Genomic DNA, 55,508 nt, shown 5'->3' on the forward strand with positions numbered 1-55,508 from the left:
TTCTGGGATGGCCGGGACGGGGAGGTCAGGGAGGTTCCGGGTTCGACGCGGACCGGCTCGGTGGTGTGGACCATGATCCGTGGGCGGAGGACCGGGCGTTTGCCGCTGTCGTCGACGCGGTCCGGGTTGGCGAGGGTGACGGCGCCGGCGAAGGCGGCGCCGGACAGCCGGTATTCGGCCAGGACCAGCGGGTCGTCGAAGGCGCGCTGGACGGCGTACCGGGCGGCCGCGTTCTCCAGCCGTTGCAGGCGGGCCGCGGCGGCGACCGCGCCGTCCCGGCGGGGCTGGGGTGGGCCGCCGTCGGCGAGGTTCTGGGTGAAGGCGGTGAACGCGTCCCGGTCGGTGTCCCAGCGCAGCGGCACCCGGTCGCCGGTGGGGAGGCGGCGGAGCAGAGCGAGGGTACGCCACATCCGCTCCCACGTCGGCAGCAGCAGATCGTGCAGCACCCGCGGCAGGTCCGGGTCGGAGCGTTCGATCAGGGGGGCGAGGACCCGGTTGTCGAAGTCGGGGTCGGTGGCGGGGCCGGCGACCGGGCCGTTCTCGGCTTCGCGGGCCGCCGCGGAACCGGATTCGATCCAGGCGAGCTGGACGGCGAACTGGGCGTCCTCGGCGCCGCTCTGCCCGGTCACCCAGTGCAGCCCGAGCGCCTGTACCGCGTTGACCAGCAGCGACGATCCGGGGACCTCGGCGCTGTTGGCGAAGAACGTCAGCCAGCGGCCGAGCAGCGGGACCGCGGGCGGCACCGGATGCTCGCCGTCGATCTTGAGGAAGCGGGTGGACCGGCCGAAGAGCCGCAGGAAGTCGACGCCGCCCGGGTTCGGCACCCAGAGCTGCGGCGCGTCGACGTACCGCTGCCGAACGTCCTTGCCCCGGTCGATCGGCACGTCCTCGGTGTCGGTGGCGAAGGAGTCGAGGTACGGGACGAGCAGGCCGGCCAGGTCCGCGGCGAAGGCGAACCGGTCGTCCCGGTTCCGCGGCTGCGCCACCGTGAGCAGCCGCGGCCGGGCCGGGTCGGTGCCCACCATGGCGGCCAGCGGCGCGTTGGCCTCCCCGGCCATGGCCAGCGGGATCAGCACCATCGGATGGTCGTGGACGTGCAGGTGGCGGACGGTGGCGACGGGTTGTGCCCGGCCCGCCACGACGGCCTGCGCCCGTGCCAGCGCGGTCAAAGTGCTCAAGAAAGGGCCTCGGACCGCAACCGCAACGCCGCCTGGAGCACCGCCGCGGCCTCGGTCTGTTCTTCCGAGGGCGTCGCGCGTCCTTCGGCCAGCGCCAGCACCTCGTGGACCGTCTCGATGCCGCCGAGCGCCTCCCGGACGGTCCGTCCGAGCGCGCCCGTGCTCCCCGCCGCCTCGCTGCGGCAGTAGACGGAGAGTTCGCAGGTGGACAGGCATTCGGGGGCGTACCGGGCGTCGATGTGGCCGAGCGCGCCGATCAGGTCCGCCGGTTCGAGGGCGAGGTCGAAGCTGAGCCCGGCGGGCAGCGCCTCGACGAGGGTGGTGACGGAGGCGAGCCGGGACAGCTGCCGCCGCAGGGTGGAGAGCTGTTTGCGGACGTCGAGGACGACGGCGACGGGCTGGAGGCTGAAGTTGCGTGGGCAGACCAGCACGACCTCGTGGCTGACCAGGGACGGGTCGTGGCCGAGGCGGGTGAGGAGGGCGCGCAGCGCGAGCACGTAGACGGCGGCCTGCACGGCGGCGGCGGACACCTTGGCGCTCTCCGCCTGGTCGTCGATGATCGCGAAGGATTTGATCTCGACGACCTGGAGGCGGCCGTGGTGGGCGTACGCGATGAGGTCGGGTTCGAGGTAGACGGTCTGGCCGGCGACGTCGAGGGTGAGCAGCGGGTGGTCGATGAGGGCGGCCTGTGCCCCGGCGAGCAGGTCGGCGGTCCGGGCGGACCGGTCGCCGAGAGTGCCGTCGCTGTCCTCGCCGAGGTCGGCGTAGTCGAGGTCGTCCTGGACGTCGAGGACCTCGCGCAGCAGGGCGCAGCCGTCGGCCTTGAGCATGGCCTCGAAGGCGTTGCCGCGGGACAGCGCGAACCGGGACTGCCCGAAGCTGCCGGGGAATCCGATGCGGTCGGCGAGCCCGGTCTTGTCGATGCCGGCGGCGTCGAGGACGGCCCGGCGGTTGCAGCCGGGGTTGCCGGTGAGCGCGGCGATGGTCCGCGCGTTGTGGCGCTTGGCCCGCCCGGAGCCGCGCAACTGGTCCAGCCTGCTGCTCTGTGACATAGGAAATCGACTTTAGATCTTCAAGCGAGCTGCGGCAATTCACCCACGAGAGGTGAATAAATCGCACATATCAGACACAAACCCGCCCACGCGCTACGTTCGGGGCATGCCGAAGGCCATCTGGAACGACGAAGTGATCGCGGAGAGCGAAGACACGGTGGTGCTCGAGGGCAACCACTACTTCCCCCTCGCCAGCGTCCGTGGCGACGTGCTCGTCCCCTCGGAGACGCACACCGTCTGCCCCTGGAAGGGCAAGGCGTCCTACTACTCGCTCCGGGCGGACGGGCACACCGCCCCGGACGCCGCCTGGTTCTACCCCGACCCGAAACCGGACGCCTCCGCGGTCCGCGACCGGGTCGCGTTCCGCAGAGACGTCCTGATCGAAGCCTGACGACACCACCGGAGGCCCGCTCACGAGATCCGTGGCCGGGCCTCCTCGATCGTCTTGACCTCCAGATAATCCAGCATGTCGCGCTGCTCCGCGGGGTCCAGCGCGCCGAACGCCGCGTACGCCTCCTGCCGCGCGTGTGACGTTCCCGCCGCCAGCAGCGCGATGATCGCCTGCCACGCCAGCGACACCCGGTCGAAGAGCCGCGCCTGCCGCAGCGACGTGAGCCGCGACAGCATCGCCACCTTGGTCGCCGCGTCGCCGTCCAGCGCGACCCGGTCGCAGAGCTCGAACAGAGCCTTCCCCCGATAGGGGTGTTCCGACTCGATCATGCGGGCCAGCTCGGCGTTGTCCATCCGGTCCACCGGCGGGGCCGGGCCCCGGCGCGGCAGAGACGCCCCGGTCTCACCGGGCACGGCTGTCGCGCCCGCTCTCGAACCCGTTGCCCGGCGACTGGTGCGGCAGCGTCGGAGTGTGGTTGAAAGTCGGGAACTCCGGCGCCGGCATCACCGGCTCCTCGATGTCGACCGACTGCGTGTCCTCGCCGTCAGCGACCGTCCGCTCACCATCCAGCACGTTTCGTCCTCCGTTACCGACTTGCCGTGATGAAGTCCCATGAGATCACGCCTGCGCAAACCCCGCGAGCACCCGCTTTGGTGACTCCCGGTGGTCACCCGACCCGACGACCGCCGTAACCTTCAGGCAACGAATCGATGGGTACGAGCGGACCCGAGGAGGTAGCGGTGCACGCAGGCCCGGACGGCGACGAGCCCGAGGAATGGCGCTCCGCGATGATCGACCTCTCCGCCGTCTCTCTCCCGGATCTCGTCGAGCAGGACGGCTCGGCCCTGCTCCGCGCCGTGCGCCGGATCACCGGTGACGCCGCGCCCGGCGAACCGATCGCCGGCTTCAACTCCGCGCTGTGACGGAGATGACCGTACAGCCCTTCCGGCTCGGCGACACCGCCTTCGCCACGCTGGGCGCCGGTCGGCCCGGCGGGGACACCCTCGGCGCGTTGCGCCGCGCCGAGCACAGCCGGTCACTGCTTCTCTTACGGGAGTTGCGCCGCCGGGTTTCCGACACCCCTGCGTGGTACGCCGTCCAGCTGGCCGCCTCCCCGGAAGAGGCGACACGCTGGGTCACCGACCCGATGACCGCGCTGTGGGCCGCGCACGCGCTGCGGTCGGGCCCGCCCGAGCCGGGCCCGCACAGCCGGCACGTCCTGACCGTGACCCGCGACGGCCTGTCGCTGACGGTCCGGCTGGAGGACACCGACCCGATCCGGTCGCGCCTCGGGCTCACCCCCGCTCCCCCGCTGCCCGACGAGCAGGCCGCGCACTGGCGCGAGCTGCTGGAACAGGCGTGGGAGCTGCTCGTCGGCCGGCACCGCCCGGCCGCCGAGGTGCTGGCCGCCGTGCTGCGGGTGATCGTCCCGGTGCTGCCGGATCCGGCCGCCGAGGGCATCAGCGCCACCTCGGCGGAGGCGTTCGGCGCGGTCGCGCTGTCCGCGCCGGCCACCCCGGGCGCGCTGGCCGTGGGGCTGTTGCACGAGACCCATCACAGCGTCCTGAACGCCACCCATCTGCTGTTCCCGCTGGTCGAGCCGGGCGGCCCGCCGGGTTACTCGCCGTGGCGCGACGATCCGCGGCCGGCGTTCGGGGTGCTGCACGGGGCGTACGCCTATCTCGCCGTGACCCGGTTCCGCCGGGGCGAGCCGGGGGCCGCGGCGGCCTTCGAGTTCGCCCGCTGGCGTGGCGCGGTGGCGGCGGCGGCGGACGGGCTGCTCGCCGGCGGCGAGCTGACCGCGGCCGGGACGAGGTTCGTGACGGCGCTGCGGGACGAGGTGACGCCGTGGCTGGGCGAGCCGGTCGAGCCGGAGATCCAGCGCCTGGCGGACCTGGCGAACGCCGACCACCGGGCCCGCTGGCGGCTGCGCAACCTCACCGTGAGCGAGGCGGACACGGCCCGGCTGGCGGCGGCCTGGCATGCCGGCTCGGAACCGCCGGAGGTCACCCCGGTCCTGGTGCCGGGCGATGGCCGGGTGCTGGAGAGCAGCCCCCGGCTGCCGCTGATCCGGGCGGCGCTGCACGGGACGACGGCAGGTGACGGGCCGGATGCCGCGACCGTGCGGGGGGACCACGGGACCGCGCTTGCGGCGTACCAGAAAGCTCGCAACTGGGGTGGCCTCGCTCTCGTCTCCCCGCACCCGGCGCCGCGACAGCGACCGGAGATCCTCCGGGCCGTGGCCCGCGCCGTCCCCCGGGCGCCGGTGAGCGCGCTGGCGGCCTGGCTCTCGCAAGAGCGCGGGTAAGAGAGCGGCCGGATAACTCAACCACGACCCGCCGGGACCGATCTGACTCGCCGGAGGTGGATCGTGGGCCGCAACGCTCTCTGGGACCGGGTACGGGTCGTCGTCGACGACACCGTGACGCTCGCGTCGCTGGTACTGCTCGCTTGGCCGGTGGCTGATCCGGGACAGCTCGGAGGGCTGACCGGCCGCATCATGCCCCTGCTGGCGGCACTGTGTCTGGGTTTGGCGGTGGTGCTGCTGGACACCCGTCGTGGCCCGCTACGGCTGGTGACGGTGGGCGCGGCGCTGCTCGTGGTCGCCATCCGGCACCTGAACGGCGATCTGGCGCCGGCCGCGCTGTGGCTGGTGCTGCTGATCGGGGCGGCCGGCCTGCTACGGCAGTTCCTCGGCAACCGGATCGACCCGGACCGGAACCGGCAGCAGACCCTGCTCGCGCAGCAGGCGTTCCGGGACCCGCTGACCGGGCTCGGCAACCGGCGGATGTTCGTCGAGTACGCCGAGGAGGTCCTCGCCGAGCCGTCCCGGACCAGGACCGCGGTGATCGTGGTCGACCTGGACGGGCTGAAGGACGTCAACGACGTCCTCGGGCACGCGGCCGGCGACGACCTGCTGCGGGCCGCGGCCGACCGGCTGTCGGTGAACGTCCGGGCCAACGACACCGTCGCCCGTCTCGACGGCGACGAGTTCGTGGTGCTGCTGCCCGGCCTGGAGGACGAGCAGGCCGCGGTCGCGGTGGCCGAGCGGGTGCTGACCGAACTGCACCGCCCGCTGCAGGTGGGCGGGATGACGCTGAACATGCGGGCCAGCGCCGGGGTGGCGATCACCGACGGCGGCGACGGGCTGGACGCTGTCCTCAAGCGCGCCGACCAGGCGCTGATCCGGGCCAAGCGGGACGGTGGCGGGGTCGCCCGCCGGTTCGACCCGGTCCTGTTCGCGAAGGCCGAGCAGCGCCGTCTCGCCGAGCAGGATCTGCTGCGCGGCCTGGAGGCCGGCGAGTTCGAGGTGCACTACCAGCCGATCGTCGACCTGAACCAGGGCGGCATCACCGTCGGTGTGGAGGCGCTGGTCCGCTGGCGTCACCCGGAGAAGGGCCTGGTCCCGCCGGCGCTGTTCCTGGAGCTGGCCGAGCAGCTGGGCCAGGTGCCCAAGCTCGGCGGCTGGGTCCTGGAGGAGGCCTGCCGGCAGGCGCTGACCTGGCAGGACCGGTTCCCCGGCTTCGAGATGAACGTCAACCTGTCGGCCTCGCAGCTGAGCAACCCGCGCCTCGTGGACGAGGTACGGGAGGTGCTGGCCCGGACCGGGCTGCCGCCGCAGGACCTGGTGCTGGAGCTGACCGAGTCGGTGGCGCTCACCGACCTGGTCGAGTCGGCCCGGGTGCTGAGCGCGCTGAAGGACCTGGGCGTACGGATCGCCCTGGACGACTTCGGCACCGGTTTCTCCTCGCTCAGCCACCTCAGCACCCTGCCGGTGGACGTGGTCAAGATCGACCGCTCGTTCGTGCAGGCGATGCCGGAGACCGGTGGCGCGTCGGTGGCCGAGGCGGTGCTGCACATCGCGCGCACTTTCAACCTGTCGCCGGTGGCCGAGGGCGTCGAGGACGAGGGGCAGGCGGAGCGGCTCAAGGAGCTGGCCTGTTCCCGGGCGCAGGGTTACCACTTCGCCCGGCCGATGCCGGCGGTCGACGTGACCGAACTGCTGAACAAGCAGTCGGCGCAGGTCCTGCCCTAGAGCGGCGGCAGATCCACCTCTGTCTCCAGACGCTGTTCGGCGGCGGTCACCCGGAACACCGGGTGGTCGTCGCCGAACGCTTTCACCAGCGCCTCGAGCGCCTGCTGACGGGCGGTGTCGTCGCCGCCGGTGAGCGCCAGGTTCCAGGCGCAGGCGGCGGTGTCCGGATGGTCGGCGCCGCGGACCGCGTGGGACCGGCGCAGCGTGTCGGCGGCCAGCTCCCGGGCCTGCTGGGTCTCACCGGCCGCGGCGAGATCGGCGGCGAGCCCGTTCGCGCAGCTCAGCGTGAACGGGTGGTCCGATCCGACGCTGCGCCGCAGCCCGCTGAGCACCTCCTGGTCGATGGTCCGCGCCTCGGTGACCCGGCCGGAGGCCCGCACCACCCCGGCCAGCCCGGCCGACGCGGCGAGGGTGAACGGGTGCTCGTCGCCGAGCACCGCGTGGTACCGGATGACGGCGCGTTCCAGCAGCTCGTGGGCGTCGTCGAGGTCGCCGTCGGCGCGGGCGCAGTTGGCCGCCGACACCGCCGCGGCCAGGGTGTCGACGCTCAGGTCACCGAACCGCTGCCGGTAGGTGGCCAGGTTGGCCTCGGCCAGGGCCCGGGCCGCCGGGTCGCCACGCCGGCGGGCCACCATCGCGGCGCACCGCCCGGCCCACAGCGCGAACGGGTGGTCGTCGTCGCGGGGGCAGGCGGCCAGCACCTCGGCCGCCCCGGCGTAGTCGCCGAGCCCGAAGAGGTCGAACCCGAGCTCGGCGCGGGACGCCACGATCTCCGGATGCCCGTCCACGAAGATCGCCTGCCGGTGCCGGAGCACCTGCTCGTCGAGGGTCCGCGCGCCCCGGAAGTCGCCGAGCAGGCGCAGGTCGGCGGCGAGGTTGTTGGCGCAGCGCAGCGCGGTGGGGTAGCTGTCGCCGAAGAGACGCCGGTAACGCACCAGGTTGTCGGCGTCGAGCTGGCGGGCCTGCCCGAAGTGGCCCTGCATCCGCAGGTCGCCACCGACGCTGTTGGCGGTGGCCAGGGTCGCCTCGTCGTCGGCGCCGACCACCTCCCGCTGGGTGCGCAGGGTCTGCAGGTTGAGGCTGCGCGCGTCGGCGCTGCGGCCGACCGCCCGCAACGCGTTGGCCAGGTGGAACGAGGCCAGCAGGGTCTGCTCGGCGGACTCGCCGAGGGCGTCGCGCCAGCGGGCCACGGCCGAGCCCGCCAGGTCGCGGCTGGAGTCGTAGTCACCGCGGGCGAAGTGGAACCGGATGCAGTTGATCACCAGCTGCCGGACCTCCTCGGCGTCGCCGCCGAGCAGGTCGGAGTGGATCAGGTGCGGGGCGAGCTCGGTGTACCGGTACCAGCCGGCGGGGTCGTCGGGGTCGCCCGGGTCGGCGGCGGCCAGCATGCCGCGGACCGTGCGCAGCAGCTCCGCGTGCCGTTCCGAGCTGAGCTCCTGACCGAACATGCCCCGGATCAGCGGGTGCACGGTGAGCCGCTCGCCGGCCGGGTCCAGCTCGGCCAGGCCGTACCGCCCGATCCGGCGCATCGCGGCGCGCAGCCGGCGTTCCACCCGGACGGTCCGGGCCAGCTCCGCGTCCAGCGGCAGGGTGCGGGCCGCCCACAGCAGCCGCCACGAGATCGGGGCGCTGGCCAGGAACGTGCACAGCTCCAGCAGCACCCGGTCGGCCGGCGCGTCGGCGCCGAGCGCCTCGGCGGCCAGACCCCACGCCACCCGGACCGGGGTCGGGAAGGCCAGCTCGGCGGAGCGGCGCTCGAAGTCCTCCAGATAGCCTGCGACCGGGCGGCCGGTGGCGTCACGGACCGCGGCGGCCAGGTCGAGGGCCATCGGCACGTCGCCGAGCCGCTCGGCGAGCCGCTCGGCGTCGCCGGTGGACAGCTCGGGCGCCCGGGCGCGCAGCAGGTCCACACTGTCCGCCCGGTCGAAGACCGGCACCGGCAGCGACTGCGCGATCTCCGCGGTCCAGCGCGGGTTCCGGCTGGTGACCAGCACGTGCCCGGCGCCGGACGGCAGGTACGGGGTGATGTCCTCGGGACGGTTCGCGTTCTCGAAGACGACCAGCCAGTTGCGGAACGGCTCGCCGCGGCTCAGCGCGTCACGGACCGCGCCGAGTGTCCGGTTGAGATCGCGGGTCTCGGGCAGACCGAGCCGCTGGGCGAGACCCGCGAGCGCCGCACGGGTTCCGGCGGTCTGTTCGGCGGGTATCCACCAGATCAGGTCGTACGATGCGGCATGACGGTGGGCGTACTCCACCGCGAGCTGGGTGCGCCCGGTGCCGCCGAGTTGATGCTCCGGACTCGGCAGCAGCACCACCGGGCCGTTGCCGAGCATGTCGCGTACCCGCGCGAGCAGGTCCTCTCGGCCGGCGAAGCGCGGGTTGCGCGGCGGGAGACCACCACGGATCGGCATGCCGATTACCGTACGTGGAACGATGGCCACAGAAAAGGAGGCCCGGTGACGGACGAGAGCGGCACGACCACTCTGGAACTGGACGGGGAGATCGACATCCTCACCGTCGAGCAGGTTCGGGTGGCGCTGGGCGAGGCCGTCGCCGCCCGGCCCCGGCGCATCGTGGTGAACATGGCGGGGGTGTCGTTCATCGACTCGACCGGGCTGGGCGCGCTGATCTCCGGCTTCCAGCGCGCCCGTGACCAGGGGATAGCGTTCCAGCTCGCGCACCCGTCCGATCAGGTGCGGCAGGTGCTGGTGCTGAGCGGTCTCCTGGAGGTCGTCCCGGTCACGCCGTAGCGCGTACGTCCTCCAGCACGGGCAGGCGCTTTCCGGCGTACAGCATCAGGCTGAGGATCGCGCCGAGGATCGCCAGCCCGCCGGCCACGTACCAGGCCAGGTTGTAGTTGCCGAATTGATCGCGGACCAGGCCCGCGGCGGTCGCCGCGGCCGCCGCGCCGAACTGGTGCGAGGCGAAGACCCAGCCGAAGACGATCGGGCCGGCCGCGCCGAAGTACTCCCGGCACAACGTCACGGTCGGCGGCACGGTGGCCACCCAGTCCAGCCCGTAGAACAGGATGAAGATCAGCATGCTGGGGTGCGCGGTCGCCGCGAACAGCGACGGCAGCACCAGCAGCGACAGCCCGCGCAGCGCGTAATAGGCGCCGAGCAGGATCCGGCTGTCCACCCGGTCGGTCAGCCAGCCGGAGGCGATGGTGCCGACCACGTCGAAGACGCCGACCAGCGCGAGCAGGGTCGCCGCGGTCGTCTGCGGCATCCCGTGGTCGTGCGCGGCCGGGATGAAGTGCGTGCCGACCAGCCCGTTCGTCGTCGCCCCGCAGATCGCGAACCCACCCGCGAGCAGCCAGAACGCCCGGGTCCGGGCAGCGTCCCGCAGCGCCCGCAGCGCGTTTCCGGCGGCCCCTCCGGCCGGCGACGCCCGCACTTCGATCTCCGTGGCGCCGAGGGCGGGCACGTTCAGGTCCGCCGGATGGTCGCGGAGGCGCCAGGCGATCAGGGGTACGACGGCCAGCGCGGCCACCGACACCGTGAGCGCCGCGGTCCGCCAGCCGTCCGACTCCACGATCCGGGACAGCACCGGCAGGAAGATCAGGTTGCCGGTCGCCCCGGCCGCCGTCAGCACCCCGGTGACCAGGCCGCGATGCCTGACGAACCAGCGGCCGGTGATGGTCGCCACGAACCCGAGCGCGAGCGAGCCGGTGCCGAGCCCGACCAGCACACCCCAGCAGAGCACGAGCTGCCAGCTCTGCGTCATCCACAGGGTGAGCCCGGAACCGGCCGAGACCAGCAGCAGCGCGCCCATCGCGACCCGGCGGATCCCGAACTTCCCCATCAGAGCCGCGGCGAACGGCGCGGTCAGGCCGTAGAGCAGCAGGTTCACCGAGACGGCGGCGGAGATGGTGCCGAGCGACCAGCCGAACTCGTCGTGCAGCGGCTGGAGCATGACGGACGGGGTGGCCCGGAACCCCGCGGCGCCGAGCAGGGCGATGAAGGCGACCGCGGCCACGAGCCAGGCGGGATGCATGCGTTTCACGCCTCTGATCCTTCGTTGTCAGCTGCTTTCGGACGAGTGGCCGGGAGGCCATCGTGCGCAAGAATCAGGCCATGGCGCATGTGATCGCGGTGCTCGTCCTGGATGGCGTGGTCCCCTTCGACCTGGGGGTGCCCGCACAGGTCTTCAAGTCCGCCCGGGACGATGCGGACAGATCACTTTATGAACTGCTTGTCTGCGGCCCCGGGCCGGCGACCACCGAGGCCGGCTTCACCGTCGTCCCCGCACACGGCCTGGAGGCTCTCGAGCACGCCGACACCGTGATCGTGCCCGGCATCCATGCGGGCGGGCCGGTCACCGACGGCACCCTGCCGGCCGAGGTGCGTGATGCCTTGATCTCCGCACATCGGCGGAATGTCCGGATCGTTTCCATCTGCACGGCCGCCTCGGTGCTGGCGGCCGCCGGATTGCTGGACGGGAGACCCGCCGCCACCCACTGGGCCTGGGCCCGCCGGATCGGCGGCCTCTACCCCGCGGTCAAGTGGGACTTCGACGTGCTGTTCGTCGACGACGGCGACATCCTCACCTCGGCCGGGGTGGGCGCGGGGATCGACCTCTGCCTGCACATCATCCGCACCGATCACGGCGCCGCGGTGGCCAACCGGGCGGCCCGCCGCTGTGTGGTGCCACCGTGGCGGGACGGCGGCCAGGCGCAGTACATCGAGCGCCCGGTCCCGACGGCCGCCGGGACCGGCACCGAGCCGACCCGGGCGTGGGTGCTCGACCGGCTGGCCGAGCCGGTCACCCTGGAGGAGATGGCCGGGCACGCCCGGATGAGCGTGCGGACGTTCACCCGGCACTTCCGGGACGAGACCGGGCTCAGTCCCCGGCAGTGGCTGCTGCGGCAGCGCGTCGAGCATGCCCGGATCCTGCTCGAATCGACCGACCTCGCGGTGGAGGCGGTGGCCCGGCGGGCGGGGCTGGGCAGCGCGACCGCCCTGCGCCAGCACATGCACGCGACCCTCGGGGTGGCGCCGACCGCCTACCGCCGCACGTTCCGGCGTGTGTAGTTCGGGCGCCGTGGGCGGCCGAACCACACACACTCAGTTCGGGGCGGATTCGTCCGATGGATCACTGAGATCTCTTTTCCGCCCCCGGCTGAGGATTACATGGACCAGACCTTCCGCCCGCTGCTCGACGCCCTCAAACAGATCGGCGTGGACGCGGACGCGGTCGACCGGGCCGCCGCGGAGGCGCAGCGCAGTGGCCGGTCGATCCGGGCCGTCCTGATCAACGACCAGGTCGTCACCGAGGAGCAGCTCACCCAGGCGGCCGCTGCCGCGTTCGGGTTCAACACGCTGGACCTGGTCGGTTTCACCCCCGATCCGACCGCCCTGAAACGGATCCCGCTGCCGGTGGTGCTCCGGCACCGGGTCCTCGGCCTGGCCATCAACGGCGACGAGCTGGTGGTCGGGGTGACCGACCCGGCCGACGTGGTGGCGCTGGACGACGTGCGCGCGGCGACCGGCATGACGATCCGGCCGGTGGTGGTGGCCCGTGGTGAGGTCCGCCGGATCATCGAACGGCTGCAGCGTGAGGGCGCAGACCTGGCCGATCTGGCCGACGAGTCGGCGGACGAGCAGGCGGGCATGTCTGCGCAGGCGACCAGCGCCGACGACGCCCCGATCGTCCGGTACGTGAACAGCCTGATCGAGCAGGCCGTCATGAACCGCGCCTCCGACCTGCACCTGGAGCCGACCGAGGACGACATGCGGGTGCGGTACCGGATCGACGGCGTGCTGCACGAGGTGGACCTGGTGCCGCGGGGTGTGATGGCGGCGCTGATCTCCCGCATCAAGATCATGTCCGGGGTCGACATCACCGAGAAGCGGGTCCCGCAGAACGGCCGGATCACCGCCATGATCCGGGACCGTACGGTCGACCTGCGGACCGCCACCCTGCCCACGGTCTGGGGCGAGAAGATCGTGCTCCGCGTCCTGGACACCGGCGGCATCGACCTGGACCTGGCCAAACTCGGGTTCACCGAGCACAACCTGCGCCGGTTCAGCGCCTCGTTCAGCAAGCCGCACGGGATGGTGCTGGTGACCGGCCCGACCGGCTCCGGCAAGTCGACCACGCTGTACGCCACCCTCGGCAAGATCAGCCGGCCGGAGGTCAACGTGATCACCGTCGAGGACCCGGTCGAGTACCGGCTGCGCGGCATCAACCAGGTGCAGGTCAACGCGAAGGCCGGGCTCACCTTCGCGGCGGTGCTGCCGGCGATCCTGCGGACCGACCCGGACGTGGTGCTGATCGGCGAGATCCGGGACGGCAACACCGCGCAGATCGCCGTGGAGGCCGCCCTCACCGGTCACCTCCTGCTCTCCACGCTGCACACCAACGACGCCCCGGGCGCCGTCACCCGGCTCACCGAGATGGGGATCGAGCCGTTCCTGGTCGGCTCGTCGCTGGACTGCGTGCTCGCCCAGCGGCTGGCCCGGCGGATCTGCGACTGGTGCAAGGAGCCGTACCACCCGACCGAGGAGGAGGTCCTGGGCGCCAACTGGCCGCTGCAGGACCTGCCCTTCCCGGACGTCCTCTACAAGCCGGTGGGCTGCCGCAACTGCGCGAACACCGGATACAAGGGCCGGATCGCGGTGCACGAGGTGATGCCGATCAGCCCGGAGATCGAGACGCTGACGATCAAGCGGGCCTCGGCCGGCGAGATCCGCGAGGTGGCCCTCGCCCAGGGGATGTACGACCTGCGCGCCGACGGCCTGGCCAAGGCCGCCGGCGGGCTCACCTCGCTGCGGGAGGTCTCCCGGATCGCTGTCTGAGATCGCAACGGTACGGCTACCAGCGCACCGCTTCCGCTACTAAACCCGTTCCCCGCGGTGCCGAATCAACAAGCGTCGGAGAGAAACACCGAACGAAGCCGGGAGAGCAGATGGACACGCTCCAGCACGACGTACGCGAGGCGGGCTCCGCCGGTTCCGCGGACGACCTGGACGTGCTCGACCACCTGTTGGTCACCCTGGTCGAGTCGGGCGGCTCCGACCTGCACCTGACGGTCGGCTCCCCGCCGATGATGCGGGTGCACGGCGCGCTGCGGCCGGTCCCCGGTTACGGCAAGCTGAACACCGCCGACACCGAGCTGCTGGCCCGCGCGGCCGTCACCCCCGCCCAGTGGCAGACGTTCCTGGTCGAGCAGGAGATGGACTTCGCGCACAGCATCGTCGGCGTCTCCCGGTTCCGCGGGAACCTCTACCGGCAGCGCACCTCGTGCGGAGCGGTGTTCCGGTCCATCCCGCACAAGATCAAGCCGCTGGACGAGCTGGGCATGCCGGAGTCGGTGGGCCGTTTCGCCCACCTGCCCCGCGGCCTGGTGCTGGTGACCGGCCCGACCGGGTCCGGCAAGACCACCACCCTCGCGTCCCTGCTCGACCTGGCCAACCGCAGCCGCGCCGACCACATCATCACCATCGAGGACCCGATCGAGTTCCTTCACCCGCACAAGCGCTGCGTGGTGAACCAGCGTGAGGTCGGCTCGGACACCGAGAACTTCGCCTCGGCGCTCAAGCACGCGCTGCGGCAGGACCCGGACATCATCCTGGTCGGCGAGCTGCGCGACCTGGAGACCACGGCGACGGCGCTGACCGCGGCCGAGACCGGCCACCTGGTGATGGCGACCCTGCACACGCAGAGCGCCACCCAGACCATCGACCGGGTCATCGACATCTTCCCCCCGCACCAGCAGCTGCAGATCCGTGCCCAGCTGGCCGCCAGCCTGCAGGGCGTGATCACCCAGGCGCTCGCGCCGACCGCCGACGGAAAGGGGCGTGCGGTGATCTGCGAGATCCTCACCTGTACCCCGGCCATCCGCAGCCTCATCCGGGAGGGCAAGACCCACCAGATCCCGTCCTTCATGCAGGCCGGCGGCAGCGAGGGCATGCTCGCCTTCGACCAGCACCTGGCCGAGAAGATCCGGGACGGCAAGGTCGACATGGCGACGGCGCTGGAGATCTGCCACTCCGCCGAGGAGCTCAAGCGCCTCGTGGGCCGGGCGTGATCCGATGGCGACCACCAAGACCTTCCACTACGAGGCGCTCGACGCCACCGGCAAGAAGACCAAGGGGACCATCGAGGCCCCCAACGAGGCCGCCGCCACCCACATGCTGCGCACCCAGGGCGCGGTGCCGCTCGGCGTCATCGAGTCCGGCAAGGGCCTGCAGCGCGACATCAAGATCCCCGGGCTGGGCAACAAGGTCAAGCTGAAGGATCTCGCCGTCGTCGCACGGCAGTTCGCCACGATGACCGCGTCCGGCATGTCGCTGCTGCGGTCGCTGTCGATCCTCGAGGAACAGACCACGTCGCCGCCGTTGAAGAAGGCGATCGCCGAGGTCCGTACCGACGTGGCCGGCGGCGCCGGGCTGTCGGCGTCGATGGCCAAGCACGACCGGGTCTTCCCGCGCCTGATGATCGCCATGATCCGGGCCGGCGAGACCGGCGGCATGATCGACCAGGCACTCGAGCAGGTGGCCGAGAGCCTGGAGAAGGACACCGCGCTCCGCGGCAAGATCAAGGCAGCGCTGACCTATCCGGCGATCGTGCTGGGCTTCACCTTCGTCATGATCGCCGGCGTTCTCATCTACATCGTCCCGATCTTCGAGGGGATGTTCAAAAGTCTGGGTGGCGAACTGCCGGCCCCCACCCAGTTCCTGGTCACGGCCAGCCACAACATGGGCTGGCTGGGGCCGCTGACGCTCGGTATCGCCGTCACCGGCACCATCCTCTACAAACGCCAGCACCGGGCGAGCGCTAACTTCCGGCTCAAGGTCGACCAGCTCAAGATGCGCACGCCGGTCTTCGGCCCGCTGCTGCGCAAACTGGCCATGAGCCGGTTCTCCCGCAACCTCGGCCTGCTCCTGAACGTCGGTGTTCCGGTCATGCAGGCGCTCGCCGTCGTCGGCGAGACCACCGGCAACGAGATCATCAACGCCGCCATGAAGGACGTCCAGGCGACGGTCCGGGACGGCAACCCGATGTCCTCGGCGCTCCGCCACCACCCGATCTTCCCGACCATGGTCACCCAGATGATCGAGGTCGGCGAAGAGAGCGGTCAGATCAGTCAGATGCTCGACAAGGTTGCCGACTTCTACGACAGAGAAGTGGACACCGCGGCCGAGTCACTGACCGCCTCGATCGAACCGATCATGGTCGTCGTCATGGGCACCGTGGTCGGCGGCATGGTCATCTGCCTTTACCTGCCGATGTTCACCATCGGCCAGAACATCCAGGGCTGACGCGACTCGCAACGACGCGCCGCTGACTCCCCGGCCGACTCCCGACGGCCGTAGCACCACCCCGGGCGCCCGAGCCCGAACCACCCATCCCCGCACCACCCTTATGCCCACGGAGGCAACCCGAATGCGTATGCAGGACATCATCGCCCGACTCCGCGCCGGCAAGAAGAACGACGAGGGCTTCACCCTGATCGAGCTCCTGGTCGTGGTCGTCATCATCGGCGTCCTGGTCGCGATCGCCGTGCCGGTGTACCTGAACTACCGTCAGGGCGCCGCCGACAAGTCGGCCCAGTCGGACGTCCGCGGCGCGATCAGCGCGGTCGAGCAGTACTACACCAGCAACGGCAACTCCTACCCGACGCCCAGCGCCAACAAGACCAACGACGGCACCACCGCCAACCAGACCCTGGTCCTCCCGGCGACGGCCGGCGGCACGGCGGCCACCATCACCCTGTCGGACAAGACCCAGCTCTCGTACGTGCTGGTCCCGGCCAGCGGCACCGACCCGATCTCGTACAAGATCTGCGCGAACAACACCGGCGGCAGCGGCAAGTGGTACCTGTACAACAGCCTGGCCGGCGGCTCGGTCAAGGCGGCTTCCGGCGCCCTGGTGCTCGCCTCCTGCAACCCCACCACCCCCTGACGCACTGAACGCCGGGTGGCGCTACGGCGCCACCCGGTCCGTCTCCCGCGAGTCCTCCGGAGGATCCCACCGTGCCCCAGGCTCTGCTGTTCGGCATCGTGGCCCTCCTCGGGCTCGCGGTGGGCTCGTTCCTGAACGTCGTGATCCACCGGGTGCCCCGCGGCGAGTCGCTGGTCAGCCCCGGCTCGCACTGTCCCGAATGCGGCCACCCGGTCCGGGCCCGGCACAACGTCCCGGTGTTCGGCTGGCTGATGCTGCGCGGCCGGTGCGCCGACTGCGGCACCCGGATCAGCGCCCGCTACCCCCTGGTCGAGGCCGGCACCGCGGTGCTCTTCACCGCCGTCGCCGCCCGTTTCGGCTGGTCCTGGGAGCTGCCGGCGTACCTCTACCTGGCCGCGATCGCGATCGCCCTGGCGATGATCGACCTCGACGTGATGCGGCTCCCCAACAAGATCGTGCTTCCGTCGTACGGCGTGGCGGCCGCCCTGCTCGTCCCAGTCTCCCTGACCGCCGGCGACCCGGCCGACCTGCTCCGCGGTCTCCTCGCCGCCGTCGTCCTCTACGTCCTCTACCGCGTGCTCGCCCTCTGGGGCATGGGCGGCGGTGACGTGAAACTGGCCCCGCTGCTCGGCTTCTACCTCGGCTGGCTCGGCTGGAGCGCGGTCGCGGTCGGCGCCTTCGCCGGCTTCCTGCTCGGCGGCCTGGTCGGCGGCGTGCTGCTGGCCACGAAGCTGGCGAGCCGCCGGAGCCGGATCCCGTTCGGCCCGTACATGCTGGCCGGCGCCTTCCTGGCGGTCTTCGCCGCGGCGCCGCTCGCCGACTGGTACACCAATCTGCTACTTCCCGCTTCTTAAGCGCCGAAGGCAACGACCGATCAGAACAGGCGGATCCCGCCTGTGCGGGCACACTCGTAGAGGAAGGAAACCGATGGCTGGCTCACCGCCGATCGGGCTCGACATCGGCTCGTCCTCCATCCGGGCGGTCGAGGTTCGCCGCAGCAAGGACGACTACACGCTGATCAACTTCGGCCAGTTCCCGCTCGAGGCGGGCACCGTGGTGGCCGGCGTGGTGCAGAACCCGGGCGCCGTCACCGCCGCCCTCAAGCAGCTCTGGGCGGCCAGCAAGTTCGGCACCAAGCGGGTCAACCTGGCCGTCACCAACCCGCAGCTGGTGGTCCGCGAGACGTCGATCGCCAACCTGCCGGCCGGCCAGATGCGCCAGGCCCTGCCGTTCCAGGTCAAGGAGCAGCTCCCGCTCGCGGTCGAGCGCTCGCTGCTGGACTTCTACCCGCTCGAGCAGCCCGGTGACAGCCCGACCGTCCGCGGCCTGCTGATCGCCATGCCCAAGGACGCGGTCCTCACCCTGGTCCAGGCCGTCGAGAAGGCCGGTCTGAAGGTCGCCGGCGTCGACCTGGCCTCGTTCGCCCTGCTGCGCGCCGCCTCCCGGCTGGACGCCCAGGTCGAGGCGATAGTCGACATCGGCGCCAACATCACCAGCGTGGTGGTGCACGCGGACGGCGAGCCGCTGTTCGTGCGTACCCTCCCCCGCGGTGGCACCGAGATCACCGAGAACATCGCCACCCGGCTGGGCCTGCCGCCGATCGAGGCGGAAGCCCTCAAGTGCCGGTACGGCCTGCACGGCGACGGCAACCCGGACACCGTGGCGGCCCTGATCGACGCGGTCCGCCCGCTCGCCAGCGAGCTGCGCAGCTCGTTCACCTACCTGGCGTCCGGCGAGCGGCAGAAGCAGGTCACCCGGATCTCGCTGTGCGGCGGCAGCGCGCTGATGCCCGGCCTCGCCGAGCACCTGCAGGAGCAGCTCGGCGTCGCGGTGATGTACGCCGACAACGCCGCCCGCCTCCGCGACACCCGCAAGGCCCGGGAACGCGGGTTCGACAGTTTCGTGCCGTCGGCCGCGGTGTCGATCGGTCTCACCCTCGGAGCGGCCTGATGACCACCACCGCCCTGATGCCCGTGGACCCCTCGGTGTCGCCGCAGCAGGCCGCCCGGATCCTCACCATCCGCGCCGACCTGCTGCCCCCGGAGATCCGGGACAGCCGGCGGGCCACCCGGACCCGCTCCCTGATCATCTTCCTGCTGGTCGCCACGCTGGCCGTCCTCGGCGGCTGGTACTGGCAGGCCACGGTCGCCAAAGAGACCGCCGACCAGGACTACAACGAGACCTTCCAGACGCTGAGCAAGGTCCGGGACGAGCAGAAGACCGAGAAGCTCACCGCCCTGGTCCAGTACCAGACCGGCGGCAAGGCACTGAACGCCGAGTTGACCACGGTCCTCGCCGAGGATCTCTCCTGGACCAACCTGATCAACCTGGTCGGGGACCGCGCCGACGCCACCAAGGTGTCCCTCAGCGACTTCAGCGCCTCCCTGAGCGATGCGGACAGCGGCGCCACGATCATCGACGAACACGCGATCGGCATGCTGACGATCTCCGGGGTGGCCGAGAACAAGAAGGTCGTCGCCGACTTCGTCAACGAGCTGGGTGACCTGGAGGACCTCACCAACCCGTTCGTGACCAGCGTGACCAACGTCAGCGCCGGTACCAAGGGTGTCTCGTTCACCCTGTCCGTCACGATCACCGACAAGGCGTACTGCGGTCGCTTCGCCAAGGACTGCCCGAGCGGAGGCAAATGATGAACGCACGCCGCATCGACCAGCTCTGGCTCTTCGGCGGGCTCACCCTGGTGATCATGCTGGTGCTGGGCAGCTGGTTCCTGGTGATCAAGCCGCAGTACACCGCCCGCGACGCGGTCCTCTCCGACACCGCCGACACCGAGGTCCAGCTCGTCACCGAACGCAAGAAGCTGGCCGAACTCAACGAGGACCTGAAGAAGGTCGCCACCTACAAGGCCGACCTGCTCACGGCGCAGAAGGCGCTGCCGTACGGCACCACGACCAACAAGATCCCCGAGTTCCTCAAGCAGTTGCAGACCCTCGGCGGCACGTACGACGTCGAGGTGAGCGGCTACAGCGCCTCGGCGCCGCAGCTCTCCAAGGCGGCGCCCACCGTCAACGAGCTGCCGATCAGCCTCAACGTCGAGGGCAAGGTGGAGAACATCACCCGCTTCCTCAAGCACCTGCAGACCGTCCAGCCCCGGGCCGTCCTCATCGAGTCCGCCCGGCTCACCCCCGGCGAGACCGGCTGGTCGCTGTCCCTGGCGCTGAAGGCGTTCATCACCTCGACCAAGACGACGTCCGTCAGCTCGTGACCCGTACCCCGGAAGAAGCCCTTGCTCCCCGGAGCAGGGGCTTCTCCCGTCTTTCGGCGCAACCGGACAGCAACCGCACGGCACTGATGAACACCGGGCCGCCGCCGATCGTCAGGACGTCCACGAGGAGGGAACCCCCGATGAACCAGAACCTGATCCTGATCGCCGATGACGACAACGACGTCCGCGACATGCTCACCGTCACCCTGGAGGCGGCCGGTTACCGCGCGCTCGGCGCCAAGGACGGCAACACCGCCGCCCGGATCCTCACCGTGGCGAAGCCGATCGGCATGATCACCGACGTCCGGATGCCGGCCATGAACGGCATGGAGCTGTGCCAGCTCGCCCGGCTGACCCCGGCGACCCGCGACATGGCGATCCTGATGGTCTCCGGCAACGGCCACGCCTACGACGTGGACGCCGGGCTGGTCGCGGGCGCGGACGGCTACGTCACCAAGCCGCTGTCGCCGAAGGCCGTTCTCGCCACGTTGCAGGAGGTCATCGGGCGCCGGCAGCTGGGGGCACTCGCGTCCTGAACGGGATCGACCCCTGTGCGATTCCTATGTATCCGCGCCAACCTCTCGCATTCCCCCGAAACCATCGATATCGTTACGCACGGTCCGCGCCGTTCCCCCCGTAGCGGCGCGGGCCACCTATCTCCGCGCACCCCCACATGCGCTCCACTGCGTGACGGAAATCTTACTTTGCGTCATCGACTGTCGTCCCTGGATACTTGAGGCCCCGCCTTGAGGTGACCCGGATGACGTTTCCTGAGACGCTGACCCGACTTCGCGAGGCGCACGGCCTCAACAAGAAGCAACTGGCCAAGCTGATCGGCTTCGACCCGTCCTACGTCAGCCACATGGAGAGCGGCCGCCACCGCCCGACCTACGAGTTCGCCGTCCGGGCCGACACGGTCCTGCACGCCGAGGGCAGCCTGGTGTCCGCCTTCCTGGCCGGCGACCCCGCGGCCGAGGTGCCCGACGGCCGCCGGTCCCTGCCCGGCATCTCACCGGGCCTGGTGGTCCGCCACGAACGGGCCGAGCTGTCCCGCCACGACGACGGCTTCTACCTGATCGCCATCCAGCGGGAGATCCACAACGGCTCGGAGCAGCCGGTCACCAGGTTCCCGGTGCACATCGAGGTCGACGTCTACCCGGCCGACGCCCGGCGCTCCCGGCTCTTCTACCGGGACAACCCGGTCACTCTGGACGAACTCGACTTCCGGGCCGCGTTCAACGGCGAACCCACCCGCTGGGACCTGGTCCGCGACCGGGACTCGTACAAGAAATTGCATGTCCGCTTCGAACCGCACGGCATGCTCACCCCGCTCTATCCCGGCGAGTCCGCCATGATCGAGACGCGGTACCGGGTGCCCTGCACGAAGTGGGGCGACTGGTTCGAGCGCGAGATCCGCTGGCCCACCGAGCACCTGTCGGTGTCGATCCGCTTCCCCGAGCGCCTCGGCGTCCGCCTGACCGCCCACGAGGTGACCTGGGCCGGCGACCGCGCCCTCCCCACCCGCATCGAGTCACGCGTCTCCGGCGGCGTGCGCCAGTACGACTGGAGCACCGCCCACCCCACCCTGACCAACCAGTACCGTTTCGCCTGGCAGCTGGGCCACCGGCAGGCCGCGGCCTAAACCATCGTCTCGCGCATCAGACCCTCCCACATCGGGTCCGGGCGGAACGGCGGCAGGGGCAGGTCGCCACCGAGCGCCGTCCAGCCACGCTGCCACCACGCCGCGCTGCGCACCGGCCACAGACCGGCGCGGACGGCGGCGACGATCTGGCAGCGTACGAGAAGAAGGCCCGCCGCCAGGCCGTCCAGCTCGATCGGCCCGTCCTGCGCGCAGGCCCGGGCCACCTGCTCGGCCGTGCGCTCCATCTCGCTGTAGGCCACCAAGGACGGCGCGTCCGCGATCCGGACCGCGATCGTGGAGTCGAGCACGACCCCCGTGTCCACCGGCGCGAAGACGACGTCGCCGGGGGTCAGGATCAGCGGCCGCATCCCCTGCTCCCCCTCCAGCACGAACTCCACGGCGGGATCACCGTCCGGCGCCGTGATGTTCCGGTGCCGCCAGACCGCCCCGGCATCGAGCCAGACGGTGTCGTCGATGGCCGGCACGACGACGCCGACCCGCCCCGCCTGCACCGTGACCCGGATCTCCGGCAGCTCCGACAAGGCCTCGACCACCTGCTGAGTCTCCACCCTGGCCCCCGTTCGTCAATCACCACGACGCGACCATCCTTGCTCATGGACGCCACATCGCCGGCGCGCCGAGGTCAGTACAGCGACGAGGGGTCGAGGCCGAGAGCGTTGAGGACGGTGGTCACCACCAGCGCGACGCTCACGCCCACCGCGATCAGCACGGCGAATCCGAGCAGCGCCACCGCCACGGACTTCCCTGTCCCGACCAGGTCCTCGACAAGGATCTTGCGCCGATCCACGCGGGCCCAGACGATCGGCGGGAGTTTCCGCGTGTCGCCCGGGCTCGCCGGAACCGCCGTCCGTGCCGGGGCGTCGTGGCTGGCCCCCACCCGGAAACCGTCCCGCCCGGACCCCTGAGCGGGCGATGTCGCCTGCACCATGATGTCGCCTCCTCCGGCCACAACCAGCGCGATCGTTGTGCCCTCCACATCGGCCGGCGGCAGGTGTTCCGCAGGGGCCGTTCGGCCTGTCCCGCTGGGCCGCCGGACCCGGGAGAAACAGAAAAGGCCCGACCGGAATCCGGTCAGGCCTTTTTCAAGGGTGGAGCTGAGGGGACTCGAACCCCTGACCCCCACACTGCCAGTGTGGTGCGCTACCAGCTGCGCCACAGCCCCTTGAACTGCTACTTCGTCTTGCTTGCCCCGGCGTTTCCCCCGGGCACGCTGGAAATATTACACACCCCTCCGAGCCCCGTCGAAGGACCCCCCTCAGTTGAGCGAGACGTCCGGGGGGAAGTGGGCGACGGCTGCCAGGATGTCGCCCTGCCGGCGCAGCACCATGGCCCACAGGTCGTCTGGTCGCTCCACGAACGGGTCGCCGGGGAGGGCGTCGAAGACGAACCAGGAGCCGGCCTCGATCTCGTCCTCCAGCTGGCCCGCGGACCATCCGGAATAGCCGGCGAAGACGCGGATGCCGGTGACGCTCTCGCGCAGCCGGTCCGGGTCGGCGGACAGGTCGAGGGTGCCGAGGGCGCCGCTGACCGGGTGGAAGCCGGACAGCCGCTTCTTCACGGCGGGTTTGGTGCGGGCCAGGCAGATGGCCGACTCCGGCTGCACCGGGCCGCCCTCGAAGAGGACCGCGGGGTCGCCGGCCAGCTCGCCCCAGTTGCCGAGGACCTCGGCGACCGGGACCTCGGTGGCGCGGTTGAGCACGACCCCGAGGGCGCCGCCCGTCTCGTGGGCCACCAGCAGCACGACCGTACGGTCGAAGTTGGGGTCCTTGAGGGTGGGCGTGGCGACGAGCAGCTGACCGGTCATCGACTCCACCGACCGGCCTCCGATCCGCTGCTGCTCACCGAACACCTGATTACCGCCGTCCAGTCGACGTAGCCATGACTCGCACATTAGCTTGCGTTTCCGCCCCCCGATAAGGTCTGTGCATGAACCGGCCACCTACGGCAGCAGAGATCGGCGTCATCGGCGGATCGGGGCTGTACGCGCTTCTCGACAACGCCACCGAGCACGTGGTCGAGACCCCCTACGGCCCGCCGTCGGACCCGGTGACGGTCGCCGAGGTGGGTGGGCGCCGGGTGGCGTTCCTGCCCCGGCACGGCCGTGACCACCGCTTTCCGCCGCACAGGATTCCCTATCGGGCCAATCTGTGGGCGCTGCGTTCGCTCGGGGTGCGGCAGATCGTGGCCCCGTGCGCGGTCGGTGGCCTGCGCCCGGAGCTGGGTCCCGGCACGTTCGTGGTCCCGGATCAGCTGATCGATCGCACCAGCGGCCGGGAGCAGACGTTCTACGACTCGGGCGCGGTGCACGTGTCGTTCGCCGACCCCTACTGCCCGGCCGGCCGGGCCACGGTGCTGGATTCCGCCGCCCGGGTGAACGCGGTGGACGGCGGCACCATGGTCGTCGTGGAGGGCCCGCGGTTCTCCACCCGGGCCGAATCCCGCTGGTTCACCTCGATCGGCGGCACGATCGTGAACATGACCGGTCACCCGGAAGCGGTGCTGGCTCGCGAGCTGGCGCTCTGTTACACGGCGATCGCCCTGGTGACCGATCTGGACGCGGGTGTCGAGGGCGACCACGGCGTCACCCAGGAGGAGGTCTTCACGGTCTTCGCCGACAACACGGCCCGGCTCCGGGACGTTCTCCTGGACGCGGTCGCCAAGCTTCCGGTCGAGCGCACCTGCCCCTGCCCGGACGCCCTGGCGGGCATCGAACTGCCTTTCGAGCTTCCCTGAGCCGTACGCCGTACCCAAAAAGTCACCGCACCCCGGTGGACACCGCCCTGCCCGCCGGGGAAGATCCATGGTCGTTGAAGGGATCACCGGTGAATCGACTTCGTAGCGTGGGCGCCCGCACCGCATCGGTGGCGCTGCTGGTGGCCGGCCTGGCCGGTGGTGTCCAGCTGGCCCGGCAGCACGCCGACCGGGACCGCGCGGCTGACGACGCCGTCCGGTCCCAGATCGTCGCGCAGCAGCTCACCGTCGCCCGGGAGGCCAAGCACGCCGCCGACCGCGCCGCCCGCGCCGCGTCGGAGAAGACCGCCGCCCAGAAGGCCGCGGCGCTGACCCGGACCGACACGGCGTACGCGCGTTCCCTGGACGCCGCGCAGAAGAAGGACACCGCCGAGAAGAAGGCCGCCGCCGAGAAGGCCGCCCGCACCGGCCCGGTCCCTTACACCGGCACGATCCCGGCGTCCTGCCAGTCGTTCAGCGGCAGCCGCGAGATCGGCTGCGCCCTGATGATCAAATCGGGTTTCGCCTTCAGCGAGTTCTCCTGCCTGAACAAGCTGTGGGACCACGAGAGCGGCTGGAACTACAAGGCCCGCAACCCGTCCGGCGCCTACGGCATCCCGCAGGCCCTCCCCGGCCGCAAGATGTCCTCCGCCGGCGACGACTGGGAGATCAGCCCCGCCACCCAGATCACCTGGGGACTGGGCTACATCAGAGGCCGCTACGACTCCCCGTGCGGCGCCTGGTCCCACTTCCAGGCCAACAACTCCTACTGACCCACCACACTTCTCTCAACCCCTGCTCCGGTACGGGCCACAGAAGTCCCGTGCCTCGCGGCGACCACGGCAGGCGTTCCCTCCCGATCGCCCTCGGGTGCGGGCCATGCATGCCCCTTCCGGTCACCCCCGGCTGGTTGTCAGGGCTGTCTCAACTGCAGTTGAGACAGCCCTGACAACCAGCCGAACCCACAACAACCGCGAGGCCAACCGCCAACAACAAGCCGGGGTAACCGCAGGCCGGCAACGAACGGCGAGCCCGTAACGCGGGGTTTCCGGGGGGCTCGGCCCCCGGAGCTAGCGAACCGGAACGGCCCCCGGCTCGCGCCTTTCGCGAGCAGGGGGCCGCCATGCCGTGGAGGTGGCAGTGGCCTACTTGAACCCTCAACGAGTGTGCAGCGGCTTCAAGTGGCACTTTCCGGCAACTGGCCATGGAAGGAGACGAGCACCGGTCCATGCTGCGTCTGCTGTGTTTGCTTATATATTTGCGCTATCTTCTTGGACGGAGGTGACGCCCATGGCAACCATCGAGGTCGACGAGTACACGAAGCAGACCGTTTCCTTCGCAGCGCGGATGGCCAACCTGACCGAGGGCGGGATCATTCGTCGCCTGATCGAGGCCAGCCTCTTGCCCGAGGAGAGTCTCCCTACCTCAACCGATCACGGCATCGCGATCTATGGGGACTACGACGGACACCGAGTGCGTGCCCGATACTTCGAGCCGGCACGCGTCGAAATCGTCGACGGCCCGCTTGCTGGTCAGTCATTCAAGAGCCCCACCGGCGCAGCACGGGCCGTAGTCAGGCACTACAACCCAGGCATCAACGACAACCGCAACGGTTGGGCGTTCTGGCAGATAGACGATGAGTCAGGCACGCGCGCGCCGCTCCAGACCATCCGGCCGCGAACGATCAGGTCTGGCCGAGGCTCCCTGAAGGGCCGGCTCGCCGCCGCCGATGACTGGGATTCGCCCGAGCTCAATGAAGGCATTGCACGTGACTTCGGGCTCGCGCCATGAGCCTTCTGCTGGACACCCATGTGGTGATGTGGTGGCTGGACGACGATCCCACCCTCGCCGACAGCATCAAGGATCGTCTCGATCAGGACGACGAGGTGTACGTCAGCTCAGCCACGGTGTGGGAGGTATCGATCAAGCAGGCACTTGGTAAATTGGGACCGCCGGACTTGCCCGAGCGAATCCGCGACAGCGGCTTTCGGCACCTGGCCATCACAGTCGATCATGGGATAGCGGCAGGTCGATTGCCGACACATCACCGCGATCCCTTCGACCGCATCCTGACCTGATCGCTCAGGCTCAGATCGAGGGTCTGACGCTGGTTACTCGCGATGCCCACATCCAGAAATACGACGTGTCCGTCCTACCCATCTGACGCAACCGCAACGCACGAACCGCAACGCGACCCACCTGCCACGCCCACCGTGGTGCGGGGTTTCCGGGGGCTCGGCCCCCGGAGCGGGAAACCGAAACGGCCCCTGTTCGCGTTTTCCGCGAAGAGGGGCCGCCATGCCGTGGAGGTGATGGCCTCCTGCTTGCACCGAACGGTCCAGCTCGAACAGTTGCGCGCGACCTTGATCAGTAGTGATAGCGGGCCTGCACGATGATCAGGTTCTCGCCGCGTACGGTGTAGACGAGCCGGTGCTCATCAGTGATCCGCCGGGACCAATAGCCACTGAGGTTCTCGGTCAGACGCTCCGGCTTGCCGATCCCCTGGCCAGGATCGCGCAAAGCCTCTTCAATCATCCGATTGATCCGACGAAGCGTCTTGGGCTCACCCACCCAAGACGTGTAGTCCTCCCAACCGGTCTTGTCGAAGGCGATGTTCACGACGCCTGACGCCCCAGCTCCTCGCCGCCGGGGATCAAATCACGACGCTCGAACTCACCGGCCTCCACCCGGGCCACGCTGTCCATCAGTCGCCTCGCATTCGCCGGCGACCTGAGCAGATACCGCGTTTCCACCATCGATCGCCACAGACTCTCAGGCACGAGGAACGCGGTGCCCGACTTCGAGACGATCTCCACCGCTTCCTCATCGTCGTTGACCTGCTCAATCAGTGGAAAGAGCCGCTTTCGCGCTTCACTCGCAGACAGAGCCACAGCAACGCCCTCCAAGAGTCGTACCACTATCCGGTACAAGTTTACCCTGCCGGCGACCCATATCGCGGTCGAGAGCTGACAGGGGTTCTGAGCCTGAAACCGAACTCCTCGCATCACTGAGGTGCCCGCGCCCGGATTGATCGGCTCTCACCGGAACACCGAGCCGCCCGTCGAGCTCACGCAGAGCCCCCCAGGCAGCGACCGGAAGCCCAGCGGTGGGTACTTCTTCAACGACCCGCACGTAAACTGATCGACCCACCCCGTCAACGTCAGCCGTGACACCGTCGAAGATGACTGTGGCGCCACCCTCATCGGAGGGCGCCACAGTCACGATCTTGCAGTGAAGCTGATATTCGCTTACTTGAACCGCGCCCACGAGACGCCGGGACTCCGTTCCGTTCTCACCACGAACGGTTTCGATCAGACAGCCTGACTCAGGGAATGAGCACTGTCTTTCCCGTGACCTGACGGCTCTCGAGCAGGCGGCGGGCTTCTGCAGCCTGCGCCAGTGGCAACGTCGTGACCTCAGGGGCGATCGCACCACTGGAAAGCTGATCAACGAAAGCAACCACATCGGCGCGGAACCGCGCGGGGTCCCTCCTGACGGCGCTTTCCACGGTGTGCAGGACGAGCCTCGGGCCAGGGTGACCTTGGCACGGACGATGGCGACGATCATGCGCCTTAGGGCGTACGCGCGAGAGTGTCGGCGTCACCCGTGTGCGCGCAGGTCAGCCCGACGCTGCGCGAACCACCCTTTCGAGTGAACGCACCTACGCAGAATGTCGTACCCACGCCCTACCATGCTTCTCGCGTCAAACCATCCAGCGCCTTCCACACCCCCCAGATATCTCCAAAAGCCGAAAGGACCAGGCCCGACGATGCCCGACAGCGGTACTTCCCCCCTCGAAATTCCGCCTGCGTTGCCATGGGCATCACGACTGCTCGCCGTCCCGGTGTTGCCCGGGGCGCCGGAGGGATGGATCTCAGACCTTCGGAACATGCTGCCGTCGATCGCCGAAGCCCGGTTGACGGCGCAGTCCATGTTCAACTGGAAATCGGGTGAACCCGAGAAGGTTACCGGCGAGTGGCTACTGCGCCGTCTGTCCCCCATCGGGCTGTTGGTCAAGAATGATGCGGGGCTGATCACGCTGACCAAGGAAGCCGAAGACTGGCTTGGTAACCACAGTGAAGAATTCCTGATCGGCCTTATCCACAGCAGGATCCGATTCGTCGGTGAAGCATTGGCCGAGATATGCGGCGAGGCACGCACTCACGAGGAGTTGCTCGAGCGCGCCAAATCCAAGTACGGAGTCGGCTGGTCTTCCCTCGATCAGGTGCGCCGGAGGACGGCATGGCTTCGGGTGGGAGGATTCATCGAGCGATGGTCGCACTACGAGGTCGTGCCGACGGCTCGCGGCCGCCAATTCCTCGAGAAGCTTCAAAACGTGGACCCTTCCTCACTTCCACACGCGGGCCGGGAGGAACAGACAGTCATCGACATCCCACCCGCCGAGGGTGCTATCGCCGGACTTCTCAACTCTCTCGACGACGAAAAGCTCAGCGCACGTAAGCGGGTCATCGGCTTTTTACCGGCTGGGCGCGAGGGAGAGACTTTGTACGAGAGCCTACGCCGGCTCACCACCTTCTTCAGTCCAGCGATCGAGAGGCATGAGTACCAGCGCATCTGCAGTGTAGAACTCGGCCTCTCGAAGTCATCGGCCGAAACGGCGCTGGCAGCGCTACGATCTATCGGCTTGGTAGAACAGGCGGGCTTAGACAGGTTCACTCCAACAAGTGGCGCGCAGCAGTGGCTCGAGAGTTCGGAACCTGTCGACCTCATGCGAATCATTCATTCCCACGTGCTCCTTTTCGGCGAGCTGGTGACCTTGTTACCTCGACCCACCGATGTCGGCGACCTCATGAGTGCTGTTCAGGAGTTGCTCGGAGACGACAGCCCGCAACGTTCGGAGATCGGGGTCCGCCTCCGCCTTCTGAGCAGCTGCGGGCTGCTCGTACGCGTGTCGCACACCAGCTACATGGCTACCCCGCTCGGCCGTTCGGTGGTTGCTGACCTGCCCTGCATCCAGCCCGACAGCACACCTTCGCCGGCCGCGGAGAACTTGGCCGCGCCAGTTCTTTCACCTACGCAGGAAGCGGTGGTTGAGCTACAAGAAGCTTCAACCGATTCCCGCGATCCGAAGCGGTTCGAACTCGCTGTGCAGAACGCTCTGCGCCTTCTCGGATTCGGCGTCCGCCATCTCGGCGGGCCCGGACGCACGGATGTCATGGTGTCCATATGGCTCGGCCCTGGCAAGAAGCGCCGAATCACCGTGGAAGTCAAGTCGTCCGGATCCGGGCAAGTATTGGAAGGATCCATCAGCTTTGACGCCATTGAGGAGCACAGAGCCCGACATGATGCGGACCGAGCCGTAATCGTCGGCCCGTCTTTCCCGGACGGCCGCTTGCGGAAATGGGCACAACAGCGCAACGTCCGTTTGATCGATGTCACGACATTGCGACGGTATTTGGAACTGAACGAAATCGCCCCTCTCGCACCGAGCGCCTTGGCGGGCATCTTCGACGTGGAAACCGCGGCGCCGGAAACCGCCTGGGATGAGGCCATCAGAAGGCAAACGCTCATGAAGCAGGTCGTGGCGACGATGTGGCGCGAAGCCAATGATGACCGGGAGGTAGCGAGGTCGGGCGGGATGCTTGATGTCACGGCGTTGCGATACCTGTTGCGAGACAAACTTGACCCAGATCCCGACGAGATTCAAGAAATCCTCGCCTTCCTTACCTCTCCACTGATGCAGACTGTCAGGCGCAAAGGAGATAAGTACTATCCGTTAGAATCCCCCGACATCACCGCATCCAAGCTGCGAGCGATCGGCGTTGAGTCCGACGGCCCGAATAGCGTCAAGGCCCCACCCGAAGTGGTCGAATCAACGGACCCAGAGCTGTCGGTTTCCGAGGAAGAAACCACGACACTAGGATTCGTCCCCACTCCAGTAAGCGTGGATGCGGCAGCGGTTAGAACCTGGGCAGCGAAAGCAGGCATTCACGTCCGCGACAAAGGCCGTTTGCCTTCAAGCGTGATCAAGCAGTATCTCAACCGGTGAGAGTAGCCTTCAGCCTAAAACCAATTGCGGGCTACGTGACTTGGGGAGCTAAGCTGACGACCGTCCCGCGCAGTGAGCCGCCAAACGCAACCACCGCACTGCGGGGGCTCTGAGGGCTCCCCATCGGGGCAGATGTGTCGAAAGGCGCCCTATCTGCGCTTTCCGCAGATAGGGCGCCTTTCGCCTCCGTGGAGGTGCTCACCGCCTACTTGAACCCCGCAGACGAACTGGTCGGGATCCGTTCCGCGTCCGGTACCGCTCCGAACTCGCTCCGCTGGCACTTGCCGCAACCCTCGACCTGGCGGCCCTCTGGCTGCACTCGACGCAGCCGGAGGGGTGGGGCTGGGTTCTCGCTGTCACCGTCGCAGCGGCTGCGGTGGCAGCACTCCGAGGTGCACCCTGGGGCGTTGTCCGATCCGAAGAACGTGCGTACGCAGCGGTCGCGACCACGGTTGCCGGTACGTGGCTCGCCGCAGCGACCGCGCTCGGTCCGGGACCGAGCCCGCTGCAGTCGCTTCTGCTGGTCGCCATGACGGCCGGTGCGATCCCGTGGTGGTCGCACCGGCGCCGTCGAGCCCGTGTACGCGTGGACCGCACCATTCAGGCCTGGCCCGATCTGGCCGAACAGATCGGACTCGCCGGGTCGCGGGTGCTCTCGGCGGTGGTCGACGTGTGGGGCTGGCGCGCCCGGATAACGCTGCGAGCAGGCCAGACGGTCGCAGATGCCATCGCGCAGGTACCCGCGATCGAGTCCGGACTCGGCACCCGGCCCGGAGCGGTCCGGGTCGCGCCGGATCCAGCTCACGCCGGTCGGTTCGTCATGCGAGTGCTGGCCGAGGATCCGCACGCCAACGCCGTCCCGTAGCGTGGACCGGCAGCTCGATCGGTCGCCGACCCCATCCGGCTCGGTGTCTTCGAGGACGCAGCCCATGTCGCAGTGCCGATGCTGCGTCGGCACGTCCTGGTCGGCGGCATCGCGGGTGCCGGCAAGAGCGGCATTCTCAACGTCATCATCGGCAACCTGGTCGCCTGCCCCGACGTCGTGCTCTGGGGCATCGACCTCAAGGGCGGCATGGAGCTGGGTCCCTGGGCACCCTGCCTCGCTCGGCTGGCAACCACCCCGGCCGAGGCAGAGACGATGCTGCGGGACGCGGTACGGGTGCTCGAAGCACGTGCCCGCGCGATGGCCGAGTCGTCGTCGCGGCTCTGGATACCGACCGAGAACACACCCGCGCTCGTCATCGTGGTGGACGAATACGCGGAGCTTGCCGAGCAGTCCCCCGCCGCCGTCGAGTACGCGGACTCGATCGCTCGTCGTGGCCGTGCAGTCGCCGAGACCCTGCTCGCGGCAACCCAACGTCCGACTCAGCAGGCCATGGGCAAGGGCGCCATCCGTTCACAGATGGACGTGCGAGTCTGCCTGCGCGTCCGTGAGCGCCGGGACACCGATCTCATCCTCGGTCAGGGCATGGTGACCGCCGGGTGGCACGCGCACGACCTGGACGCACCCGGCAAATTCCTCGTCTCCGCCGAGGGCTTCAAACATCCGCGCCGCGCCCGCGCCTACCTGGTGACCGACGACGACGTCCGGGTCACCGTCGAGCGGTACGCACCCGACCGCCCGGACCTGGACCGCCTGTCGGCCGATGCACTGACTGAAGAGATCTACGACGGCGTGATCCTCGATGAGGCCAACCCCGAGAAGGTGCTCTGGACCGCGCTCAACGAGGCGCCCGAGCACGGCCTATCGGTCCCCGAACTCATGCGAATGACTGGAATGAGGCGCACATGGATCTACGACCGACTCCAAGCTCACGCCACGCAGGTACGCCGCGGACGCTGGCGGATGCCAAGGGACGAGTCCGATGGATAGTCCGCGCGGACGTCCGTCTCCGCGCACGCGTCTGCGCTGCTACAGGCGCGGACGGACGGCGGACGGATGAACGGACACGAGCCCCGCCCGAAGCGGCGCCGTCGGCCCGTACGTGAGATCCGCATCGATCCCGAAGTCCTCGCGCGAGTGCTCGTCACGATCGCCGAGGAGATCAACCACAACCGAGGAGGAACCCGAGATGGCGCAGAGTCAGCGCCAGCACGACCGGCCGGCGAGCACGAACAAGCGCGCGTTCAGCTATCTGCGTGTCTCGTCGGCCGGGCAGGTCAACACCGACTACGACCCTGAGGGCATCTCGCTGCCCGCACAGCGCACGGCAATCCAGCGACGCGCAGCCGAGTTGGGCGCCGAGATCGTTGCCGAGTTCGTCGAGCCCGGTCGCTCCGCGACAACCGTGGACGGCCGGCCGGTGTTCCGAGAGATGATGGCCCGGCTCAAGGCCGAGAAAAACGTCGACTATGTGCTCGTCTACGCCCGGTCCCGACTCCACCGGAACAGCATCGACGCGGCGATCACCAAACGGGATCTTCGTAGCGCGGGCGCAACCCTGATTTCAGTCATGGACTACACCGAGGACTCGGCGATCGGTGATCTGGTCGCCACGGTGCTCGACGGGGTCAACGAGTACCAGTCCCGCGCATCGGGTGCGGACATCGCGTACAAGATGGGTCAGAAGATCATCCGGGGTGGGTCGGTGGGCCGTGCGCCGATCGGCTACCTCGGACCTGGTGTTGCCGCTGGTCAACGAGGCGAGAAACGAAAGCGGCGGCACCGATGGTGCCGCCGCTTCGAGCGAACTCTCTCCCGCTGTCGCGGGTTCAAGTAAGCCCTCTCTCGTGGAGGTGCCGGGAATCGAACCCGGGTCCTTCGTTGTTTTGTCAGGGCTTCTCCGAGCGCAGCTCACTATGCCTCTACTCGGCCCTCCGACTCACGTGAGCAAGTTCGGATGACGGGCCCAGTCACTGATTGATCTCGCCGCAAGGTCCCCGTGACCGGGACCCATTGGCCAGCCTCCTAGCTGATGCCGGTGGCTGGGACGGAGGCGCTCCCAGACCGACAGACCACGCTACTTGCCTCAGGCGGCGAGAGCGTACTGGTCAGCGTCAAACTTATCGTTGGCGCTTATAGTTTTCCGACGACCGATTCTCGAGACGACGTCGGCTTCCTCGGCTCGCTTCCCCTGTCTCCACGTACGAAGTCGAAACCAGTCACCCCCATGTCTGTTTCACAGCGTCGCAATCTTAGCTCATCCTGCAGGCTCCGCCACCGAGGGCGCAGGAGACCGGCTTCACCAGGCCGCCGGTGTCCTTGGAGGCCTGGAAGCCGGCGGTGACCGAGGCGCCGGCGGCGAGGGATCTGCCGCGCAGGGTGACGGTGTCGCCGCTGCGGCTGACCGAGGCGTTCCAGGAGCCGTGCACGTCGATGTCGGCGCTGGCGGGGTAGGTCAGGGTGACCGTCCAGTCCCGGCCGGACGTGCCGTTGTTGGTCACCCGGACCGCGGCGATGAAGCCGTCGCGCCAGGAGGCGCTGGTCGAGTACGTCATGGCCAGGGTGTCGGCGGCCGGGGCCGGGGTGGTGCGCGACGGTGCCGGTGGCGCGCTGGGGCTGGGCTTGCCGGTGGTCACCGACGGCGTGGGCGAGGCCGAGGACTTCGAGGGCGTCGGTGACGGCGACGACTTCGACGGCGACGGGGTCGGCGACGACGAGACGGACGGTGTCACCCGGGCCGACTCGACGGGCGGCGTGGTGACGGCCGGCAGGGTGCCCCCGGCTGCCTGGAGGGTGGTGGTCGGCTGGACCAGGAGCGGTTTGCCGCTGCCGTCCTCGGGGCTGCCGCCGGATCGGAACGCCACCCAGCCGACGAGGCCCAGCAGCAGCGCGGCGGCCGAGCCGAAGACGGCGCGGGCGATGATGAATTGACGTTCGGCATGCTTCGCCAACGGGTGGGCTCCCTAGTGGCAGCAGAGGATCAACGGGTCCGGCGGGCGAGAATACCCGTCAGTCCATGCCTTTGGCACGCCGCCCCATGGCTCGGTTGATCTCTTTCTGCGCGTCCCGGCTGGCCATGTCCTGACGCTTGTCGTAGCTCTTCTTGCCCTTGGCGACGCCGATCTCGACCTTCGCGTACCCGTTGTGGAAGAAGACCGAGAGCGGGACCAGGGTGACGCCGTCGTCGCGCAGCTTGCCGAGCATCTTGTGGATCTCTTCGCGATGCAACAGCAGCTTGCGTACGCGGCGCGGCTCATGGTTCGTCCAGGTGCCCTGCGTGTACTCCGGGATGTGCATCCCGTGCAGGTAGATCTCGCCGTCCTTCTCGTGGCCGAACGCGTCGACCAGCGACGACCGGCCGGCCCGCAGCGACTTCACCTCGGTGCCGGTGAGGACCATGCCGGCCTCGTAGGTGTCCAGGATGGTGTAGTCGTGGTACGCCTTGCGGTTGGAGGCGACGACCTTGCGGCCCTGTTCCCGTGGCATGAGGGAAAAGACTACCCGTGGTTCAGCAGAGACACCCGGGCAGGTAAACGAGCGGGTTTCGGGGTACGCCGCCGAAGCGCGTCTCGAAGTGCAGGTGTGCCCCGGTGGAGGCCCCGGTGCTGCCGACCCGGCCGATGATCTCGCCGCCGCGGACGTATTGCCCCACCCGGACGTACATCCGGGACTGGTGGGCGTAGCAGGTGCTGAACGTGCTCCCGCCCAGCCGTCCGTGCGAGATGCAGGTGTACCTGCCGTAGCCGCCGTTCCAGCCGGCCTGGATCACCCGGCCGGAGGTGGCGGCCCGGATCGGGCTGCCGGAGCCGGCGGCGATGTCGGTGCCGGCGTGCAGCTGCCACACGTGGTAGTACGGGTCGTAGCGGTAGCCGAAGTCGCTGGACTTCCACCCCTGGACGGGCATCAGCAGCCGTCCCCCGGAGTAGGTGGCGGCGACCCCGGACCTCGTCTCCCAGCCGCGCATGGCCGACCGTACCCGGCTCTCGGCCCGGACCGCCGCGCGGTATTGCGCGAGGACGGTGGCGCGCTGGGACTGCGCGGCCCGCAGCGCGGTCTGCCGGGCCACCACGAGCTGGTCGAGCGCCTGCCGGGCCTGGATCGCGGCGGCCTGTGCGGCCTGTGCGGCGCGGAGCCGGCCGGCGGCTACCTGTTCGGCGTTCTCGGCGGTGTACTTCGCGGCGGCGGCGCGGTCCTGCTCGATACGGGCGGCGCGCCGGGCCGCCACGAGGGCACGGACCTCGTCCTGTTCCCGGTCCATCAGGTGTTCCACGAAGCCGAGGCGGTCCATCATGTCCTGCGGCCCCGCGGCGCCGACGAGCAGGTTGATCCGGTTGAAGGTGCCGCCCATGTAGCTGGACGCGGCGATCTCGTCGACCCGCTCCCGGGCGGCCTCGACCTGCCCGGCGGCGATGGCGAAGTTCGCGGCGACCCGCTCGTGCTCCACGCGGGCGGCGTCGGCGGCCCGGCGGGCGGTGTTCGCCTCGACCTGGGTGGCGACGACGATGCCGCGGGCGGTGGCGAGCCGGTTCTGGGCGGCCGGGAGGGCGGCGCTCGCCCGGGCCAGGTTGGCCGCCGCGGCGCGGGCGGTGGCGCTGGCGCTCTCCAGGAGGGCTTCGGCCCGCTGGACGGCCTTGGCGGCGTCGTCGCCGGGGTCCGCGGCGGCGGGCCGGGGCACGACCAGGACGAATGCCGCGAGACTGAGAAGACTGAGGCAGGCGGCGATCAGACGGCGATACCTCATGGACGTCACGCTACCGCGACCAAACGCCCGCAATGCCCCAAAACGCCCGATGGCCGCAACCATCGGTTGCGGCCATCGGCAAAGTCCGGTGGAGCGTCAGACCTTGAGGTAGAAGCGCAGCGTGATCCAGGCGGTGATCGCGCTGACCAGCGAGCCGATCAGGGCCAGCAACGGCAGCATCAGCATCAGGTTGCCGGTCGGGACCGGGGTGATGATCGTGGTCAGGGCCTGGAGCTTGTTGTCCAGCAGGACGACCTTGCTGAGGCCCAGCAGACCGAAGCCGAGCAGCGCGCCGACGATGCCGGCGACCATCGCCTCCAGGACGAACGGCGCCTGGATGAACCAGTTCGAGGCGCCGACCAGTTTCATGACCGCGACCTCACGCCGCTTGCTGTACGCCGCCACCTGGATGGTGTTACCCACCAGCAGCAGGGCCGCGAGCGCCATGAAGGAGGCCACGAACAGCGCGCCCACCTGGATCGCGTTGAAGATCTCGAAGACCTTCTCCAGGGTCTGGCGCTGGTCGATGATCTGCCGGATCCCGGGCAGGCCCTCGACAGTCTTGGCGAACTCCTCGTACTTCTCCGGGTCGTTGAGCTTCACCCGGTACGACTCCGGCAGGCTGTTCGCGTTGATCGCGTTCACGAAGTCGGGCGAGTCGGCCCAGAGCTTCTTGAAGCGTTCGAGCGCCTGCTCCTTGGTCTCGTACGTCTTCTCCGCGAGCAGCGGGCTGTTGTCGATGGCCGCCGCGATCGCCTGGCGCTGACCGTCGTTGACGTCGTCGGCCAGGAAGATGGAGACCTGGATGTTGCCGTAGTAGTAGTCCTTCATCTGGTCGACCTGCATGTACATGAGCACACTGGCGCCCAGCATGAACAACGAGACCGACATGGTGATGATCATGGCGACCGTCATCGTGACGTTTCGCCACAGGCCCACCAGGACCTCGTTGAGTACGTACTTCACGCGCATCGGGGGGATCCTTCCGGGACTCCGCGTGTCGGTGCTGCAGCCTGCGTTACGAGGGCGGAGCCGGGCTTATCCGTAGACACCGCGCGCCTGGTCCCGGACGATCCGTCCGCTCTCGATCTCGATGACGCGGCGGCGCATCTGGTTGACGATGTTGGAGTCGTGCGTGACCATCACGACAGTCGTGCCGGTCCGGTTGATCCGGTCCAGCAGACGCATGATCTCGATCGAGGTGTCCGGGTCGAGGTTACCCGTGGGCTCGTCGGCCAGCAGGATCAGCGGCCGGTTCACGAAGGCCCGGGCCACCGCGACACGCTGCTGCTCACCACCGGAGAGCTCGTGCGGGTACCGGTGCTCCTTGCCGCCCAGGCCGACCAGCTCGAGGACCTCGGGCACCACCCGGCGGGCGACGGCCTTGGTCTTGCCGATCACCTCGAGGGCGAAGGCGACGTTCTCGTAGGCCGTGCGGTTGGGCAGCAGGCGGAAGTCCTGGAAGACGCAGCCGATCGAGCGGCGGAAGTGCGGGACCTTCCAGGAGCGCAGGGAGGTGACGTCCTTGGCGTTCACCACCACCTTGCCGCGGGTCGCCTGCACCTCTCTGAGCAGCAGCTTGACGATCGTCGACTTACCGGAACCGGAGGGACCGATGAAGAAGACGAACTCACCCTTCTCGATCCCGACGCTGACATTGTCCAACGACGGCCGAGACGCCTTCGGATACGTCTTCGTCACGTTCTCGAGCTGAATCACGGGACTGGAGTCTACGCGGTGTAACGAAATCGCCAACCCCGCCGGGGTCGGGAATATTCACGAGCTGCGGTAACGGCGTAATCGCACGTCACCCCGCCTGACTTTCCGTCCAGGCGGGGTAGCGCTCGGTCACCGTCGGATCAGCTGGCGAGCTGGTTCTGCTTGCGCCACTTGATGCCGGCCTCGATGAACCCGTCCACATCGCCGTCGAAGACCGACGAAGGGTTGCCGACCTCGTACTCGGTGCGCAGATCTTTCACCATCTGGTAGGGGTGCAGGACGTACGAACGCATCTGGTCGCCCCACGATCCGGTGGTGTCCAGCTTCAGGCCGGCCATCTTGGCCTCCTCCTCCTGGCGCTTCCGCTCCAGCAGCCGGGCCTGGAGAACGCGCATCGCGGCCGCCTTGTTCTGCAGCTGCGACTTCTCGTTCTGGCAGGACGCCACGATGCCGGTGGGGATGTGGGTCAGCCGGACCGCCGAGTCGGTCGTGTTGACGCTCTGCCCGCCGGGGCCGGAGGACCGGTACACGTCGACGCGGATCTCGTTCTCCGGGATGTCGACGAACTCGGTCTGCTCGACCACCGGCATCACCTCGACGCTGGCGAAGCTGGTCTGCCGGCGGCCCTGATTGTCGAACGGGCTGATCCGCACCAGGCGGTGGGTGCCGGACTCGACGCCCAGGGTGCCGTACGCGTACGGCACCTTCACCGCGAACGTGGCGGACTTGAGGCCTGCCTCCTCCGCGTACGACGTGTCGTAGACCTCGGTGGGGTAGCCGTGGCGCTCGGCCCAGCGCAGGTACATCCGCATGAGCATCTCGGCGAAGTCGGCCGCGTCCACACCGCCGGCGCCGGCCCGGATCGCCACCACGGCCTCACGAGCGTCGTACTCACCGGAGAGGAGGGTGCGGACCTCCATCTCCTCGATCTGCTTGGTCAGCGTCACGAGCTCGTCGCCGACCTCGGCGACCGACCCGGCGTCGCCCTCGGCCTCGGCCATCTCCAGCAGGAGCCCGGCGTCGTCGAGACGGGAGCGCAGGCGCTCCAGCTTGGAGATCTCCCCGGAGATGTACGCCAGGCGGCTGTTGACCTCCTGCGCACGGGCCTGGTCGTCCCAGAGGTCCGGCGCGGAGGCCTGCTCCTCGAGGTCCGCCTTGTCCCGGCGCAGCTTGTCGACGTCCAGGACGTTCTCGATGTTGCGCAGGGTCGCGTCGAGGGACTTCAGTTGCTCGGGAAAGTCGGCAGCGGTCACGACACTCAAGACTACGCCGCCCGGCCAGAATGCTGGCCGGGGCGGTCGATGTTCAGCCCGTCGGTACGGCCTTGAGCCAGGTGAGAGCGGCTTTGTGATAGGCGACCGCGAATTCCAGCGCGGCGGCGCCGAACGGGTCACCGTTCTTCTTGGCCTCCTTGGCCTGCTCTTTCGCCATCGCCATGGCCTCCGCGTGGTACTGGTTGGCGTGACTGTAGAGCTCCTGCAACTGGTCCCCGGAGTGCTGGGAGCCGAAGGCGACCCGGAGCGCCACCGGGTTGCGCAGCGCGTCCCGGCCGGGCGCCTCGGTGAGCCACCGGCTGAAGGCGCGCTTGCCGGAGGCGGTGATGGCGTAGGGCTGACTGGATCGAGGACCCGGCTTTCCGAGGCGGACGTACCCCATTTCGGCCAGTACGGGCAGTTCGCGGTAGACCTGGCTCCGCGTCATCGACCAGTAGGGCCCGAGGCGGCGTTCGGCAGCCGCCATCAGCTGACCACCGGTCATCGACCCCTCATGGAGGAGGCCGAGGAGGGCAGCCGCCGTCGGATTGATCTGGAAGTCGGGCATGCCTTCTAAGCTGCCACTTTGTCGCGCCGCCGTCCAGGATTTAGCCCGATCCGTCCAGTTTGCGCCTCCACAAACGACTGTCCCGCACAGACAGTCCGACAACGAGCGTGCCGATCCGGCGTTTCGGCGGTGAAACGGCCACTGAGCAGGTAATATGGCGCAGATAAACGGTCAGACGAACCGTTGCGGGCAGGATTCCGGCGTAAGGGTCGATTGCGACACGCGAAACCCGACAATCCGCCCATGTGCAAATAGCGCCAAGTGACCGGTCTCCTTCCGCGGCCGGTTCGGGCCCGTGCCGCCCGGTGGGCACCCTCCATCATCGGGACTGCGCAGGTTCGCCGGTTACCCTGACCCCCATGACAGACCGCCAGACCGCCGCCCCGGAGACCGTCGAGGAGTCCCGGCTCACCGTGGCGCTGCTCGCGCTGGCCGCGATCGGCTGGACCGTCGCGATGCTCTGGTCAGCGCGGGCCACCATCACCGGGCGGGACGACGCCGCGATGGAGGTGACCTCCACGGCGTACGCGCTGCCCGGCGCCGTCTCGGCCGACCTGGTGGCCGGCGCCGCCGTGGCCCTGCTGGCGCTGACCCTGATCAGCGCCCGCCGGCCGCTCGGGGCCAGCGCCCGGTTCGCCGTCGCCACCGGGGCCGGGCTGCTCACCGGTCTGCTCAGCGCGGTGCCGATCCTCACGATCAACACCGCCGGGACGATGTACGCGATCGTCGCCGGCACCATCGCCGCGGCGGCCACCATCGGCGGCGCGCTGGCCGGGCTGCGGATCCCCGCGGTGATCGCCGGGGCCGCGGCCGGCTCGGTCGGTGTCTTCCTGGTCGGCTTCCTGCTCAACCTCTTCCAGGACCCGGTGCTCGAGGCCTACGGCATCGGCGACGTCGCGTCCTCGGCCGACGCGGCACAGTGGTTCTCGTACAGTCAGGCGGCCCTCAGCGGCCTGGCCGCCGGCCTCATCCCGTACGCGCTGCTCCGCCGGGCCCGCCGCCGCACCGGCGCCGACCTGCGCTGGCCGCTGTACGCGCTGGCCGGCGCCGGGCCCGGCCTGGTCATCGTGATCGCCGAGCTGCTCGCCCGCACCGCCGGCGCCCAGGTGCTCGAGCTGGCCGGCAAGGTGAGCGAACTGGAACTCGCCGTGCAGCAGATGCTCAGCTCGGCCCGCCTCAACAACGGCCTGATCGTCCTCTTCGTGGGCGCGTTCACGGCGCTCGTCGCGGTCGGCCGCACCCTTTCCCCGGCCGCCGACGCCGACTCTCCGGCCCCCGGCGCGCCCACATCGCCGGCCGCCACCGACACCAGCCCCGTGCCGGACGACCCGGCCGTGTCCGAGCCCGCCGCGGCGGAGAGCCCCTCCACGTCCGACTCACCGGCCGCGGCCCAGCGCCCGTCCACCACCGCCTGACGGGAGGCGCGGAGCCGGCGACTCAGAGCAGTTCGTCGAGCTCGGACACCGCGTACCACTCAAGCTCGTGATCCTCGGCGCTGTCGACGGTGAACTGGGCGTCCGGGTCGCCGGCCAGGGCCTCCTCGACCACGTCGGCGGCCGCCGCGACCGACTCCGCCGCCTCCGCGCCGTCGACGTGGATGCTGGCCAGCTCCTTGATCGTCACCGGCTGCGGCAGCCGGACGGTGCTCGACCCGAGCTCGGTGTCCTCCCGGATCAGGCCGGCGGCCGGCACGTCCGCCGAGACCACGACCCGGCGGCGCGGCGCGGACGGATCGTGCCGCAGCAACTGGAGAGCGCCCTGGGCGGCGCGGGTGAAGGCGACGTACTCCAGCTCCTCCTCGTCACCCTCCGCATACCACTCCCGCAGCGCGGGCGTCACCGCGTGCGCGACCGTGGTGTGCTCGCCGAGCCGGCCGTCGGCACGCAGGGCCGCCAGCATCGGCAGGGTCGCCGGGACATAGACCCGGACCAGGTCGTTGATCGGCACGTGATTCCTCCTGCACTCGGCGCTCGGGCGAGCACAGTACACCGTCATCTCAGCCCGGGGACGCACCATTCCACCAGGAGTCTCCGGAACGTGGCAGCGTGGGCCGGCGGGCTCTGCTGATGGCAAACGGTGGCAAACTGAGGCTGTCGATAGGAGGATCCATGCCGGAGCCACGCTTCCTGCTGCTGTCCGACGTGGCCGCCGAGCTGAACGTCTCGGACTCGCAGGTCTACCACATGGTGCGCAGCGGCGAACTGCCCGCGATCAAGGTCGGTGGGCGCGGTCAGTGGCGCGTCGAGCGCGCCAAGCTGGAGGAATACATCGAGGAGAAGTACGCCGAGACGGCCGCCTGGGTCCGCGACAACCCGCTGGCGGAGCGCGAGACGGATTGACCGGACGGCGGCTTTTGCGCCTCTTCCCGGATCGATGACGCGCGGTTGCCCCGGCGTAAGCCAACGAGCCAGAATCGGGGTCATCGAAAGCAAACGGAGGCAAACACAAGAATTGGCGGTGGCGATGCGATCGGCGATCCAGATTGCACCCGCCGGGTCCCGGCCGGCGATCCGCCTGCGCCCGGTTCCCCGGTATGAACCCCCGTTCGACGACGAGTCCGCACCGCCGGAGTGGACGTCCTCGCCACGATCAGCGCCGGAGTGGCCACCAGCCGCCGGAGCAACGTCCGAGCAGCCGTCGGCGGCTCGAACAGGCGCCGACCAGCCGTCGGCGGCTCGAACGAGCGCGGAGCGGCAGGCGGCGGCTCGGCGGGGTGCCGAGCGGCGGACGGCGCCGCGGCCGGGCTCGGCGTTCGCGCCCGGTGGGCCGCCGCCGTCCGTGCTGCCCCGGCCGCCACTGCCCGCCGTCAGCGGGGTGTCCGGTGACGCGAAACTCGCCGTCCGCCGGTTCGTGCGGCTCTGCCTGGAGGTGCTCAACGGGTTCCGGCCGGCCGCTCACCTGCGCCGGGTGTCGGTTCCGGCCGAGGCCGCCGATGTGGTGGCGCAGGGCCTGGCCGGCGCGCGCCGGGTCGCCGAGCTGCGCAAGGCGGGCCGGCCCGGGTCCCGGCCACCGCAGCGACCGGCCCCGGTGGGGGTGATCGGGGTGAAGCTGTGCGAGCCGCGGGCGGGCGCGGTCGAGGCCGCCGTCACCCTGGTCACCGGCGAGCGCGCCTGGGCCATGGCCTTCCGCCTGGAGATGCACCGGCAGGCCTGGTCCGCCACCACCCTGCTGATCATCTGATCGCTACCGGACTCCCGGGGCGTCCGGCAGCGATCCGGCGGCGGCCGTCCCGGGCCACACCTGTGTGTCGAGTTCGGCCGCCCTGTGCGCCCGAAGTCGACACACGAAACGGCCCGCGGTGGTCCGGCAGGAGCCGGACCACCGCGGGCCGTCAAGAAGGGCCTCAGGCCGGGCCCGGGGCTCCGTGGCAGCGCTTGTACTTCTTGCCCGAGCCGCAGTAGCACGGCGCGTTACGCGACGGGCCGTTCGACTCGGACGAGGAGGCGGCGTGCCGGCCGCGCGGCGCTGCGGCGCTGGTGTGCGCGGGGCTGGCCGGGACCGGCGAGCCGCCCGGGCCGATCACCGTCGGGGTGGGCTCGGGCGCCGGGCCCCGCTGGATCGACGGGCTGCCGGCGCCCGCCTCGCCGTCGATGGTCGGCGCGGTGTACTGCAGGTTCTGCGGGCGGCCGGAACCGCCGAGACCCTTGGCGCGCACCTCGACGTGGTCGGGCTCGGGCTCCGGGTCGTCGTCGGGCACCTCGCCGTCGATGACCTTCGGCAGCTCGAAGGCCTGGCTCGGGTCCAGGGTGACGGTGGGCGCCTCCTCGACCTGGACCTCCAGGTTGAAGACGAAACCGACCGCCTCCTCCTTGATGCCCTCCATCATCTGGTTGAACATGTCGAAGCCCTCGCGCTGGTACTCGACCACCGGGTCGCGCTGCGCGTAGGCCCGCAGGCTGATGCCCTCCTGCAGGTAGTCCATCTCGTAGAGGTGCTCACGCCACTTGCGGTCGATCACCGAGAGGAGCACCTGGCGCTCCAGCTCACGGACCGCCTCGGGGCCCAGTTCCTCCTCGCGGCGCCCGTACGCCGCCTGCGCGTCCTGCTTCACCTGCTCGATCAGGAACTCCTGGTCGATCGTGTTCCGCTCGCCACCGGACTCCTCGACGAGGTCGTCGATCGTCAGGGTGATCGGGTAGAGCCGCTTGAGGTTGGTCCAGAGCTGATCCAGGTCCCAGTCCTCGGCGAAGCCGTCGGCGGTGGCAGCCGTGACGATGTCGGTGATGACGTCGTCGATCATGTGGGTGACCTGGTCGTGCATGTCCTCGCCGTCGAGCACGCGCTTGCGCTCGGCGTAGACGACCTGCCGCTGCTTGTTCATCACCTCGTCGTACTTGAGGACGTTCTTGCGGATCTCCGCGTTCTGCGCCTCGATCTGCGTCTGGGCGCTGCGGATCTGCTTGCTCACCATCTTCGACTCGATGGGAACGTCCTCGGGGATGTTGAACCGCTCCATGACCGCCTCGACGGCGCCGGCCCGGAACCGCTTCATCAGGTCGTCCTGCAGCGACAGGTAGAACCGGGACTCGCCCGGGTCGCCCTGCCGGCCGGACCGGCCGCGGAGCTGGTTGTCGATGCGGCGGGAGTCGTGGCGCTCGGTGCCGAGCACGTAGAGACCGCCGGCGGCCTGCACCTCGGCGGCTTCCCGCTCGGTGGCCTCCTTGACCTGCGGGAGGATCTCCTCGAGCGCCTTCGCGTACTCCTCCGGGCTCTCCACCGGGTCGAGGCCGCGCTGGTGCAGCTCGGCCGCGGCGGTGAACTCCGCGTTGCCGCCGAGCAGGATGTCGGTGCCACGACCGGCCATGTTGGTGGCCACGGTGACCGCGCCCTTCCGGCCGGCCTGGGCGATGATCGTCGCCTCCTGGGCGTGGAACTTCGCGTTCAGCACGCTGTGCGGGATGCCGCGGCGGCGCAGCAGCTGGGAGAGGATCTCCGAGTTCTCCACCGAGACCGTGCCGACCAGGACCGGCTGACCGGTCGCGTGCCGCTCGGCGATGTCCTCGATGACGGCGTTGAACTTGGCCTTCTCGGTCTTGTAGATGACGTCCGGGTGGTCGACCCGGATCATCGGGCGGTGCGTCGGGATGCTCACGACGCCGACCTTGTAGACGCTGTTGAACTCGCCGGCCTCGGTCTGCGCCGTACCGGTCATGCCGCCGAGCTTGTCGTAGAGACGGAAGTAGTTCTGCAGGGTGACGGTCGCCAGGGTCTGGTTCTCCTGCTTGACCTCCACCCCCTCCTTCGCCTCGATGGCCTGGTGCATGCCCTCGTTGTAACGGCGGCCGTGCAGGATGCGGCCGGTGAACTCGTCGACGATCAGGACCTCGCCCTCGGGGCTGACGATGTAGTCCTTGTCGCGCTTGTAGAGCTCCTTGGCCTTGATCGCGTTGTTCAGGTAGCCGACGAGCGGGGTGTTGACCGACTCGTACAGGTTGTCGATGCCGATCCGGTCCTCGACCTTGGCGACGCCGCGCTCGGTGATCGCGATGGTGCGCTTGGCGACGTCGACCTCGTAGTCGCCCTCGCCGTCCTTGCCGGGCTGCAGCCGGGCGACGATCTGGGCGAACTCGCCGTACCACCGGGCGGAGTGCTCGGCCGGGCCGGAGATGATCAGCGGGGTCCGGGCCTCGTCGATGAGGATCGAGTCCACCTCGTCGACGATCGCGAAATTGTGCCCGCGCTGCACCAGCTCGCTCTTCGACCACGCCATGTTGTCGCGCAGGTAGTCGAAGCCGAACTCGTTGTTCGTCCCGTACGTGATGTCGCACTCGTAGGCGGCGCGGTGCTCGGCGGCCGGCCGGTTCGGCAGGATGACACCGACGCTGAGACCGAGGAACACGTGCACCCGGCCGACCCACTCGGCGTCACGCTGCGCCAGGTAGTCGTTCACCGTGATGATGTGCACGCCCTTGCCGCTCAACGCGTTGAGGTAGGCCGGGAACACGCCGGTCAGGGTCTTGCCCTCACCGGTCTTCATCTCCGGGATGTTGCCGAAGTGCAGGGCGGCCCCGCCCATCAGCTGGACGTCGTACGCCCGCTGGCCGAGGACGCGCTTGGCGCCCTCGCGGGCCACCGCGAAGGCCTCCGGCAGCAGGTCGTCCAGGGACTCGCCGTCCTGATAGCGATCCTTGAAGTGCTGGGTGCAATCGCGCAGCTCGTCATCGGTCAGGTCGACGTAGTCGTCCTCGATCGAATTGACCGCGTCCGCGATCGCCTTGAGCCGTCGCACCATGCGGCCTTCGCCGGCGCGGAGGATCTTTTCCAATATCGACACGGGTCAACGCTCCCCTAGACAGTCTGCCGAACCATCGTAGGCACCTTCACCGGAGACCTGTGACCCTGGCCTCCGGTGAAAGTTGCAAAGAGGGCGAAAGGCACCGCGAAGTTCGCTGACAGCGCAGTCGCCGACTTGTTCGAAACGTGTTTGGCGGCCGGGCGCGTCCCGGAGAGGATGGGCCATGTGGATCAAAACAGTGGGAAGCGGGCCGAGGACGCGGGCTCCGGCCGGGAAGTCCGGCTGCGGGAGGTCGGCCCCGGGTCGTGGGCGGTCGTCGACGAGGAGACCGGCCAGGCCGTCAGCGGGACGGCGGGCCGGCTGGAGCTGCTGACCCGCTGGGACGACCCGGCGGCCCAGCGTGCCGCCATCGCCGCCGGTTACACCCGGGAGGGCGTCCGGCGCGGAGACCCGGAGCTGCTGGTCTGGTCGCGGCTGCCCGGCGACCCGGAGGGCCCGGCTCCGCGCCTGCTCCCCGACCTGCCCGACGGCGCGATCTCCGACGGCGTGGTGACCCTGCGGCCGCTCGGCGAGCAGGACATCGACTTCTACACCGAGCTGCACAACATCCCCGACGTGGTGGCCACCAGCGTCCCTCCGGAGGTGAAGTCGGCGGAGGAGATCCACCGGCGCTGCACCCGGTCCGCGGCGCACTGGCTGGCCGGGCACCGGGCCGACATGGTGATCCTGGACGCGGCGACCGGCGCGCGGGCGGGCCAGATCGACCTGTACTACCAGGAGCCGCCGACCGGTCAGGCGATGATCGGGTACAGCATGCTTCCGGCGTACCGCAAGAGGGGTTTCACCAGCCGGGCAGCACAGCTGGTCGCGCTCTGGGCCTTCGCCGAGACGGGCATCGCGCGCCTGATCGCCGGCACGCTGCCGACGAACGTCGGGTCGCAGCGGGTGCTGGAGAGGGCCGGTTTCACGCGCGAGGCATACCTGCGGTCGCGGCTGCCGGGCCCGGACGGGACCCGCACCGACGACCTGCAGTACGTGCTGCTCGCCGAAGACCTGCTCGCACAGGTCTCCGGCGAGGGCGGAACGTCACATGCCTAGGCTGAGAATGCCGTAGTCGTAGCCACGGCGGCGGTAGACGACACTGGGCCGGCCGCTCTCCTTGTCATGGAACAGGTAGAAGTCGTGGCCGACGAGCTCCATCTGGAAGAGGGCGTCGTCGACGGTCATCGGCTCGGCCGAGTGCTCCTTCTCCCGCACGATGCGCCACGGCTGGTTCTCGTCGTGCTCGCTCGGCTCGGTGTCCAGCACCGGCTCGGTCAGCGTGGCGGTCCGGCCGTTGGTCAGGTCGGTGGGGAGGTTGGCGGTGGCGGCGGCGACGGAGATCGGCGCGTGCCTGCCGCGGTGCACCCGGCGCCGGTCGGCGGAGCGGCGCAGCCGGGCGTCCAGTTTGTTGATCGCGCAGTCCAGGGCTGCGTAGAAATCCTGTGCCTGGGCCTCGGCCCGGACCACCGGCCCCTTGGTCATGACCGTGATCTCGACACGCTGGCAGATGTCGGCCTGTCGCGGGTTGCGTTCGTGGAACAACTCCACGTCCGCCCTCATCAGCTTCTGGTCGTAACGCTCGACCTTGCTCAGCTTGTCGGCGACATGCTCTCGATAGTGGTCGGGAACCTCTACGTTGCGGCCCTTGACGACAATGTCCACTCGTGACCTCCCCCAACGTTGTGCTTGCGGGCGCCGATTCGCGGCGCAGCCCGGCTACTGGGTGAAAACGCCGTATCGGGATCGACCACCTGACACGGCCTATGAGAGTGAGACGACTCCTTTCCGGTGCGGCGAAAGCGCTCCCGGTGGCGGGCGGGTAATGTCACTCGCCCTCGTCACCTAGACGCTAACCTGCCTATGCCCGCCCGTCACCCCTCGTTCGGGATACCTGATGGCTGACGTTGGCCTCTATCGGCACCCGGGGGCGGGATCACAGGGAAATGCCGGGACGGAATCCACGTAGTTGCGTCGCTGCGAGCACTGCGGCACCTGTGACCTGCATGTCCGCCTCCTCAAGCCGGCGTGCCACCGCTGCCAGAGTGGCCCCGGTGGTGACGATGTCATCCGCCACCACAAGCGTGCCTCGGGATCTCCCGTCGCGCCGCAGAACGCCGATTCGGGCCGTCATTCGCAGCGAATTGACAGCTACGGTCGCCCGTTCGGATGCATCCAATGACGTTGAGTCAGGCCGGGGCAGGGCACGCAGCGGTTGCACCACGTTCACGCGGTAGCCGGCGGCCCGCAACCGGCGGGCGGCGTGACCGGTGAGCCGGGCCATGTGATCGCCGTACCGCTCCCGTCGGGCCGCCGCCGTGGACGGGACCGGGATCACCGTCACCGGGCGGTCCCGGGGCGCGAGCGCGGCGACGGCGCCGGCCAGCAGCGCGCCGAGCGGCCGGGCGAGCCGGTGCCGGCCCTTCTCCTTGTACGCCAGCAACGCGCCCCGCAGCGCCCCGTCGTACGCCCCGACCGTCACACAGGCCGGAAACCCGTGCGGCGGCGGCGTCGGCACGGCAGGCCGCGGCCGCAACCCTTCCAGCTCCGCCACACAGCCCGCACAGGTCCCATAGGTGAGCCGGACCCGATCCGCCCCGCAGCCCGCGCACGCGCCCGGCAGCACCAGGTCGGCCAGCTCCCCGAGAACCATGTCAGTTCAGGAACATCGGCGCGGAGGGCACCACGCCGTCCCGTTTCTGCTCGGGCGGACCGGCCAGATGCTCGACGGTGATCTGCTGGGAGGAGGTGGCGAACGCCTCCCAGGCGTCGTTGCCGGTCGAGTAGAGCACCGAGCCGCCGTTCGCGCTGAGGGCCGGGTTCGCGGAGTACGCCGTCAGGTACGTCACCGACACCTTGCCCATGTCCTGCAGCCACACCGCCTGCAGGCCCCCGTCGATCGACACGTTGAGGATGGAGGTCCGGTCGCCGGCGCCGACGCCGCTCACGGTGAGCGACGACTCGGCGCTGAAGTCCACCGCCGTCACCGTCCGCAACGGCTGCTCCAGCTCCTGCGGCGCGGTCAGCGTGAGCCGGTCGGCGTCACCGGTGAGCACGGCCCGGTACAGGCGGCCGCCGGCGACGAGGGCCACCCGGTGCCCGTCCGGCGCGACGGTGATCGCCGTGAGCGGCCCGTCCACCCCCGGCCACTGGACGAGCTCGGCCGGGCCGCCCTGCGCCCGGAAACGCCACAGCCTGCCGTCCGCGATCACCAGGCCGACCCCGCCGTCGACGCGGTCGGCGGCGCTGATCGCCCAGACCGGGTATCCGATCCGGGGCGGCAGGCCGGAGACATCCTTCAGGGCGGCAGTCTCGCCGATCGGGGCGGAACCGGCCTTGAGCTTTTCGTTCTTGCCGGACCCGGTGACCACGGCGGTGAAGATGCCGCTGCTGGAGGTGCTGAGAGCGGCCCGGGAGATGTCCTTGTTGGCCTCGGGGGCGATCCCGGGCACCGAGTCCGCGTTCGGCCGCTCGGAGTCCTCCAGCCGCCGGATGGCGCGGTTGTAGACCGCGTAGCGCTCCGAGGAGACGGTGGACGAGCGATACGCCGGGTTGCTGGTCAGGAAGTCGGAGCCGGAGTAGGTGCGGGGCTCCTGGTGGCCGATCCGCAGCTCCAGGAACTCCGGGAGCAGGCGGCGCAGCGACCACTGCACCTGCCGGCGCAGACGGTCCAGCGCCTCCTCCGCCTTCTCGGTCGGCAGGGCCTGCGCGCTCAGCGAGATCACCAGGCGGTCCTGGTCGATCTCGGGGACCTTGCCTTCGAGTTTGGTGCCGTCCAGCAGGGGCTGCACCGCGTCGCGCAGCCACGGCGCGGGACCTGCGATCAGCCAGTTCAGGATGATCGTCGGCTCCTGCTCGATCGGCACGTCCTTGAGCAGGTAACGAACGTCCGGGAGCAGGCCGGTGTGTTCGGTGTTCCAGAAATAGATCGTCCGCTCGTCGTAGAAGTCGGTCAGCGCGGTGTCGCTGAGCAGCAGGAACGGCGGCGGGTTCGTCACGTAGAGACCGTCGCCGGTGACCTCGTCCAGGGCGAACTCGTACGTGCTGGCCGAGCCGGAGCGCTCGGCGGTCGGCTCCAGCATCCCGTTCTTGCCGAGGGTGCCGACCAGCTCGTAGTCGATGCTGACCTGATCCTGCCCGGCGTCCAGCAGCGGCGGGCTGGTCAGCCGGATCACCCGCAGCGTGGCCGGCGGGGTGAACTTGTCCCGCGCCGCCGGCGACATGAACTGCTTGACCCGCTCCAGGGCGCCGTCGTAGTCACCGGCGGCGGCCCGCAGATAGTTGTTGACGAACTGCACCCGATCACTGGTCGCATCCCGGGTCACCTCGTTGCGCGAACTCCGGTCGCCGGTGGAGGTGCCGCTCGAAGGACCCGGGCCGAGATCGGTCACGCCGGACTCGTCGGCGATCCCGCAGCCGCCCAGCAGGAGCACAGCCACCGCCGCGCCCGCGATCACCACACGCACCATCAGCTCACCTCCGCGGTCCGGTCCCGGGGAATCAGCGGCAGGGGCGCGGCGACCAGACGATCACCGGCCCGCACCGGCAGGGTGAGCCGGAACTGGGCGCCCTCGCCGGGCGCGCCCCACGCCTCCAGCCAGCCGCCGTGCAGCCGGGCGTCCTCCACACTGATGGACAGGCCGAGGCCGGTGCCACCGGTCTGCCGGGCCCGGGACGGGTCGGCCCGCCAGAACCGGTTGAACACCAGGCGCTCCTCGCCCGGTTTCAAGCCGATGCCGTGGTCGCGGACGGTGATCGCCACCGCCGCGTCGTCGGTCGCCATGGTGATCTGCACCGGTTTCGCCTCGCCGTGCTCGATCGCGTTGCCCACCAGGTTGCGCAGCACCCGCTCGACCCGGCGGGGGTCGACCTCGGCGATCACCGGGGTGTCCGGCAGGCGCAGGTCCAGCTCGACGCCGACCCGGTCGGCCAGGCCGGTCAGGCGCTCGGCCACCCGCTCGGCGATCGGGACCAGGTCGGTGTGCTCGGCGTCCAGCGCGGCGAACCCGGCGTCGAACCGGCTGATCTCCAGCAGGTCGGTGAGCAGCTCCTCGAAACGGTCCAGCTCGGCCTGCAGCAGCTCGGCACTGCGCGCGACCGCCGGATCGAACTCCTCCCGCTCGGAGAAGATCAGGTCGGCGGCCATCCGTACGGTCGTCAGCGGCGTCCGCAGCTCGTGCGACACGTCCGAGGTGAACCGCCGCTGCAGCCGGGACATCTCCTCCAGCCGGACGATCTGCCGCTGCAGGTTGGCCGCCATCTGGTTGAACGCCGCCGCCAGCAGCGCCAGGTCGTCCTCGCCGTTCACCTTCATCCGCTGGTCGAGCAGGCCCGCGGAGAGCCGCTGGGCGGTCCGCGCGGCGATCCGGACCGGGGTCACCACCAGCCGGGTGACCAGGCCGGCCACCACGCCCAGCAGGATCACCAGGGCCAGGCCGGTGGCCAGCACCGTGGTGCGGATCAGGTTGGCGTCCTGGTCCTCGCTGGTCAGCGGAACGATGTAGTACAGCTCGACGTGACCGAACTTGGTGGGCACCGGAGACCCGTACACCAGGTATTTGGTGGTCTCGCCTTTGATCTCCACCGTCCGGATCTGGCTCGCCTTGCGGCCCGAACCGGACGACACCTTGTCGATCATCTCGGGCGTGATCAGCGCGCCGGTGTCGACATCCGGCACGGCGACGGCGTGCAGCTGGTCGGTGTGCCGCTCCGCGCGGATCGAGATGATCGACCTGCCGCGCGCCGTCGGGTCGCCGTCGGCCAGCTCGTTGACCAGGTCGTTGATGGCCCGGGGCAGCTCCGGGTCACGGGCCTGCGGATAGAGGCCGAGCTGCCGGAACGCGTAGTCGACCTTGCTGTTCATCGTCGTGTCGGCCTCGCGCTCGGCACGGCTCAGCAGGATCTCGGCGCTGCGATTGGCGATGTACGCACCGAAGGTGCCGACCAGCAGGCTGGAGGCGACGAGGGTCAGCGCCACCACCCGTAGCTGCAGCGAACGGCGCCAGGCCCGGCGGGCCGGCGCCGTGTAGCGCAGCAGGTGCTGGGCGACCACGCGCCACCAGCGCCGCACCTCTCGCAGGGCACGGCGCACGGGCATCGGGAGCCAGGTCGGAGCACGCATCTCGCGGCAAGGTTAGCCGCTGCGAGCGGTCACCCGGTGCCCGCCTTGTAGCCGACACCACGGACCGTCAGGATGATCTCCGGTCGCTCCGGGTCCGGTTCGATCTTGGCGCGCAGCCGCTGGACGTGCACGTTGACCAGCCGGGTGTCGGCGGCGTGCCGGTAACCCCAGACCTGCTCCAGCAGCACCTCGCGGGTGAAGACCTGGCGCGGCTTGCGGGCCAGCGCCACCAGCAGGTCGAACTCCAGCGGGGTGAGCTTCACCTCCTCGCCGTCCCGGGCCACCGTGTGCGCCGGGACGTCGATGGTGATCTGGTTGCCGGGCGGGCCGATGGTCAGCATCTCCGGCGCGGCGTCCTCACCGCGGCGCAGCCGGGCCCGCATTCGGGCCACCAGCTCCTTGGGCTTGAACGGCTTGACCACATAGTCGTCGGCGCCGGACTCCAGGCCCAGCACCACGTCCACGGTGTCGCTCTTGGCGGTCAGCATCACGATCGGGACACCCGACTCGGCGCGGATCGCCCGTGCGACGTCGATGCCGCTCATGCCCGGCAGCATCAGGTCGAGCAGGACGATGTCCGGACGGTTCTCCCGGAAGGCGGCCAGGGCACGCTCACCGTCCGCCACGAAGGAAGGGAGGAATCCCTCGCTGCGCAGGACGATGCCGAGCATCTCGGCCAACGCGGGATCGTCATCGACGACCAGTACCCGGGCTCTCATGCGGTCCAATATTGCACTGTCCTCCCGGTCCGCGCGCTACCTGGGGGGCGATCTTGCCCGGGAGACTGCCCACGAACAGAGAAAAACGGGCGGTCCCGGACCGGGACCGCCCGTGGCGCGCATCGGTCACGCACCGGGCCGGTCGAACTCCCCTGCACGGACGGCGGCGATGAAGCCGGTCCAGTCACCGGCGCCGAAGGAGAGCACCGGACCGGTGACGTCCTTCGAGTCGCGAACCAGCACCGCGGCCGGAGCCTCGGCGACTTCGACGCAGTGCCCGGCAGCGCCACTGCGGCTGCTCTTGCGCCAGGTCAGCGTGGTGTCGTTCATGGTCATCTCCTTGACGTGGAATGCATCTCCATTGGACCCCACGGACGGAGATCACCGAGCCAATTGATCCCTCGTCTCAGCGATGGCCGTTCGGCTCTGTTCTGGCGACGAAGCGCGTTCCTGCAGGTCATCGAAGGCGTTCTGATACACGTCGATCTCCTCGGGCTTCACCCTGAAGAGGCCGCCGGTCAGCCCTTCGATGTGCACCACCGGGTTACGGGTCCCGGCCGGAAACTCCATGATCATGAACGATTCGGTCAGCCCGGCGTGCGCGCCCGCCCCGAACGGCAGGATCAGCAGCTCCACCCCGGGACTGCCGCTGGCCTCGTAGAGCCGGTCGAGCTGGCGGCGCTGCACCTCCGGGCCACCGATCTGCCGGTGCAGGACCGCCTCGTCCAGGACGATCCGCATCGTCGGCGGCAGCGGCCGGGTCGGCGACTTCTGCCGGGCCATCCGCAACGCGAGCCGGCGCCGCAGAATCTCCGAGTCGTCGACGTCCGCGCCCGCCTCGATCACCGCGCGGGCGTACTCGTCGGTCTGCAGCAGGCCCGGAACCACCTGCGCCTCCCACTCCGAGATGCGCATCGCCTCACCCTCGAGGGCGAGGTATTCGTCGTAGGGGTCCGGAACCGACGACCGGTATTCCGTCCACCAGGCCCGGGTCCGGCCCCGCCGCGCCAGGTCACGCAGCCGGCCGCGGTCCTCGATGGCGACCCCGTACAGCGTGAGGAGCCGGTCCAGGTCGGGCTCGCTGATCCCGGTGTGCGCCGTCTCGATCCGGCTGAGTTTCGACTCCGACCACCCGAGCGCCGTCGCGACGTCGACCGCGCGGCGCTCACCGCGAAGCCGGCGCAGTTCACCGCCGAGCTCCCGGCGTGCTGTCGATGTCGGCCTCGCCACGACGCCCACCATATCGACGCAGCGGCACCCTGGTGCAAGTTGCACACGCGGTTCGCTGCCGAAACCAGCCTCGCGCGACCGTCACTCAGCGCCATGCGGCCTGTTCGGAGGGCTTCTGGCGAGCGCCGGCGGGCCACACATACACCCCGAGGAGGGACTTCGAAAATCTTGCGTCGTACGACCTATATCGTCCCGAAAACCCTGACCAGTCCCGTGCCTGTCCCCCGCGACGAGCGCGCGTCACTCACCGGGGCTGCCGCGCCTCCGCTCACCCCCGGTTCGCCAGCCGTCGCCCAGCCCTGTCACGCCGGCCCGAAAACCGCCTTGGGCGACGGCCGGCGGCCCCAGCCGTCGCTCAGACCCGTCACCACGACCGCATAACCGGCTTGAGCGACGGCCGGCGGCCTCAGCCGTCGCGTGGACCTGTCACCACGACTGCTGACCGGCTTGAGCGACGGCCGGCGGCACTGAGCCGTCGATCGGAGCTGTGACGGCGGTCTGAGCGATGGCGGGACGCATGCTCGGGTTATCCACAGGGGGGAACGGGCGGCGGGTGACTTTCGCGATGCTGGCGCCGTGCCGCGTACGCCGAGAATTCCGCCCGAACTGTCGACCGGTCCCTTCCGCGGCTCGCAAGCCGTCGCCTCCGGTGTGATCACCAGAGCGATGCTGGCGAGCAGCGGATGGCGACGGCTGCTGCCTGACGTCTACGTACGCCGGGACGCCGAACCGGACCATCGCGCCTGGTGTGCCGCCGCCATGCTCGCGCTGCCGTCCTGTACCGCCATCGGCGGCGCCAGCGCGGCCTTCCTGTGGGGCGCACCGGTCACGCCGAGGAGGGTTCACGTGGTCGCCCCTCGAACGCGGCGGCTGCGGCGGGACGAACGGCTCGCGATCCACTACACGACGCTCGCCGGAACCGACGTGACGACGCTGAACGAACTGCGGGTCACCACGCCGGAACGTACCGTTTTCGACCTTGGACGGCGCAGCGGACGGGCGGAAACCCTGGCGGTGCTCGACAGCATGTTGCACCGGCATCTGCTCGACCCGTGGCGGCTCCAGCGGATGATGCGCGAGCGGGGCGGCTGGCCACGGGCCGCCGACCTGGCACGACTGCTTCCGCTGGCCGACGCGCGGAGCGAATCGCCGATGGAGACGCGGTTGAGGCTGCTCCTCACCGACCTGGGGACTCCGCCGCCGGAGAGCCAGTGGGAGGTCCGTGACGGCGACGGCATCCTGCTCGGGCGGCTGGATCTGGCCTGGCCGGAGTACCGGATCGGTGTCGAGTACGACGGCGACCACCATCGTGGGCCGCAGCAGTTCCGCCGTGACCTGGATCGGCTGAATCATCTCCACATGGCCGGGTGGACCGTCCTGCGATTCACATCCGATGACGTCCTTCGACGGCCTGCCGAGACCGCGCGCATGATCCGCACCGCGATCGAGCCGTCGCTCAGGCGCGAGCCGTCGCTCAAGCCGGTCATTTGGCCCGCATAACCGGCCCCAGCGACGGCCGAGGGCCGAAAACCGGCCCCAGCGACGGCCAAAAGCCGGAAAGCGGCCTCAGCGACGGCTGAGGGGCCGGGAGTTGGCTCGATGGGCGATCGATGGGTGGCGAATAGCGAACGGGGCGACAGGCCTGAGCCCGCCGCCCCGTTCATCCCCCCGGTTTGGTACCGCGCGCGTCCGTGGGACCCCCCGATCACCAATGACGCTGCGTGCTCTTAGATTCACACTCTGCAACCGTCATGTCAAGTTATTTGCAGAAATTTCGGGCGTGGCACGCTCACTGGGAGGCACCG

54 protein-coding genes, 1 tRNA gene, 1 other RNA gene and 4 pseudogenes (1 of these 60 cut by a window edge) are annotated in these 55,508 nt (G+C 69.6%); 29 read left to right on the top strand and 31 right to left on the bottom strand.

Annotated elements, in window-relative coordinates; all coding sequences use genetic code 11:
- Window positions 1-1,178 (bottom strand): annotated as a pseudogene (locus ACZ3II_RS07780) (hypothetical protein) (its annotated part extends 226 nt beyond the left edge of the window); the annotation flags it as partial.
- Window positions 1,175-2,230 carry a hypothetical protein gene (locus ACZ3II_RS07785; protein WP_465516842.1) on the bottom strand — a complete coding sequence of 352 codons (1,056 nt, stop codon included), beginning with the start codon at window positions 2,228-2,230 and terminating at the stop codon, window positions 1,175-1,177. The pseudogene ACZ3II_RS07780 and the gene ACZ3II_RS07785, both read right to left, overlap by 4 nt.
- A gap of 106 nt (window positions 2,231-2,336) precedes the next feature.
- Between ACZ3II_RS07785 and ACZ3II_RS07790 the strand changes: the two genes are divergently transcribed.
- Window positions 2,337-2,621 (top strand): DUF427 domain-containing protein, encoded by a 285-nt coding sequence (locus ACZ3II_RS07790; protein WP_465516843.1) that lies wholly within the window; start codon window positions 2,337-2,339, stop codon window positions 2,619-2,621.
- A gap of 20 nt (window positions 2,622-2,641) precedes the next feature.
- Here the strand turns inward: ACZ3II_RS07790 and ACZ3II_RS07795 are convergent, their stop codons facing one another.
- Together ACZ3II_RS07795 and ACZ3II_RS07800 are read right to left on the bottom strand one after the other, a co-directional pair.
- Window positions 2,642-2,974 (bottom strand): hypothetical protein, encoded by a 333-nt coding sequence (locus ACZ3II_RS07795; RefSeq protein WP_465516844.1) that lies wholly within the window; start codon window positions 2,972-2,974, stop codon window positions 2,642-2,644.
- A 49-nt stretch (window positions 2,975-3,023) separates the two neighbouring features.
- The gene (locus ACZ3II_RS07800) at window positions 3,024-3,194 is read right to left on the bottom strand and encodes a hypothetical protein (protein ID WP_465516845.1); all 171 of its coding nucleotides are present in this window, start codon (window positions 3,192-3,194) and stop codon (window positions 3,024-3,026) included.
- 167 nt (window positions 3,195-3,361) lie between these two features.
- Between ACZ3II_RS07800 and fxsA the strand changes: the two genes are divergently transcribed.
- From fxsA to ACZ3II_RS07815, 3 genes are all read left to right on the top strand, one after another.
- Window positions 3,362-3,544 carry an FxSxx-COOH cyclophane-containing RiPP peptide gene (gene fxsA, locus ACZ3II_RS07805; RefSeq protein WP_465516846.1) on the top strand — a complete coding sequence of 61 codons (183 nt, stop codon included), beginning with the start codon at window positions 3,362-3,364 and terminating at the stop codon, window positions 3,542-3,544.
- Window positions 3,545-3,549: 5 nt separating this feature from the next.
- Window positions 3,550-4,929, top strand: a complete 1,380-nt coding sequence (locus ACZ3II_RS07810) for an aKG-HExxH-type peptide beta-hydroxylase (RefSeq protein ID WP_465516847.1) — start codon at window positions 3,550-3,552, stop codon at window positions 4,927-4,929.
- 63 nt (window positions 4,930-4,992) lie between these two features.
- The gene (locus ACZ3II_RS07815; protein WP_465516848.1) at window positions 4,993-6,657 is read left to right on the top strand and encodes a putative bifunctional diguanylate cyclase/phosphodiesterase; all 1,665 of its coding nucleotides are present in this window, start codon (window positions 4,993-4,995) and stop codon (window positions 6,655-6,657) included.
- Here the strand turns inward: ACZ3II_RS07815 and fxsT are convergent.
- Window positions 6,654-9,068 carry an FxSxx-COOH system tetratricopeptide repeat protein gene (fxsT, locus tag ACZ3II_RS07820; protein ID WP_465516849.1) on the bottom strand — a complete coding sequence of 805 codons (2,415 nt, stop codon included), beginning with the start codon at window positions 9,066-9,068 and terminating at the stop codon, window positions 6,654-6,656. The genes ACZ3II_RS07815 and fxsT overlap by 4 nt on opposite strands.
- 45 nt (window positions 9,069-9,113) lie before the next feature.
- Between fxsT and ACZ3II_RS07825 the strand changes: the two genes are divergently transcribed.
- Complete coding sequence (locus ACZ3II_RS07825; RefSeq protein ID WP_465516850.1) at window positions 9,114-9,407, top strand: STAS domain-containing protein; 294 nt, start codon at window positions 9,114-9,116, stop codon at window positions 9,405-9,407.
- On the opposite strand, the gene ACZ3II_RS07830 is transcribed toward ACZ3II_RS07825, so the two are convergent.
- Window positions 9,397-10,653 carry an MFS transporter gene (locus ACZ3II_RS07830; protein ID WP_465517247.1) on the bottom strand — a complete coding sequence of 419 codons (1,257 nt, stop codon included), beginning with the start codon at window positions 10,651-10,653 and terminating at the stop codon, window positions 9,397-9,399. The two genes, ACZ3II_RS07825 and ACZ3II_RS07830, sit on opposite strands and share 11 nt — an antisense overlap.
- A 62-nt stretch (window positions 10,654-10,715) precedes the next feature.
- Here ACZ3II_RS07830 and ACZ3II_RS07835 point away from each other — a divergent pair, with 62 nt between their 5' ends.
- The 11 genes from ACZ3II_RS07835 to ACZ3II_RS07885 all read left to right on the top strand — a co-directional run bounded on the left by ACZ3II_RS07835 (window position 10,716) and on the right by ACZ3II_RS07885 (window position 21,434).
- On the top strand, window positions 10,716-11,690 hold the full coding sequence (locus ACZ3II_RS07835; RefSeq protein ID WP_465516851.1) for a GlxA family transcriptional regulator: 975 nt from the start codon (window positions 10,716-10,718) through the stop codon (window positions 11,688-11,690).
- Between the two features lie 99 nt (window positions 11,691-11,789).
- Complete coding sequence (locus tag ACZ3II_RS07840; protein ID WP_465516852.1) at window positions 11,790-13,457, top strand: GspE/PulE family protein; 1,668 nt, start codon at window positions 11,790-11,792, stop codon at window positions 13,455-13,457.
- Window positions 13,458-13,567: 110 nt separating this feature from the next.
- Complete coding sequence (locus ACZ3II_RS07845) at window positions 13,568-14,689, top strand: type IV pilus twitching motility protein PilT (RefSeq protein ID WP_465516853.1); 1,122 nt, start codon at window positions 13,568-13,570, stop codon at window positions 14,687-14,689.
- Window positions 14,690-14,693: 4 nt separating this feature from the next.
- Window positions 14,694-15,923: a type II secretion system F family protein gene (locus ACZ3II_RS07850; RefSeq protein ID WP_465516854.1), complete on the top strand. Its 1,230-nt coding sequence runs from the start codon at window positions 14,694-14,696 to the stop codon at window positions 15,921-15,923.
- A 124-nt stretch (window positions 15,924-16,047) separates the two neighbouring features.
- Window positions 16,048-16,566, top strand: a complete 519-nt coding sequence (locus tag ACZ3II_RS07855; protein WP_465516855.1) for a type II secretion system protein — start codon at window positions 16,048-16,050, stop codon at window positions 16,564-16,566.
- Window positions 16,567-16,637: 71 nt separating this feature from the next.
- Window positions 16,638-17,420, top strand: a complete 783-nt coding sequence (locus tag ACZ3II_RS07860) for a prepilin peptidase (RefSeq protein ID WP_465516856.1) — start codon at window positions 16,638-16,640, stop codon at window positions 17,418-17,420.
- A 73-nt stretch (window positions 17,421-17,493) separates the two neighbouring features.
- Complete coding sequence (gene pilM, locus ACZ3II_RS07865; protein WP_465516857.1) at window positions 17,494-18,516, top strand: type IV pilus assembly protein PilM; 1,023 nt, start codon at window positions 17,494-17,496, stop codon at window positions 18,514-18,516.
- A complete protein-coding gene (locus tag ACZ3II_RS07870; protein WP_465516858.1) occupies window positions 18,516-19,217 on the top strand; it encodes a PilN domain-containing protein in 702 nt (233 codons plus the stop codon). The genes pilM and ACZ3II_RS07870 overlap by 1 nt, the downstream gene beginning before the upstream one ends.
- The gene (gene pilO / locus ACZ3II_RS07875) at window positions 19,217-19,792 is read left to right on the top strand and encodes a type 4a pilus biogenesis protein PilO (protein WP_465516859.1); all 576 of its coding nucleotides are present in this window, start codon (window positions 19,217-19,219) and stop codon (window positions 19,790-19,792) included. The genes ACZ3II_RS07870 and pilO overlap by 1 nt, the downstream gene beginning before the upstream one ends.
- A 140-nt stretch (window positions 19,793-19,932) precedes the next feature.
- Window positions 19,933-20,328 (top strand): response regulator transcription factor, encoded by a 396-nt coding sequence (locus ACZ3II_RS07880; protein ID WP_465516860.1) that lies wholly within the window; start codon window positions 19,933-19,935, stop codon window positions 20,326-20,328.
- Between the two features lie 224 nt (window positions 20,329-20,552).
- Entirely contained in the window at window positions 20,553-21,434 is an 882-nt protein-coding gene (locus tag ACZ3II_RS07885) for a helix-turn-helix domain-containing protein (RefSeq protein WP_465516861.1), read from the top strand.
- Here the strand turns inward: ACZ3II_RS07885 and ACZ3II_RS07890 are convergent.
- The 4 genes from ACZ3II_RS07890 to ACZ3II_RS07905 form a co-directional block, all read right to left on the bottom strand.
- Entirely contained in the window at window positions 21,431-22,003 is a 573-nt protein-coding gene (locus ACZ3II_RS07890) for a hypothetical protein (RefSeq protein ID WP_465516862.1), read from the bottom strand. The two genes, ACZ3II_RS07885 and ACZ3II_RS07890, sit on opposite strands and share 4 nt — an antisense overlap.
- A gap of 74 nt (window positions 22,004-22,077) precedes the next feature.
- Window positions 22,078-22,383 carry a hypothetical protein gene (locus ACZ3II_RS07895; RefSeq protein ID WP_465516863.1) on the bottom strand — a complete coding sequence of 102 codons (306 nt, stop codon included), beginning with the start codon at window positions 22,381-22,383 and terminating at the stop codon, window positions 22,078-22,080.
- 161 nt (window positions 22,384-22,544) lie between these two features.
- A tRNA-Ala gene (locus ACZ3II_RS07900) sits at window positions 22,545-22,617 on the bottom strand.
- Window positions 22,618-22,710: 93 nt separating this feature from the next.
- A complete protein-coding gene (locus ACZ3II_RS07905) occupies window positions 22,711-23,259 on the bottom strand; it encodes a YqgE/AlgH family protein (protein WP_465517248.1) in 549 nt (182 codons plus the stop codon).
- A gap of 122 nt (window positions 23,260-23,381) precedes the next feature.
- Between ACZ3II_RS07905 and ACZ3II_RS07910 the strand changes: the two genes are divergently transcribed.
- The 4 genes and pseudogenes from ACZ3II_RS07910 (at window position 23,382) to ACZ3II_RS07925 (ending at window position 26,349) form a co-directional block, all read left to right on the top strand.
- On the top strand, window positions 23,382-24,188 hold the full coding sequence (locus ACZ3II_RS07910; RefSeq protein ID WP_465516864.1) for an S-methyl-5'-thioadenosine phosphorylase: 807 nt from the start codon (window positions 23,382-23,384) through the stop codon (window positions 24,186-24,188).
- A gap of 89 nt (window positions 24,189-24,277) precedes the next feature.
- On the top strand, window positions 24,278-24,958 hold the full coding sequence (locus ACZ3II_RS07915; protein ID WP_465516865.1) for an aggregation-promoting factor C-terminal-like domain-containing protein: 681 nt from the start codon (window positions 24,278-24,280) through the stop codon (window positions 24,956-24,958).
- A gap of 517 nt (window positions 24,959-25,475) precedes the next feature.
- Window positions 25,476-25,976, top strand: coding sequence for a hypothetical protein (locus ACZ3II_RS07920; RefSeq protein ID WP_465516866.1), 501 nt, complete (start codon window positions 25,476-25,478; stop codon window positions 25,974-25,976).
- Window positions 25,973-26,349 (top strand): annotated as a pseudogene (locus ACZ3II_RS07925) (type II toxin-antitoxin system VapC family toxin). Before ACZ3II_RS07920 ends, ACZ3II_RS07925 begins: the two are co-directional and overlap by 4 nt.
- A 203-nt stretch (window positions 26,350-26,552) precedes the next feature.
- On the opposite strand, the gene ACZ3II_RS07930 reads toward ACZ3II_RS07925, so the two are convergent.
- From ACZ3II_RS07930 to ACZ3II_RS07940, 3 genes are all read right to left on the bottom strand, one after another.
- Window positions 26,553-26,804 carry a Txe/YoeB family addiction module toxin gene (locus tag ACZ3II_RS07930; protein WP_465516867.1) on the bottom strand — a complete coding sequence of 84 codons (252 nt, stop codon included), beginning with the start codon at window positions 26,802-26,804 and terminating at the stop codon, window positions 26,553-26,555.
- Window positions 26,801-27,076: a type II toxin-antitoxin system Phd/YefM family antitoxin gene (locus tag ACZ3II_RS07935; RefSeq protein WP_465516868.1), complete on the bottom strand. Its 276-nt coding sequence runs from the start codon at window positions 27,074-27,076 to the stop codon at window positions 26,801-26,803. The genes ACZ3II_RS07930 and ACZ3II_RS07935 overlap by 4 nt, the downstream gene beginning before the upstream one ends.
- 434 nt (window positions 27,077-27,510) lie before the next feature.
- Entirely contained in the window at window positions 27,511-27,693 is a 183-nt protein-coding gene (locus ACZ3II_RS07940; RefSeq protein ID WP_465516869.1) for a zinc-binding dehydrogenase, read from the bottom strand.
- 381 nt (window positions 27,694-28,074) lie between these two features.
- Here ACZ3II_RS07940 and ACZ3II_RS07945 point away from each other — a divergent pair, with 381 nt between their 5' ends.
- The 4 genes from ACZ3II_RS07945 (at window position 28,075) to ACZ3II_RS07960 (ending at window position 32,915) form a co-directional block, all read left to right on the top strand.
- A complete protein-coding gene (locus tag ACZ3II_RS07945; protein ID WP_465516870.1) occupies window positions 28,075-30,195 on the top strand; it encodes an Lsr2 family DNA-binding protein in 2,121 nt (706 codons plus the stop codon).
- A 586-nt stretch (window positions 30,196-30,781) separates the two neighbouring features.
- The gene (locus tag ACZ3II_RS07950) at window positions 30,782-31,060 is read left to right on the top strand and encodes a hypothetical protein (protein ID WP_465516871.1); all 279 of its coding nucleotides are present in this window, start codon (window positions 30,782-30,784) and stop codon (window positions 31,058-31,060) included.
- A gap of 78 nt (window positions 31,061-31,138) precedes the next feature.
- Window positions 31,139-32,068 (top strand): FtsK/SpoIIIE domain-containing protein, encoded by a 930-nt coding sequence (locus ACZ3II_RS07955; protein ID WP_465517249.1) that lies wholly within the window; start codon window positions 31,139-31,141, stop codon window positions 32,066-32,068.
- 199 nt (window positions 32,069-32,267) lie between these two features.
- The gene (locus tag ACZ3II_RS07960; RefSeq protein ID WP_465516872.1) at window positions 32,268-32,915 is read left to right on the top strand and encodes a recombinase family protein; all 648 of its coding nucleotides are present in this window, start codon (window positions 32,268-32,270) and stop codon (window positions 32,913-32,915) included.
- Between the two features lie 8 nt (window positions 32,916-32,923).
- On the opposite strand, the gene ssrA is transcribed toward ACZ3II_RS07960, so the two are convergent.
- The 8 genes from ssrA to ACZ3II_RS08000 form a co-directional block, all read right to left on the bottom strand.
- Window positions 32,924-33,305: a transfer-messenger RNA gene (gene ssrA, locus ACZ3II_RS07965) on the bottom strand.
- Window positions 33,306-33,330: 25 nt separating this feature from the next.
- Window positions 33,331-34,029, bottom strand: coding sequence for a cellulose binding domain-containing protein (locus ACZ3II_RS07970; protein ID WP_465516873.1), 699 nt, complete (start codon window positions 34,027-34,029; stop codon window positions 33,331-33,333).
- A 58-nt stretch (window positions 34,030-34,087) separates the two neighbouring features.
- Window positions 34,088-34,564 (bottom strand): SsrA-binding protein SmpB, encoded by a 477-nt coding sequence (smpB, locus tag ACZ3II_RS07975; protein ID WP_465516874.1) that lies wholly within the window; start codon window positions 34,562-34,564, stop codon window positions 34,088-34,090.
- Between the two features lie 22 nt (window positions 34,565-34,586).
- Window positions 34,587-35,819 (bottom strand): M23 family metallopeptidase, encoded by a 1,233-nt coding sequence (locus tag ACZ3II_RS07980; RefSeq protein WP_465516875.1) that lies wholly within the window; start codon window positions 35,817-35,819, stop codon window positions 34,587-34,589.
- Window positions 35,820-35,915: 96 nt separating this feature from the next.
- On the bottom strand, window positions 35,916-36,791 hold the full coding sequence (ftsX, locus tag ACZ3II_RS07985; RefSeq protein ID WP_465516876.1) for a permease-like cell division protein FtsX: 876 nt from the start codon (window positions 36,789-36,791) through the stop codon (window positions 35,916-35,918).
- A gap of 66 nt (window positions 36,792-36,857) precedes the next feature.
- The gene (gene ftsE, locus ACZ3II_RS07990; RefSeq protein WP_043522010.1) at window positions 36,858-37,538 is read right to left on the bottom strand and encodes a cell division ATP-binding protein FtsE; all 681 of its coding nucleotides are present in this window, start codon (window positions 37,536-37,538) and stop codon (window positions 36,858-36,860) included.
- Between the two features lie 140 nt (window positions 37,539-37,678).
- On the bottom strand, window positions 37,679-38,791 hold the full coding sequence (gene prfB, locus ACZ3II_RS07995; RefSeq protein ID WP_465516877.1) for a peptide chain release factor 2: 1,113 nt from the start codon (window positions 38,789-38,791) through the stop codon (window positions 37,679-37,681).
- Between the two features lie 52 nt (window positions 38,792-38,843).
- The gene (locus tag ACZ3II_RS08000; RefSeq protein ID WP_043522012.1) at window positions 38,844-39,359 is read right to left on the bottom strand and encodes a PadR family transcriptional regulator; all 516 of its coding nucleotides are present in this window, start codon (window positions 39,357-39,359) and stop codon (window positions 38,844-38,846) included.
- Window positions 39,360-39,718: 359 nt separating this feature from the next.
- On the opposite strand from ACZ3II_RS08000, the gene ACZ3II_RS08005 reads away from it, so the two are divergent.
- Window positions 39,719-40,774, top strand: a complete 1,056-nt coding sequence (locus ACZ3II_RS08005; RefSeq protein WP_465516878.1) for a hypothetical protein — start codon at window positions 39,719-39,721, stop codon at window positions 40,772-40,774.
- Window positions 40,775-40,796: 22 nt separating this feature from the next.
- On the opposite strand, the gene ACZ3II_RS08010 is transcribed toward ACZ3II_RS08005, so the two are convergent.
- Window positions 40,797-41,258 (bottom strand): DUF6912 family protein, encoded by a 462-nt coding sequence (locus tag ACZ3II_RS08010; protein ID WP_465517250.1) that lies wholly within the window; start codon window positions 41,256-41,258, stop codon window positions 40,797-40,799.
- A 209-nt stretch (window positions 41,259-41,467) separates the two neighbouring features.
- On the opposite strand from ACZ3II_RS08010, the gene ACZ3II_RS08015 reads away from it, so the two are divergent.
- A complete protein-coding gene (locus ACZ3II_RS08015) occupies window positions 41,468-41,698 on the top strand; it encodes a helix-turn-helix transcriptional regulator (protein ID WP_465516879.1) in 231 nt (76 codons plus the stop codon).
- Between the two features lie 124 nt (window positions 41,699-41,822).
- On the top strand, window positions 41,823-42,539 hold the full coding sequence (locus ACZ3II_RS08020; RefSeq protein WP_465517251.1) for an Rv3235 family protein: 717 nt from the start codon (window positions 41,823-41,825) through the stop codon (window positions 42,537-42,539).
- Between the two features lie 163 nt (window positions 42,540-42,702).
- Here the strand turns inward: ACZ3II_RS08020 and ACZ3II_RS08025 are convergent.
- A pseudogene (locus ACZ3II_RS08025) lies at window positions 42,703-43,020 on the bottom strand (SEC-C metal-binding domain-containing protein); the annotation flags it as partial.
- A gap of 92 nt (window positions 43,021-43,112) precedes the next feature.
- Window positions 43,113-45,633, bottom strand: a pseudogene (gene secA, locus ACZ3II_RS08030) (preprotein translocase subunit SecA); the annotation flags it as partial.
- A gap of 186 nt (window positions 45,634-45,819) precedes the next feature.
- Here secA and ACZ3II_RS08035 point away from each other — a divergent pair.
- Complete coding sequence (locus ACZ3II_RS08035) at window positions 45,820-46,692, top strand: GNAT family N-acetyltransferase (protein ID WP_465516880.1); 873 nt, start codon at window positions 45,820-45,822, stop codon at window positions 46,690-46,692.
- Here the strand turns inward: ACZ3II_RS08035 and hpf are convergent.
- The 7 genes from hpf to ACZ3II_RS08070 all read right to left on the bottom strand — a co-directional run bounded on the left by hpf (window position 46,681) and on the right by ACZ3II_RS08070 (window position 53,703).
- Window positions 46,681-47,298: a ribosome hibernation-promoting factor, HPF/YfiA family gene (gene hpf / locus ACZ3II_RS08040; protein ID WP_465516881.1), complete on the bottom strand. Its 618-nt coding sequence runs from the start codon at window positions 47,296-47,298 to the stop codon at window positions 46,681-46,683. The genes ACZ3II_RS08035 and hpf overlap by 12 nt on opposite strands.
- A 271-nt stretch (window positions 47,299-47,569) precedes the next feature.
- Entirely contained in the window at window positions 47,570-48,286 is a 717-nt protein-coding gene (locus ACZ3II_RS08045) for a ComF family protein (RefSeq protein ID WP_465516882.1), read from the bottom strand.
- A gap of 1 nt (window position 48,287) precedes the next feature.
- Window positions 48,288-50,102: an LpqB family beta-propeller domain-containing protein gene (locus ACZ3II_RS08050; protein WP_465516883.1), complete on the bottom strand. Its 1,815-nt coding sequence runs from the start codon at window positions 50,100-50,102 to the stop codon at window positions 48,288-48,290.
- Window positions 50,102-51,754: an MtrAB system histidine kinase MtrB gene (mtrB, locus tag ACZ3II_RS08055; RefSeq protein WP_465516884.1), complete on the bottom strand. Its 1,653-nt coding sequence runs from the start codon at window positions 51,752-51,754 to the stop codon at window positions 50,102-50,104. The genes ACZ3II_RS08050 and mtrB overlap by 1 nt, the downstream gene beginning before the upstream one ends.
- Window positions 51,755-51,783: 29 nt before the next feature.
- Window positions 51,784-52,473, bottom strand: a complete 690-nt coding sequence (mtrA, locus tag ACZ3II_RS08060) for an MtrAB system response regulator MtrA (protein WP_043522017.1) — start codon at window positions 52,471-52,473, stop codon at window positions 51,784-51,786.
- 126 nt (window positions 52,474-52,599) lie between these two features.
- A complete protein-coding gene (locus ACZ3II_RS08065; RefSeq protein WP_465516885.1) occupies window positions 52,600-52,803 on the bottom strand; it encodes a DUF397 domain-containing protein in 204 nt (67 codons plus the stop codon).
- Between the two features lie 51 nt (window positions 52,804-52,854).
- Window positions 52,855-53,703 (bottom strand): helix-turn-helix domain-containing protein, encoded by an 849-nt coding sequence (locus ACZ3II_RS08070; RefSeq protein ID WP_465516886.1) that lies wholly within the window; start codon window positions 53,701-53,703, stop codon window positions 52,855-52,857.
- 666 nt (window positions 53,704-54,369) lie between these two features.
- Here ACZ3II_RS08070 and ACZ3II_RS08075 point away from each other — a divergent pair.
- Complete coding sequence (locus ACZ3II_RS08075; protein WP_465516887.1) at window positions 54,370-55,203, top strand: DUF559 domain-containing protein; 834 nt, start codon at window positions 54,370-54,372, stop codon at window positions 55,201-55,203.
- Window positions 55,204-55,508 lie beyond the last annotated feature (305 nt).

This window comes from Actinoplanes sp. NPDC019969, assembly GCF_055562375.1.

Bases quoted from the DNA above. Each gene is read 5' to 3' on its own strand.
- ACZ3II_RS07785 (WP_465516842.1), bottom strand. From the start codon at position 2,230: ATGTCACAGAGCAGCAGGCTGGACCAGTTGCGCGGCTCCGGGCGGGCC.
- ACZ3II_RS07790 (WP_465516843.1), top strand. From the start codon at position 2,337: ATGCCGAAGGCCATCTGGAACGACGAAGTGATCGCGGAGAGCGAAGAC.
- ACZ3II_RS07795 (WP_465516844.1), bottom strand. From the start codon at position 2,974: ATGGACAACGCCGAGCTGGCCCGCATGATCGAGTCGGAACACCCCTAT.
- ACZ3II_RS07810 (WP_465516847.1), top strand. From the start codon at position 3,550: ATGACCGTACAGCCCTTCCGGCTCGGCGACACCGCCTTCGCCACGCTG.
- fxsT (WP_465516849.1), bottom strand. From the start codon at position 9,068: ATGCCGATCCGTGGTGGTCTCCCGCCGCGCAACCCGCGCTTCGCCGGC.
- ACZ3II_RS07830 (WP_465517247.1), bottom strand. From the start codon at position 10,653: ATGCATCCCGCCTGGCTCGTGGCCGCGGTCGCCTTCATCGCCCTGCTC.
- ACZ3II_RS07840 (WP_465516852.1), top strand. From the start codon at position 11,790: ATGGACCAGACCTTCCGCCCGCTGCTCGACGCCCTCAAACAGATCGGC.
- ACZ3II_RS07845 (WP_465516853.1), top strand. From the start codon at position 13,568: ATGGACACGCTCCAGCACGACGTACGCGAGGCGGGCTCCGCCGGTTCC.
- ACZ3II_RS07850 (WP_465516854.1), top strand. From the start codon at position 14,694: ATGGCGACCACCAAGACCTTCCACTACGAGGCGCTCGACGCCACCGGC.
- ACZ3II_RS07855 (WP_465516855.1), top strand. From the start codon at position 16,048: ATGCGTATGCAGGACATCATCGCCCGACTCCGCGCCGGCAAGAAGAAC.
- pilM (WP_465516857.1), top strand. From the start codon at position 17,494: ATGGCTGGCTCACCGCCGATCGGGCTCGACATCGGCTCGTCCTCCATC.
- ACZ3II_RS07870 (WP_465516858.1), top strand. From the start codon at position 18,516: ATGACCACCACCGCCCTGATGCCCGTGGACCCCTCGGTGTCGCCGCAG.
- pilO (WP_465516859.1), top strand. From the start codon at position 19,217: ATGAACGCACGCCGCATCGACCAGCTCTGGCTCTTCGGCGGGCTCACC.
- ACZ3II_RS07880 (WP_465516860.1), top strand. From the start codon at position 19,933: ATGAACCAGAACCTGATCCTGATCGCCGATGACGACAACGACGTCCGC.
- ACZ3II_RS07885 (WP_465516861.1), top strand. From the start codon at position 20,553: ATGACGTTTCCTGAGACGCTGACCCGACTTCGCGAGGCGCACGGCCTC.
- ACZ3II_RS07895 (WP_465516863.1), bottom strand. From the start codon at position 22,383: ATGGTGCAGGCGACATCGCCCGCTCAGGGGTCCGGGCGGGACGGTTTC.
- ACZ3II_RS07905 (WP_465517248.1), bottom strand. From the start codon at position 23,259: ATGACCGGTCAGCTGCTCGTCGCCACGCCCACCCTCAAGGACCCCAAC.
- ACZ3II_RS07910 (WP_465516864.1), top strand. From the start codon at position 23,382: ATGAACCGGCCACCTACGGCAGCAGAGATCGGCGTCATCGGCGGATCG.
- ACZ3II_RS07920 (WP_465516866.1), top strand. From the start codon at position 25,476: ATGGCAACCATCGAGGTCGACGAGTACACGAAGCAGACCGTTTCCTTC.
- ACZ3II_RS07945 (WP_465516870.1), top strand. From the start codon at position 28,075: ATGCTGCCGTCGATCGCCGAAGCCCGGTTGACGGCGCAGTCCATGTTC.
- ACZ3II_RS07955 (WP_465517249.1), top strand. From the start codon at position 31,139: ATGCTGCGTCGGCACGTCCTGGTCGGCGGCATCGCGGGTGCCGGCAAG.
- ACZ3II_RS07960 (WP_465516872.1), top strand. From the start codon at position 32,268: ATGGCGCAGAGTCAGCGCCAGCACGACCGGCCGGCGAGCACGAACAAG.
- smpB (WP_465516874.1), bottom strand. From the start codon at position 34,564: ATGCCACGGGAACAGGGCCGCAAGGTCGTCGCCTCCAACCGCAAGGCG.
- ACZ3II_RS07980 (WP_465516875.1), bottom strand. From the start codon at position 35,819: ATGAGGTATCGCCGTCTGATCGCCGCCTGCCTCAGTCTTCTCAGTCTC.
- ftsX (WP_465516876.1), bottom strand. From the start codon at position 36,791: ATGCGCGTGAAGTACGTACTCAACGAGGTCCTGGTGGGCCTGTGGCGA.
- ACZ3II_RS08000 (WP_043522012.1), bottom strand. From the start codon at position 39,359: ATGCCCGACTTCCAGATCAATCCGACGGCGGCTGCCCTCCTCGGCCTC.
- ACZ3II_RS08005 (WP_465516878.1), top strand. From the start codon at position 39,719: ATGACAGACCGCCAGACCGCCGCCCCGGAGACCGTCGAGGAGTCCCGG.
- ACZ3II_RS08010 (WP_465517250.1), bottom strand. From the start codon at position 41,258: ATGCTGGCGGCCCTGCGTGCCGACGGCCGGCTCGGCGAGCACACCACG.
- ACZ3II_RS08015 (WP_465516879.1), top strand. From the start codon at position 41,468: ATGCCGGAGCCACGCTTCCTGCTGCTGTCCGACGTGGCCGCCGAGCTG.
- ACZ3II_RS08020 (WP_465517251.1), top strand. From the start codon at position 41,823: ATGCGATCGGCGATCCAGATTGCACCCGCCGGGTCCCGGCCGGCGATC.
- ACZ3II_RS08045 (WP_465516882.1), bottom strand. From the start codon at position 48,286: ATGGTTCTCGGGGAGCTGGCCGACCTGGTGCTGCCGGGCGCGTGCGCG.
- ACZ3II_RS08050 (WP_465516883.1), bottom strand. From the start codon at position 50,102: ATGGTGCGTGTGGTGATCGCGGGCGCGGCGGTGGCTGTGCTCCTGCTG.
- mtrB (WP_465516884.1), bottom strand. From the start codon at position 51,754: ATGCGTGCTCCGACCTGGCTCCCGATGCCCGTGCGCCGTGCCCTGCGA.
- mtrA (WP_043522017.1), bottom strand. From the start codon at position 52,473: ATGAGAGCCCGGGTACTGGTCGTCGATGACGATCCCGCGTTGGCCGAG.
- ACZ3II_RS08065 (WP_465516885.1), bottom strand. From the start codon at position 52,803: ATGAACGACACCACGCTGACCTGGCGCAAGAGCAGCCGCAGTGGCGCT.
- ACZ3II_RS08075 (WP_465516887.1), top strand. From the start codon at position 54,370: ATGCTGGCGAGCAGCGGATGGCGACGGCTGCTGCCTGACGTCTACGTA.